General features: G+C 58.9%; 47 protein-coding genes and 1 pseudogene (1 of these 48 only partly in view). 30 read left to right on the top strand and 18 right to left on the bottom strand.

Translation table 11 applies throughout. The annotated features are described in order from the left end of the window. Positions 1-26 precede the first annotated feature (26 nt). Both HMPREF1487_RS26305 and HMPREF1487_RS10630 read left to right on the top strand, forming a co-directional pair. Complete coding sequence (locus tag HMPREF1487_RS26305; protein ID WP_010796649.1) at positions 27-458, top strand: hypothetical protein; 432 nt, start codon at positions 27-29, stop codon at positions 456-458. Between the two features lie 79 nt (positions 459-537). Continuing rightward, entirely contained in the window at positions 538-1,551 is a 1,014-nt protein-coding gene (locus HMPREF1487_RS10630) for an SDR family oxidoreductase (RefSeq protein ID WP_010796650.1), read from the top strand. Between the two features lie 18 nt (positions 1,552-1,569). On the opposite strand, the gene HMPREF1487_RS10635 is transcribed toward HMPREF1487_RS10630, so the two are convergent. Beyond that, positions 1,570-2,409: a DMT family transporter gene (locus HMPREF1487_RS10635; RefSeq protein ID WP_010796651.1), complete on the bottom strand. Its 840-nt coding sequence runs from the start codon at positions 2,407-2,409 to the stop codon at positions 1,570-1,572. A gap of 118 nt (positions 2,410-2,527) precedes the next feature. After that, complete coding sequence (locus tag HMPREF1487_RS10640; RefSeq protein WP_010796652.1) at positions 2,528-3,589, bottom strand: NAD(P)-dependent alcohol dehydrogenase; 1,062 nt, start codon at positions 3,587-3,589, stop codon at positions 2,528-2,530. Between the two features lie 265 nt (positions 3,590-3,854). Here HMPREF1487_RS10640 and HMPREF1487_RS10645 point away from each other — a divergent pair, with 265 nt between their 5' ends. Next, positions 3,855-4,769 (top strand): AraC family transcriptional regulator, encoded by a 915-nt coding sequence (locus HMPREF1487_RS10645; protein ID WP_037030697.1) that lies wholly within the window; start codon positions 3,855-3,857, stop codon positions 4,767-4,769. A 6-nt stretch (positions 4,770-4,775) separates the two neighbouring features. Here the strand turns inward: HMPREF1487_RS10645 and HMPREF1487_RS10650 are convergent, their stop codons facing one another. From HMPREF1487_RS10650 to HMPREF1487_RS10665, 4 genes are all read right to left on the bottom strand, one after another. Next, positions 4,776-5,432 carry a class I SAM-dependent methyltransferase gene (locus tag HMPREF1487_RS10650; RefSeq protein WP_010796654.1) on the bottom strand — a complete coding sequence of 219 codons (657 nt, stop codon included), beginning with the start codon at positions 5,430-5,432 and terminating at the stop codon, positions 4,776-4,778. Between the two features lie 166 nt (positions 5,433-5,598). Next, complete coding sequence (locus tag HMPREF1487_RS10655; RefSeq protein ID WP_010796655.1) at positions 5,599-6,093, bottom strand: LEA/WHy family protein; 495 nt, start codon at positions 6,091-6,093, stop codon at positions 5,599-5,601. A gap of 140 nt (positions 6,094-6,233) precedes the next feature. After that, entirely contained in the window at positions 6,234-6,992 is a 759-nt protein-coding gene (locus tag HMPREF1487_RS10660; protein WP_010796656.1) for a COG4705 family protein, read from the bottom strand. Positions 6,993-7,138: 146 nt separating this feature from the next. After that, the gene (locus HMPREF1487_RS10665; RefSeq protein ID WP_010796657.1) at positions 7,139-7,906 is read right to left on the bottom strand and encodes a phytanoyl-CoA dioxygenase family protein; all 768 of its coding nucleotides are present in this window, start codon (positions 7,904-7,906) and stop codon (positions 7,139-7,141) included. A 244-nt stretch (positions 7,907-8,150) separates the two neighbouring features. Between HMPREF1487_RS10665 and gabP the strand changes: the two genes are divergently transcribed. The 9 genes from gabP (at position 8,151) to HMPREF1487_RS10710 (ending at position 20,617) form a co-directional block, all read left to right on the top strand. Next, the gene (gene gabP, locus HMPREF1487_RS10670) at positions 8,151-9,563 is read left to right on the top strand and encodes a GABA permease (protein ID WP_010796658.1); all 1,413 of its coding nucleotides are present in this window, start codon (positions 8,151-8,153) and stop codon (positions 9,561-9,563) included. A 497-nt stretch (positions 9,564-10,060) separates the two neighbouring features. Continuing rightward, the gene (locus tag HMPREF1487_RS10675; RefSeq protein WP_010796659.1) at positions 10,061-10,276 is read left to right on the top strand and encodes a DUF1127 domain-containing protein; all 216 of its coding nucleotides are present in this window, start codon (positions 10,061-10,063) and stop codon (positions 10,274-10,276) included. A 401-nt stretch (positions 10,277-10,677) separates the two neighbouring features. Next, positions 10,678-11,775: an efflux RND transporter periplasmic adaptor subunit gene (locus HMPREF1487_RS10680; RefSeq protein ID WP_371106378.1), complete on the top strand. Its 1,098-nt coding sequence runs from the start codon at positions 10,678-10,680 to the stop codon at positions 11,773-11,775. Continuing rightward, a complete protein-coding gene (locus HMPREF1487_RS10685) occupies positions 11,772-12,845 on the top strand; it encodes an efflux RND transporter periplasmic adaptor subunit (protein ID WP_010796661.1) in 1,074 nt (357 codons plus the stop codon). The genes HMPREF1487_RS10680 and HMPREF1487_RS10685 overlap by 4 nt, the downstream gene beginning before the upstream one ends. Further along, the gene (locus HMPREF1487_RS10690) at positions 12,842-15,895 is read left to right on the top strand and encodes an efflux RND transporter permease subunit (RefSeq protein ID WP_112297945.1); all 3,054 of its coding nucleotides are present in this window, start codon (positions 12,842-12,844) and stop codon (positions 15,893-15,895) included. Before HMPREF1487_RS10685 ends, HMPREF1487_RS10690 begins: the two co-directional genes overlap by 4 nt. Positions 15,896-16,142: 247 nt before the next feature. Then, entirely contained in the window at positions 16,143-17,081 is a 939-nt protein-coding gene (locus HMPREF1487_RS10695) for a LysR family transcriptional regulator (RefSeq protein WP_010796663.1), read from the top strand. Positions 17,082-17,203: 122 nt separating this feature from the next. Then, complete coding sequence (locus HMPREF1487_RS10700; protein WP_010796664.1) at positions 17,204-17,392, top strand: hypothetical protein; 189 nt, start codon at positions 17,204-17,206, stop codon at positions 17,390-17,392. A 304-nt stretch (positions 17,393-17,696) separates the two neighbouring features. After that, complete coding sequence (locus HMPREF1487_RS10705) at positions 17,697-19,505, top strand: aminopeptidase P family protein (RefSeq protein ID WP_010796665.1); 1,809 nt, start codon at positions 17,697-17,699, stop codon at positions 19,503-19,505. A gap of 71 nt (positions 19,506-19,576) precedes the next feature. Beyond that, positions 19,577-20,617 carry a threonine aldolase family protein gene (locus HMPREF1487_RS10710; protein WP_010796666.1) on the top strand — a complete coding sequence of 347 codons (1,041 nt, stop codon included), beginning with the start codon at positions 19,577-19,579 and terminating at the stop codon, positions 20,615-20,617. Positions 20,618-20,669: 52 nt separating this feature from the next. On the opposite strand, the gene HMPREF1487_RS10715 is transcribed toward HMPREF1487_RS10710, so the two are convergent. The 4 genes from HMPREF1487_RS10715 to HMPREF1487_RS10730 form a co-directional block, all read right to left on the bottom strand. Next, on the bottom strand, positions 20,670-22,109 hold the full coding sequence (locus HMPREF1487_RS10715; protein ID WP_010796667.1) for an MFS transporter: 1,440 nt from the start codon (positions 22,107-22,109) through the stop codon (positions 20,670-20,672). A gap of 210 nt (positions 22,110-22,319) precedes the next feature. Beyond that, on the bottom strand, positions 22,320-23,339 hold the full coding sequence (locus HMPREF1487_RS10720) for an alpha/beta hydrolase (protein ID WP_010796668.1): 1,020 nt from the start codon (positions 23,337-23,339) through the stop codon (positions 22,320-22,322). A 46-nt stretch (positions 23,340-23,385) separates the two neighbouring features. Further along, positions 23,386-23,802, bottom strand: coding sequence for an organic hydroperoxide resistance protein (locus tag HMPREF1487_RS10725; RefSeq protein ID WP_010796669.1), 417 nt, complete (start codon positions 23,800-23,802; stop codon positions 23,386-23,388). A 209-nt stretch (positions 23,803-24,011) separates the two neighbouring features. Continuing rightward, entirely contained in the window at positions 24,012-24,446 is a 435-nt protein-coding gene (locus HMPREF1487_RS10730) for a MarR family winged helix-turn-helix transcriptional regulator (RefSeq protein WP_010796670.1), read from the bottom strand. 184 nt (positions 24,447-24,630) lie between these two features. Between HMPREF1487_RS10730 and HMPREF1487_RS10735 the strand changes: the two genes are divergently transcribed. The 8 genes from HMPREF1487_RS10735 (at position 24,631) to gcvT (ending at position 37,116) form a co-directional block, all read left to right on the top strand. Then, positions 24,631-26,169: a sigma-54-dependent transcriptional regulator gene (locus HMPREF1487_RS10735; protein WP_010796671.1), complete on the top strand. Its 1,539-nt coding sequence runs from the start codon at positions 24,631-24,633 to the stop codon at positions 26,167-26,169. 135 nt (positions 26,170-26,304) lie between these two features. After that, the gene (locus tag HMPREF1487_RS10740) at positions 26,305-29,967 is read left to right on the top strand and encodes a hybrid sensor histidine kinase/response regulator (protein WP_010796672.1); all 3,663 of its coding nucleotides are present in this window, start codon (positions 26,305-26,307) and stop codon (positions 29,965-29,967) included. Between the two features lie 114 nt (positions 29,968-30,081). After that, complete coding sequence (locus HMPREF1487_RS10745; protein ID WP_010796673.1) at positions 30,082-30,495, top strand: DUF350 domain-containing protein; 414 nt, start codon at positions 30,082-30,084, stop codon at positions 30,493-30,495. 9 nt (positions 30,496-30,504) lie between these two features. Further along, entirely contained in the window at positions 30,505-31,110 is a 606-nt protein-coding gene (locus HMPREF1487_RS26310; RefSeq protein WP_010796674.1) for a DUF1190 domain-containing protein, read from the top strand. Then, positions 31,107-32,330, top strand: coding sequence for a glutathionylspermidine synthase family protein (locus HMPREF1487_RS10755; protein ID WP_010796675.1), 1,224 nt, complete (start codon positions 31,107-31,109; stop codon positions 32,328-32,330). Before HMPREF1487_RS26310 ends, HMPREF1487_RS10755 begins: the two co-directional genes overlap by 4 nt. 190 nt (positions 32,331-32,520) lie before the next feature. Continuing rightward, positions 32,521-32,889, top strand: a complete 369-nt coding sequence (gcvH, locus tag HMPREF1487_RS10760) for a glycine cleavage system protein GcvH (RefSeq protein WP_010796676.1) — start codon at positions 32,521-32,523, stop codon at positions 32,887-32,889. Positions 32,890-32,899: 10 nt separating this feature from the next. Next, positions 32,900-35,758, top strand: a complete 2,859-nt coding sequence (gene gcvP, locus HMPREF1487_RS10765) for an aminomethyl-transferring glycine dehydrogenase (RefSeq protein ID WP_010796677.1) — start codon at positions 32,900-32,902, stop codon at positions 35,756-35,758. A gap of 239 nt (positions 35,759-35,997) precedes the next feature. Next, positions 35,998-37,116 carry a glycine cleavage system aminomethyltransferase GcvT gene (gcvT, locus tag HMPREF1487_RS10770; RefSeq protein WP_010796678.1) on the top strand — a complete coding sequence of 373 codons (1,119 nt, stop codon included), beginning with the start codon at positions 35,998-36,000 and terminating at the stop codon, positions 37,114-37,116. A gap of 83 nt (positions 37,117-37,199) precedes the next feature. Here the strand turns inward: gcvT and HMPREF1487_RS10775 are convergent, their stop codons facing one another. The 4 genes from HMPREF1487_RS10775 to HMPREF1487_RS10790 form a co-directional block, all read right to left on the bottom strand. Then, a complete protein-coding gene (locus tag HMPREF1487_RS10775) occupies positions 37,200-37,391 on the bottom strand; it encodes a hypothetical protein (protein WP_037029926.1) in 192 nt (63 codons plus the stop codon). Between the two features lie 295 nt (positions 37,392-37,686). Further along, on the bottom strand, positions 37,687-39,180 hold the full coding sequence (locus HMPREF1487_RS10780; RefSeq protein ID WP_010796680.1) for an aldehyde dehydrogenase: 1,494 nt from the start codon (positions 39,178-39,180) through the stop codon (positions 37,687-37,689). 161 nt (positions 39,181-39,341) lie between these two features. Beyond that, a complete protein-coding gene (locus tag HMPREF1487_RS10785) occupies positions 39,342-39,995 on the bottom strand; it encodes an FKBP-type peptidyl-prolyl cis-trans isomerase (RefSeq protein ID WP_010796681.1) in 654 nt (217 codons plus the stop codon). Between the two features lie 11 nt (positions 39,996-40,006). After that, positions 40,007-40,471 (bottom strand): TIGR02444 family protein, encoded by a 465-nt coding sequence (locus tag HMPREF1487_RS10790; RefSeq protein WP_010796682.1) that lies wholly within the window; start codon positions 40,469-40,471, stop codon positions 40,007-40,009. 162 nt (positions 40,472-40,633) lie between these two features. Here HMPREF1487_RS10790 and HMPREF1487_RS10795 point away from each other — a divergent pair, with 162 nt between their 5' ends. From HMPREF1487_RS10795 to HMPREF1487_RS10815, 5 genes are all read left to right on the top strand, one after another. Next, positions 40,634-42,544, top strand: a complete 1,911-nt coding sequence (locus tag HMPREF1487_RS10795; protein WP_037029930.1) for an ATP-binding cassette domain-containing protein — start codon at positions 40,634-40,636, stop codon at positions 42,542-42,544. Continuing rightward, a complete protein-coding gene (locus HMPREF1487_RS10800; RefSeq protein WP_233432108.1) occupies positions 42,544-43,128 on the top strand; it encodes a mechanosensitive ion channel family protein in 585 nt (194 codons plus the stop codon). The genes HMPREF1487_RS10795 and HMPREF1487_RS10800 overlap by 1 nt, the downstream gene beginning before the upstream one ends. A 15-nt stretch (positions 43,129-43,143) precedes the next feature. Beyond that, positions 43,144-43,776 (top strand): homoserine/homoserine lactone efflux protein, encoded by a 633-nt coding sequence (gene rhtB / locus HMPREF1487_RS10805; protein ID WP_010796685.1) that lies wholly within the window; start codon positions 43,144-43,146, stop codon positions 43,774-43,776. A gap of 213 nt (positions 43,777-43,989) precedes the next feature. Continuing rightward, a complete protein-coding gene (locus tag HMPREF1487_RS10810; protein ID WP_010796686.1) occupies positions 43,990-45,903 on the top strand; it encodes an FTR1 family protein in 1,914 nt (637 codons plus the stop codon). A gap of 9 nt (positions 45,904-45,912) precedes the next feature. Then, entirely contained in the window at positions 45,913-46,368 is a 456-nt protein-coding gene (locus HMPREF1487_RS10815; protein ID WP_010796687.1) for a YaiI/YqxD family protein, read from the top strand. 7 nt (positions 46,369-46,375) lie between these two features. On the opposite strand, the gene HMPREF1487_RS10820 is transcribed toward HMPREF1487_RS10815, so the two are convergent. Further along, on the bottom strand, positions 46,376-48,496 hold the full coding sequence (locus HMPREF1487_RS10820) for a putative bifunctional diguanylate cyclase/phosphodiesterase (RefSeq protein WP_010796688.1): 2,121 nt from the start codon (positions 48,494-48,496) through the stop codon (positions 46,376-46,378). A 151-nt stretch (positions 48,497-48,647) separates the two neighbouring features. Next, complete coding sequence (locus HMPREF1487_RS10825) at positions 48,648-49,202, bottom strand: DedA family protein (protein ID WP_010796689.1); 555 nt, start codon at positions 49,200-49,202, stop codon at positions 48,648-48,650. A gap of 247 nt (positions 49,203-49,449) precedes the next feature. Here HMPREF1487_RS10825 and hemB point away from each other — a divergent pair, with 247 nt between their 5' ends. Then, entirely contained in the window at positions 49,450-50,463 is a 1,014-nt protein-coding gene (gene hemB, locus HMPREF1487_RS10830; protein WP_010796690.1) for a porphobilinogen synthase, read from the top strand. An 18-nt stretch (positions 50,464-50,481) separates the two neighbouring features. Continuing rightward, a complete protein-coding gene (gene ppk1, locus HMPREF1487_RS10835) occupies positions 50,482-52,683 on the top strand; it encodes a polyphosphate kinase 1 (RefSeq protein WP_010796691.1) in 2,202 nt (733 codons plus the stop codon). On the opposite strand, the gene ppx is transcribed toward ppk1, so the two are convergent. Both ppx and HMPREF1487_RS27935 read right to left on the bottom strand, forming a co-directional pair. Next, positions 52,670-54,175, bottom strand: a complete 1,506-nt coding sequence (gene ppx / locus HMPREF1487_RS10840; protein WP_010796692.1) for an exopolyphosphatase — start codon at positions 54,173-54,175, stop codon at positions 52,670-52,672. The genes ppk1 and ppx overlap by 14 nt on opposite strands. 106 nt (positions 54,176-54,281) lie before the next feature. Beyond that, positions 54,282-54,466: pseudogene (locus HMPREF1487_RS27935) on the bottom strand (amino acid ABC transporter ATP-binding protein); the annotation flags it as partial. Between the two features lie 380 nt (positions 54,467-54,846). Here HMPREF1487_RS27935 and trxA point away from each other — a divergent pair. From trxA to ubiD, 3 genes are all read left to right on the top strand, one after another. Further along, complete coding sequence (gene trxA, locus HMPREF1487_RS10845; RefSeq protein WP_010796694.1) at positions 54,847-55,173, top strand: thioredoxin TrxA; 327 nt, start codon at positions 54,847-54,849, stop codon at positions 55,171-55,173. Between the two features lie 239 nt (positions 55,174-55,412). Next, positions 55,413-56,672, top strand: a complete 1,260-nt coding sequence (gene rho, locus HMPREF1487_RS10850) for a transcription termination factor Rho (protein ID WP_010796695.1) — start codon at positions 55,413-55,415, stop codon at positions 56,670-56,672. Between the two features lie 118 nt (positions 56,673-56,790). Next, a protein-coding gene (gene ubiD / locus HMPREF1487_RS10855; RefSeq protein ID WP_010796696.1) for a 4-hydroxy-3-polyprenylbenzoate decarboxylase crosses the window boundary here: on the top strand, positions 56,791-57,671 show its 5' portion. 586 nt of this gene lie beyond the right edge of the window; the window shows 881 of its 1,467 coding nt (coding positions 1-881); the start codon lies at positions 56,791-56,793; its stop codon lies off the right edge, out of view.

The raw sequence follows: 57,671 nt of genomic DNA on the forward strand, positions 1-57,671 counted from the left end.
ACACATAAAATTGCAAGGAGGTGCCGATGCGTTATCGCATTGCTGGGTTGCTAGGTCTTGTCCTCTCTGTCGGTATTACCCCTACGACGTCTGCAGAGACGCCGGTGACCATATTAGGCAAGACTTTTGGTTCGCTTGATTGCCTCTCTGTGCAGGACCTAGATAAGAAATTTGCATGCAATGCGGGTGGGCTATCCAATGGCAAAGGCTGCAAAAGCCTGGCCAATCCAGCGCTACGGGAGCAATGTCACGACCAGAAGTTTATTCCTCAAGGCTATGTTTCAAGTAAACCCAAGCTTGCCATATCGCTAGACAATGCCTCTTTGCACGAGACCGTTAATGAGCAGATAACTCAACCCGTTTCATCTAGCAAGGCCATAAAGGCCATCCCTTTGATGGATGATGAGTCTGCATTGAGTGAAGTGGAGCGCATCTTGAATCTGCACACGCTCCGGTAGTCTGGCATTTTGAAATCAGCCGAACCCTCCTGCGAGGCTCCTGTCAGGACTATAGATACCTTTCTGACAGGAGATGAACATGGCGAAGCTACCTCTCAAGCCTCTCAGCCAACAGGTGATAGTGATTACCGGGGCGTCCAGCGGCATTGGGCTGGTTACAGCCCGCATGGCTGGGCGTGCCGGTGCCAAGGTCGTTGTGGCGGCGCGGAATGAAGAGGCGCTCCAGCAATTGTGCGCCGAGATTCAGCAGCAGGGCGGTCAGGCGGCCTATGTGGTGGCGGATGTTGGCAAGGAAGAGGATGTTTCCCGCATTGCTGAGCAGGCTATCGAGACGTTTGGCGATATCGATACCTGGGTCAATAACGCTGGCGTTTCCATTTTTGGCGATTGCCTGGAAGTGACCATCGAAGACATGAAGCGCATGTTCGACACTAATTTCTGGGGTGTCGTCTACGGTTCGCGTCTGGCGGCCAGTTATTTCATCAAGCGCGGCGGCCCGGGTGCGATCATTAATGTGGGCAGCTTTTTCGGTGATCGGGCAACGCCGGTCCAGTCGACCTATTCGACCAGCAAGCATGCCCTGCACGGTTGGACCGATGCCCTGCGCATGGAGCTGGAACACAAGCAGTACCCTATCTCGGTCACGCTGGTGCATCCGGCGCGAATCGATACGCCCTATAACGAGCACGCCCGTAGCTACATGCCCAACCAGCCGGCACATCGGGGCATGATCTATCCCCCGGAGGCGGTGGCCGAGGCTATTTTGTTCGCTGCGGAAAATCCCAAACGGGATATGTTCGTGGGCAGCGAGGCCAAGGTTCTGGCATGGCTGTCGGCGCTGTCGCCGCGGCTGACCGACAAGCTGATGAACAAGATCATGTACCACTCCCAGTATGCCGACCGGCCCTCCCGTAGCCGGGAAGACAATGCCTTGTACGAGCCGGGTTATGGGCTGCATGAGCGTGGTACGCACCAGGGCTGCTCGTATCGCTCGCGCAGCTATTACGTGAAAATGTCCAAACACCCGGTGGTGTCATCGGTGGCGATTGCAGGATTGGGGCTAATGGCGTTGAGGCTGATGAAGCGCTCGTAAAGTCTACCCGGCAAAGGCTCAAGGCTTTTGCCGGGTATTAAGCACCAACGCGATACCGCCCAGCACTGCCAGGGCGGTGAGCAAAAGGCGTAACGTCAGGGCTTCGCCCAACAGCAGCGCGCCGGCCAGGGCCGTCAGTACCGGTACGCTGAGCTGTACCGTAGCGGCTTGCAATGAGCCCAGCCCTCGCAGGGCGGTATACCAGAGCGCATATCCCACTCCCGAGGTAACGGCACCCGAGAGTACGGCGTAGAGCACTCCCATTAGATCCGAATGGCTATAGGCAATCGAGGCCAGGCTGATGAGCAGCGCCGGAACAGACGCCAGCAGGAAGTTGCCTGCCGTAGCGGCCAGCGGGCTGGTAACCCCTCGGCCCTTGAGGGAGTAGAGCCCCCAGGCTACGCCAGATGTCAGCATCAACAGTGCACCCGTCAACGAAGGCGCGGTCGCGCCGGGTAGGAGCAGGACGACCAGCCCACCCAGCGCAAGGAGCAGCCCTGTTGTCGCCCAACGGTTCAGCCGCTCGCCACGTAACAGCCCGAGGCTGATCATGGTGACCTGCACTGCCCCAAAGAGCAGCAGTGCACCCGTACCTGCTTCCAGGTGCGTATAGGCAAAGGAAAAGGCCGCCGCATAGATAAAGAGATAGATTGCCGAAGGCCAGTTGCCGGCCGGTTTGCCGTTCTGCTGGCGTAGTAGAAGCCACAGCACGAGTGCGCCTGAAAAAATGCGTAGCGTTGTAAAACTGGCCGGGTCGATTTCAGCGTGCTTGAGCGCCAGACGGCAAAGCAGGGAGTTGCCCGCAAAGGCCAGCATGGCCAGCGCGGTGAAAGTCAGTGTGCGTATTGTTGTAGGCATGCGTGTTCTGCATCAGAAGACGTGCCTAGAGTGTAGGCTGAATTGGCAGGTGTGAAAGCGGATTGCGCGATTAAGGTTTGAGCAGTAGCGGAGCAGCCTGAGCTGCCCCGCCTCAGCATCAGGCCTGTGCCGCCTTCAGTGTCGCCATGTCGATGACGAAGCGGTATTTCACGTCGCCCTTGATCATGCGTTCGTAGGCGTCGTTGATGTTGCGGATATCCAGCATCTCGATATCGCAGGTAATGCCATGCTCGGCGCAGAAATCCAGTACTTCCTGGGTTTCCGCCATTCCGCCAATGAGCGAGCCGGCAATGACGCGGCGCTTCATGACCAGGTTGCCTGCATGAAGGGCGGGCTCGATAGGTTCGATCAGGCCGACCAGGATATGCACACCGTCAAAGCGTAGGGTTTCGAGGTAGGGATTCAAATCATGCTGCACCGGAATGGTGTCGAGCAGGAAGTCGAAACGACCGGCTGCGGCCTTCATCTGGGCCTCGTCGGTAGAAATGATTACATGGTTTGCGCCCTGACGCTTGGCCTCGTCCACCTTGGTTAGCGAGCGGGTAAATACGGTGACTTCCGCGCCCATGGCCTTGGCGAACTTGATGCCCATGTGGCCCAGGCCGCCCATGCCCAGTACGCCTACCTTGTCACCCGCCTTTACACCGTAGTGCTTGAGCGGCGAATAAGTGGTGATACCGGCGCACAAGATAGGTGCTGCGGAAGCCAGATCCAGCTTTTCAGGAATGCTCACAACGAAGCGATCGCTGACCACGATGCTGTCGGAGTAGCCACCCATGGTATTGCTGCCATCCACGCGATCCGGGGAAGCGTAGGTCATGGTAGGACCTTCCAGGCAATACTGCTCAAGATCCTTCTGGCATGCTTCGCAATGACGGCAGGAGTCGACCATACAGCCTACGCCAACCAGATCGCCCACCTTGTAGCGGCTGACATCAGCGCCCACAGCGGTCACCTTGCCTACGATTTCGTGGCCGGGCATCAGCGGATACACCGCAATTCCCCATTCGTTACGGGCCTGATGGATATCGGAGTGGCACACACCACAGTACAGGATCTCAATGGCTACATCGTCGTTGCGCGTAGCACGGCGCACAAAGGTGTGCGGGACAAGAGGGGTGGTAGGCGACAGGGCGGCATAGCCGAATGCTTTGGTCATATAGAGCCTCACAAGACAAAAGATAGCGCTTCGAATCTGGCGACTGCCTGGCATAGGCAACGCACATCACCGTTGGGCGATGGCAGGCGCCGCATCAGACTCATCGAAAAGGGGGGAGGCCTATTGTGAGGAATCGGTGAGGACAGGTCATGACGATTCCTCCTGAGCTTATGCCTATTTCTCCAGCATGTAGGTGTTATAGGCTCTTTACCTTTCTGTTTTTGCGATTATAGTAATGCCTTTTTCTCTTGCCGATGCCGTTTCCATGCAGCTGACCCGCCATCTCGATGCCAATGCCACCCTGGTTTCCCTGATCCAGCCACTTGCCACGCGCGAAGGGTTTTTGCCAACGCCTATGGAGCAGGTTCGAATCGTGACGGCGCGCAGCAATGTGTCGCGATCGCCTCAGATCTACGAGCCCAGCCTGATGGTGGTGGCGCAAGGCAGCAAGCTGGCCTATCTCGGCGAGCGAACCCTGGAATACGGTGCCGGCCATTACCTCGTCCAGGCGCTGCCCGTGCCGTTCGAGTGTGAGACGTTCGCAACACCTGAGGCCCCCTTACTGGGAGTGTCCATTGGCATTGACCGAAGCGTATTGGGCGAGCTGGTGCTGGCGATGGGACCGGAAGAGGTTCAGCCGGCCCGTGTGCAGACGCCAGAGTCCATGGTGTCTTCCCCACTCGACACCGCCATGCGGGAGGCGGTGGAGCGACTGCTGCGGTGCCTGCACGATCCGCTGGAATGCCGGATCTTGGGCGCGATGCGCCTGCGCGAGGTCTTGTTCGTGGCGTTGCGAGGGCCGCAGGGCGGGGCACTGAAGGCACTGGTCGAGCAGCGGGGGCAGTTTGCCCGGATCGCGGCCTCGTTGACATATCTGCATCACCACTACGCCGAGCCGCTGAACGTCGATCAGCTGGCCCGCTGCGCCAACATGAGCACGTCGGCGTTTCATGAGCACTTCAAACGCAGCACCCTGGTGTCACCTGTGCAGTACCTGAAGCGGCTGCGGCTGATCAAGGCACAGCAACTGCTCGTGGCTCAGCGGTTCAACGTCTCCCAGGTAGCGCTCCAGGTTGGCTACCAGAGTGCGTCCCAGTTCAGCCGCGAGTACAAACGTTACTTCGACCACAGTCCGGCGGCCGAGCGCCATGAGCATCCATCTGCCGAGGCCGCCTCGTAAGGCGTGTCAGCTGACGGGGCGGCGAGCGGTAAACAGCGCCACCTTGCCTTCTACAGTGATATCCACCTGCTCAAAATGAGCGCTTAAAGCGCTTTTCAATCCTGGCACGTCGTCGTGACGGTTGGAAAAGATGCCCTTGCGGTTATAGACATTCATCAGTGTGCGTCCGAACCCGTTATGCCCGGCTCGGTCGCCCAGGATGGTTGCTCCAAACAAGACGCCCTCAGACTTCAGGTGTGGCTTCAGGTTGGCAAAAACGTGCGCCTTGTCAGTCAGGGTGCCTGGAAGGCAATGCAACAGATAGAAAAGTGAGATGGAATCGAACTGAGCGGGCACAGGCCAGGGCTGCATGACGTCATGCCGCACGGTTCGTGTCGACACGCGGCTCACCCTGCGCTTGGCAGCAGCAAGGCTGCTGGTATTGAGGTCCATCAGCGTGATATCAGCGGTGTCTGGCAGATCTGCCTTTGCCAGATAAAAGCCGGTCCCCACGCCAACGTCCAGATGCTGCGTACCGACATGGCGATTGAAAAACGGTAATAAGACGTTCCGTGTGCTGCATTGCCAGGCAAAGCGGTTGGAAATTCCCAGCACCCAGACGTCATACAGGGCCAGGGTCAAGGGAGAATAGACTGCAGCGCCAGACTCTGTATCGATGCTCATCGGTACGGCTCGCCTTGAAGGAGAGCCTGAGCCTAGCCGCGGTCTGGCAGAACGACAACTCCAGCTATTCGGCAGCGGAACCTGGTTCCGTTTCGTTTGTGATGGGGCCTGTCGTGTGGTTGACCGACCCGTTTTCCAGCAAACGCTCTGGTAGCGCCGTCTGTACCTACCAGGTGCCGGCCCCTGTCGATTCAGGCAGCGTCAACTCGCCCTTGTCCTTGAACCGTACTGTTCCCAAAAGACCCCCTGCCAGCTTGCCGTGGATGGTATAGGGCACGCTTTTGGTAGGGGTATGCTCGGCAAAGCCCCAGAACTGGCGTACAGCCGAGAAAGCCGAGACGGTAACCGGAACGGTCAGTACCGTCTCGCCATACCGAGGTACGCTGCCACTCTGGCTGCTGACACCGCTGGCTAGCGGCTGGCCGTTGATATCCATGTCCAGCGCCAGGCCGTTGTAGTCGATGGCTGTATCGTTTGGGTTCTGCACACGCAGCTTCACATTGAAGCGCATTTCCAGCCCTTGTCCTGGCAGCGGTTCGATGCCTGCCACGGCAATTCGCAACGGATCCCGCTGGCCCAAGGTGCTACAGGCTGCAAGACCCAGTAGAAACAAGGCGCCGATCAGCAGGCGAGCGCAAGTGCGGTAGGCAGATAACAACATGAAAAGGCTCCGGTCGGCGGTGGATCACGATACAAGTGGGACCGGTCATTGGTCGCTTCTACTCCTCGCTCACAGGGCGATATCGCAAAAGCGTGAACCAGCAAGCCTCGAGCCTTTGTGCAGACTTGAGGCGTGCCGGGCTAAAGGGCAGCCGGTAAAGCGTTCTGACGGGCACGAAGGTTTTGCGCCACGCAAGCACCGATTACGAGTATGACCAGAATGGCGCCCAGGATGGCGGAGGAGCCGACCGTACCAAAACCCAGGCCACCCTTGTCATGCGCCTTGGTCAGGAAGTCACCCAGCGTGGCGCCAAACGGACGGGTCAGGATGAACGCCATCCAGAACAGCAGAACGGTCGAGAGGCGTGTGAACAAGTGGGCCAGTACGATCACGCCGATAATGCTGCCGATCAGCAGCGCGCCGCCCGCAAAGCCCAGGCCCGAGTCGTCCGCCAGATAATCACCCAGGGCGGTACCCAGCGTGTTAGAGAACAGAATCGTAACCCAGTAGAACAGCTCGGCTTTGAAGGTATGGATCCTGTCGACCGAGAACGATGTACCGCTCAGGCGCCACAGCACGAAAATTGCGATTAGGATCGTGATCAGCACGGCCGAGCCGGTGGCGTAGCCCAGGTCCAGGGTTCGATCCATAAAGTCGGACATGGTCGTGCCTGCCGTGCTGGTCGACAGGATCACCGCCCAATACAGCGGGGGGATGTAGCGTTTGACTGATAGCTGAGCAACCAAGGTGACCACAAACGCACTGATCAGAATCAGCGAACTCAAGGCATAGCCTACATCCAGGGTCATCGACAGCAGGTCACCGGCCGTCTCGCCCAATGTCGTGGCGCAGATTTTCATGACCCAGAATGCAAGGGTGATCTGTGGAAGTTTGTTCATTGTTGTTCCCTGCTCAAGGGCTTGATGGGGGAGAGAAAGCTGAGCGCATGGATGGCACTTCAGAGGCCCTAAGGTGCAGGGGAGCAGGTCAAAAATCGGTCAAAAGCACATCAACGATTCGTGTAACAGAATATTTCGATGTCAACTCAGTCGTATTCTGCCGGTTCATGCTCGCCGAGCAGACGTCGCTGTCGGGGCGTACAGGCATCCAGCACCGCCGGATTGAACTGCCAGGCGAGGTAAGGTGAGAACTTCTGAGCCACCATGCGCCGACCATAATGAATCTGGAGAAGATAGCGGGTCCGGTCACGGGTGCGGTTGCGGCTGCCGGCATGCCACAGCTCGCTGCGCAGAAACAGCACGTCGCCCGGCTGGCAGAGCACCGGCTGCGCCCCCCGGCCTTGCCAGTTTGTCTCGCCTTCCAATGGTTTACGACCTGCGCGGTGGCTGCCTGGAATGACCAGCGTCGGGCACAGATCCTCGGTGATCTCATCCAGATAGACCTGGGCGGTACAGATCTGCATGGGCAGTTCAAATGTCGGGTCTGCCAGCAGGGAGCGGGGCAGTGTCATCGCCAAGTAATCCACGTGCAGGTCTGCGCCGATAAAGCCAGGATGGCAGCGCCAGGCTGTCTGCCCAATGATATGGCAATCTTCGCCTAGGGACGCTTCGGCCAGTTCGATCACGCCGGGCAGATCCAGGTAAGGCAGCCATACGGGATCGCGATTGAAAACGCATTTGTAATGGTCAACGAGACCGGTGTAGTCCCAGTGGATGGGCTCCAGCTGATCAATGGCCGCGCGGATCTCATCGACCAGAGCAGGACTCAGCACGCCATGCAGCAAGACGAAACCCTGTTCGTGCATGGCCTGCTGGCGATGATCAGTAGCCGTATGGGTAGGAAGCGGATTCATGGCGATGTTTCATGGACGATGCTTCATTAGAACCTGCCACGTGGCTCGGGTTGCACCTGGAGGCAATGCTTCATGGTGTCGCAGGCCTGTTGAATAAGTCATATATGCGACATTTTTGTGACTGATTCCTCGCTAGAGCCAGGGAAACGTCGTTTATAGAGTTGAAAAGCCGTCCAAGTATCGCTGATATGGCAGGGTTACTTAGCCTTGCGCTAAATCATTTCAGCAAGTGACAGGCATTATTATGACAATAACGAAACAGTCTTCTTCGGATGGAACCTCCCTTTCTCCGGCGCTGAAACCGCGCCACGTCACCATGCTTTCCATTGCCGGTGTTATCGGTGCCGGGCTCTTTGTGGGCTCAGGTCATGCCATTGCCGCGGCAGGGCCTGCCGTGCTGCTGGCCTATGCCCTGGCTGGAACCCTTGTGGTGCTGGTGATGCGAATGCTCGGTGAAATGGCCGTGGCCTCGCCAGATACCGGCTCCTTTTCATCCTATGCCCATCAGGCCATCGGACGCTGGGCCGGCTTTACCATTGGCTGGTTGTACTGGTGGTTCTGGGTATTGGTGATTCCGCTCGAAGCGGTGGCGGCTGCGGCCATCCTCAATGCCTGGTTTCCGGCAATTGCCACCTGGCAGTTCGCGCTGGCGATTACAGCCTTTCTGACGGTGACCAACCTCTTCAGCGTCGCCAAGTATGGTGAGTTTGAATTCTGGTTCGCGCTGCTCAAGGTACTCGCGATCATCGCATTCATCGTATTGGGTGCAGTGGCCATGGTCGGGGCACTGCCAGGGCGCGAAGTCAGCGGCCTGGGTACGCTGATGGCTACCCATGGCGGCTTCATGCCCAACGGCTTCAATGCCGTCATCGGGGCACTGCTGACCACCATGTTCAGCTTCATGGGCACCGAGATCGTAACCATTGCTGCGGCCGAGTCGAAAAACCCTTCCAAACAGATCGGCAAGGCGACCAACTCGGTCATCTGGCGTATCGGTCTGTTCTATATCGTCTCGATCTTCCTGGTCATCTCCATCGTGCCCTGGCAGGATCCGCAACTTCCGGTGGTAGGCTCCTACCAGCGTGCGCTGGAGTTTCTGTCTATTCCCCACGCCAAGTTGATCGTCGATCTGGTGGTGCTGGTCGCGGTGGCCAGCTGTCTGAACTCGGCGCTTTATACGGCATCGCGCATGCTGTTCTCCCTGAGCCGCCGGGGTGATGCACCGGCGGCCTTTGGTCGGACGGCTGCCGGCGGTGTGCCGCGTGCCGCCGTTCTGGCGAGCACTGCTGTGGGCTTTGCAACAACGATCGCCAACTTCACTATGCCGGAGGCCGTGTTCAGCTTCCTGTTGGCAACCTCTGGTGCAGTGGCCCTGCTGGTTTATCTGGTGATTGCCGTGTCGCAGCTGCGCATGCGTCGCAAGCTGAACGCAAGTGGTCAGCCCATCGAGTGCCGCATGTGGTTGTTCCCTTGGCTGACCTGGCTGGTGATCGGCTTCATCATCATGGCGCTGGGTATCATGCTAATGACAGAAGCGCACCGCATGGAAATCCTGGCCACCGGCCTGCTGGCCTTGGTTGTGGTTGCCATCGGTTCCTGGCTAGGCGCCAGGGATCGTAGCAACGCTACCCTGATGACGGCCTCGCAAAGCCGTTGATCCTCCAGGACCGGTAACGAGGGCTCGTTACCGGTCTTCCCTTCCTGGTTTCTTCATTAATAGCTGCTCCCTTTTTGTAACGCCGGCACGTCTGATCTACACCGTACGAGACTGCCTGCTCTGTTCAGTTGTTCTCGGCATAGTGGCAAGTCCTGTCAAAAAGAGCTACGCACCGTTTCAGGGCTTTTTTCTGAGACGAAGCGGCAAAAAGGTAGACATTTCTGCGGCGCTTGGGTAAAAAAGGATTATCTCTCGGCGCCAAACGCGCCATGCTGTTATAAAAACGCAGGTCTTGTTTCCATCGGTAACGTAAAAACGCCCAATTCTGGTGCGTTGCGTTACAGATTGACCCAGTTTGGAACATAACAGTTTCTATTTTTTCGCTTCTGCTCCTGCACAATTCTTCCTGACTGTTTATGGCGGTAACACTTCCGCGGCACGACAATGTGCGCATCTTAAATAGTTAGCTACCTGTCATAAGCAGGAAGGAAAGCATCATGGAACACACCCTACGTTCCAACTCATTCACCGCTTCAAACGCTTCTAAATCCAATACTTCGCTGGTGCTGCGCGTTCTGACAACGCTGTCGGTCTGGCATCGTCGTATCGTCAGCCGCAACGAGCTGGCCCGCCTGGATGCCCGTATGCTGGCCGACGCCGGTATCACTGAAGCCCAGCGTTACGAAGAACTGCACAAGCCGTTCTGGCGTTAAGTGTTACGGTTACGCACACCGTAACCGGCAAGACCTGTCGGGAGCCGTCATTGATAGCGGCTCCCATGACACCCCTCCCGCGTTTTTCTTCTCTTTCCTCTCTTTAACCGGCCCCTTGCCTTGCCGGATTTTCCTGTGCGTGCGTTTTTCAGCACCGTGCCCGGGCTTCTATTGAATTGCCGGAACCTTGCCTGAGGCTTAAAGTCAGTCGCCTATAACCAGAACAACCCCTGCGCAGCAGACCTTGATGGACGACTCGCGGGTAAATCGCCACGTCGACTGCTGGCATGCATATGGACTGTGAGGGAGGTTAATTGGCAATGCTTTTCTTTTCGCGGCGCGCTAGACCCCTGTTTCAGCGCACTTCCGCGTTGTTTCTGCTAGGGACGGCCCTGACCGGTATGGCAGGCTGCTCGGACGATTCACAACCGGCCCCCAATCCTCCTCATGTAAGAGTCCAGCGTGTAGCCCTGGAAGAGGTAGCGACTACCACCACCCTGACAGGCGATGTGCAGGCGCGTATCCAGACCACACTGTCATTTCGTATCAACGGCAAGATCAATGAGCGTCTGGTCGATGTGGGTGATCACGTCAAGCAGGGTCAGGTTCTTGCCCGTCTCGATCCGCAGGATCAGCGCAACAACGTAGCCGCCGCTGAAGCGCAGGTGTTTTCCCAGCAGTCCAGGGCGAACCTTGCCCGTGTGCAGTTCGAACGGCAAAAGGCGTTGATGCCCAAGGGCTACACCACCCAAAGCCAATATGACGAGGCCCTGGCTGCCCTGAAGGGTGCAGAAAGTGCCTTGAGTGCTGCGCGTGCTCAGCTGGACGATGCACGCAAGCAGCTCAGTTATGCCAATCTGGTATCGGCCGCCAGCGGCGTGATCACCGAGCGGCAGGCCGAGGTCGGGCAGGTCGTTCAGGCATCCATGCCGATCTTTACCCTGGCGCAGGAGGGCGACCGCGATGCCGTCTTCAATGTGCAGGAATCGTTACTTGCCCGCGATCCGGGCAACCAGCCTATCGAGGTCGCCCTGTTGAATGATCCGACGGTGCGCACTACCGGCCATGTGCGCGAGGTTTCGCCGGTCATTTCCCAGCAGAGCGGCACCGTGCGTGTGAAGGTGCTGCTCGACAAGGTCCCGCCGCAGATGGCGCTGGGGACAACCGTTACGGCGTCATTGGGTACGCCAGACAAGCAGCGCGTCGTGCTGCCCTGGACAGCGCTCAATGGCACCGTGGAAAAGCCCGCCGTGTGGGTACTGGACGCTGACAACCGCGCCCACCTCAAACCGGTGACAGTTGCCCGGTACATCACCGGACAGGTCATGATCGATGACGGATTGGCACCTGATGACCGCGTCGTGACGGCTGGTGGTCAGCTGCTTTATGACGGACTCAAGGTCGAAGTCGTCGAGGTCACGGATCATGCGCCCCCTGTTCAGCCTGCTGCCATCCACCCTGGTGATAACGCTAAGACTCAACAGGGAGCGTCGTCATGAGCAGGATACGTGTTCTTCTACTGGGCCTCGTGGCGCTGCTGGCCGCGTGCTCCGACAAGCAGGAGCCACCGCCTCCGGTCCGCCCGGTACTGTTCGTTGAGGCCAAACCCCAGCAGGCACGCGCGCTCGGTGCCTTTACCGGGAATATTCAGGCACGGTATGAATCAACCTTGAGCTTTCGCGTAGGCGGGCGCATTGCCCAACGCAAGGCTGATGTAGGCGATGTGGTGAAGAAAGGCACCTTGCTGGCTGCGCTGGACCCGACCGATCAGCAGAATGCTTACCGCAGCAGCGAAGGTGATCTGGCCCAGGCTCAGGCCCAGTGGATGGACGCCGAGGCCGATGCCAAGCGGCAGCAGGCCTTGTATGCCAAGGGTGTCGGGTCCAAGGCTCAGCTGGATCAGGTCATGGCCCAGTTGCATACGGCTCGCGCTGCGCGTGATCGTGCCCAGGCCGCCCGGGATCAGGCCCGCAACCAGCTCTCCTACAGTGAGCTGTATACCGATTTCGATGGTGTGATTACGGCCTGGCATGCCGAAACCGGGCAGGTGGTATCCCCTGGCCAACAGGTAGTCACCCTGGCGCGTCCCGAAGTTAAGGAGGCGGTTGTAGACCTGCCGGCAGGGCTGGCAGAGACACTGCCGGCTGACACGACGTTTACCATCACCTCGCAGTTGGAGCCTTCGGTCTCTACCACCGGCCGCATCCGTGAGCTGGCGCCTCAGGCCGACGCCATGACGCGAACCCGGAGGGTACGACTCACGCTGGCCGAACTGCCCCCAACGTTCCGCCTGGGCTCGCTGGTAACGGTAACGCTGACCAATGATGCGCCCCGTGAACTTACCGAGCTGCCGGCCAGTGCATTGCTCGAGCGGGATGGCAAGACGTGCGTCTGGATCGTCGACCCTGATACCAAAACCGTTTCACTGCGCGAGGTCCATGTGCTGACCCGAGATGAGCGGAGCATTACGGTCGATAACGGCCTGAACGCGGGCGAGCGGGTCGTGACGGCCGGCGTACACAGCCTCAAACCTGGACAAGACGTGAAAATGGATGTGGAACAGCGCTGATGAAATCCTTTAACCTTTCTGACTGGGCGCTGCGTCACCAGTCCTTTATCTGGTACATCATGTTTGTCGCGCTGTTGATGGGAACCTATTCCTACTTCAACCTTGGCCGCGAAGAGGACCCCTCGTTCACCATCAAGACCATGGTGATCCAGACCCAGTGGCCGGGCGCGACCACCCAGGAAACCCTGGAGCAGGTCACCGACCGGATCGAAAAGAAACTCGAAGAGCTGGATTCGCTGGATTACACCAAGAGCTTTACCCGGCCGGGCTTGAGCACGGTGTTTGTGTACCTGCGCGATACCACTAGCGACAAGGAAATCCCCAATATCTGGTATCAGGTCCGTAAGAAGATTTCCGATATACAGGGACAGTTTCCACAAGGCATTCAAGGGCCGGCCTTCAATGACGAGTTCGGCGATGTATTCGGCAGTATTTATGCCTTTACTGGCGACGGTATCTCGTACCGGCAGCTGCGCGATTACGTAGAGCGGGTGCGCCTGGACATCCGTGCAGTGCCGGACCTGGGCAAGGTTGAACTCATGGGCGCGCAGAACGAGGTCATCTACCTCGACTTCTCGACGCGCAAGCTGGCAGCACTAGGGCTCGATCAGCGGCAGATCATGCAGAGCCTGCAGGCACAGAATGCCGTGACGCCTTCCGGCGTAATCGAGGCCGGTCCAGAACGCGTTTCGGTACGTACCTCCGGTGAATTCAAGTCAGAGAAAGATCTGGAGGCTGTCAACCTTCGGATCAATGACCGCTTCTACCGTCTGGCTGATCTGGCCACCATCCACCGTGATTACGCCGATCCGCCTACATCCCTGTTCCGCTTTAACGGCGAGCCGGCCCTGGGCCTGGCAATTGCCATGCGCAAGGGCGGCAACGTGCAGACCTTTGGTGCGGCGCTGTCCGAACGGATGAAGGCGATTACCGGTGAGCTACCGGTCGGGGTGGGCGTGCATCAGGTGTCCAACCAAGCCGAGGTGGTAGAGAAGGCGTCCAGCAGCTTTACCCATGCGCTGTTCGAGGCGGTCATCATCGTGTTGGTGGTGAGCTTTATCAGCCTGGGTCTGCGTGCCGGGCTGGTGGTGGCCTGCTCAATCCCTCTCGTGCTCGCCATGGTGTTTCTGTTCATGGAATACAGCGGTATCACCATGCAGCGGATCTCCCTGGGTGCCTTGATCATTGCCTTGGGCCTTCTGGTGGATGACGCCATGATCACCGTCGAGATGATGGTGACCCGGCTGGAAGAGGGCGACTCGCTCCACAAGGCGGCCACCTACGCTTATGACCACACGGCCTTTCCGATGCTGACCGGCACGCTGGTCACCGTGGCGGGATTCGTGCCTATCGGCCTCAACAAGAGTACCGCCGGGCAATACACCTTTACGTTGTTTGCCGTGATTGCCGTGGCGCTGATCCTGTCGTGGATCGTGGCGGTGCTGTTCTCACCGGTGATGGGCGTACACCTGCTACCCAAGTCGCTCAAGCATAAAAAGGAAAAGGGGCCGGGACGACTGGCGCGCTGGTCCCAGAGCTCGCTGGTCTGGTCCATGCGGCACCGCTGGCTGACCATCATCATGACGGTGTTGCTCTTTGCGGCCGCGCTGTTCTGCATGCGTTTCGTGCAGAACCAGTTCTTCCCGTCCTCGGATCGGCCGGAAATTCTGGTGGACTTGAACCTGCCGCAGAACAGCTCCGTGCTGGAAACCCGTGCGCAAATGGATCGTTTCGAGGCATCCCTCAAGGGAGACCCAGACATTGCCCGCTGGAGTTCGTATGTAGGACAGGGCGCGGTGCGCTTCTACCTGCCGCTGGATCAGCAGCTCAATAACCCGTTTTATGGACAGGTCGTTATTGTCAGCAAGGACCTGGAAGCCCGTAATCGACTCATTCCCAAGCTCAAGGAGCGGCTCAAGAACGAATTCGTGGGGCTTGATGGGTATGTTCAGCCTCTGGAGATGGGGCCGCCAGTAGGACGGCCGATCCAGTATCGCGTCAGTGGTCCAAGCATTTCCGAGGTGCGTAAGCAGGCGCTGGCATTGGCCAGCGCCATCAGTACCAACCCGCATATCAGCGATATCCTTTTCGACTGGAACGAGCCGGGGCGGATGCTGAAAATCGATGTGAACCAGGACCGTGCCCGCCAGTTGGGGCTATCGTCCCAGGACGTGGCCCAAATCATGAACGGCGTGGTGAGTGGTACGCCCATTACCCAGGTGCGTGACAGCATCTACCTCGTCAACGTGGTAGGACGCTCTGAAGATGCCGAGCGCAGCTCTATCGAGACCGTGGAAAACCTGCAGATCGTGACGCCCTCGGGCACCTCGATTCCGCTCAAATCCTTTGCCACGGTGGGGTATGAGATGGAGCAGCCGCTAGTATGGCGGCGTAACCGCCAGCCAACCATTACGCTTAAGGCCACTATCGAGGGTTCTATCCAGGCGCCGGATCTGATCAAGGCTCTTCAGCCCAAGATTGATGAGTTCAAAGGTAACCTGCCACTCAACTATCAGGTCAACGTAGGCGGTACCGTAGAGGAAAGCGGCAAGGCGCAAAAGCCTATTGCAAGCGTAATCCCGCTCATGCTGTTCCTGATGGCCACGTTCCTGATGATCCAGCTCCAAAGCGTTCAGAAGATGTTCCTGGTTGCCAGTGTGGCGCCGCTGGGGCTGATCGGGGTCGTACTGGCGCTGGTGCCCACGGGAACGCCGCTGGGCTTCGTGGCCATTCTAGGGGTGCTGGCGTTGATTGGGATCATCATCCGCAACTCGGTCATCCTGGTAACCCAGATTGATGAGTTCGAGCAGGATGGGCGTCATCCCTGGGATGCGGTCATTGAGGCGACCAATCATCGACGTCGGCCGATTCTGCTGACAGCCGCTGCCGCTAGCCTAGGCATGATTCCCATCGCCCGGGAGGTCTTCTGGGGGCCGATGGCCTATGCGATGATCGGTGGCATTGTGGCAGCAACCCTGCTCACGCTGCTGTTCCTGCCAGCGTTATACGTGACCTGGTATCGCATCCGCGAACCAAGCAAAGCGCAATAAGGAAAGAAGGAAAAAACGGCAGCTGAACCGCCCCGGAGGGGTCGGGCGGTTCCAGCATGCCACAAGGAGCTATCTCCGGAGCTGCAGCAGGGTACGGGAGGGAGAAACCCAGTGCTAAAAGATTCTCGTCAGGGCTAACGAGAAGAGCACCGGCAGTACTGCAGCTCACATGGACAAGAATAAAAGCGTAACATCTGGAAATAAATAGGCTGCTAAGCGAAACAGCGTTACGGAGCAGGCAACAATAATGGATACGTTACAAGGCATGCGGATTTTTACCCGGGTGGTCGACGCGGGCAGTTTTACGGCCGCTGCGGCCTTGCTGGACTTATCGACGGCGCAGGTTTCCCGGGTGATTTCCGACCTGGAGACGCATCTACAAACACGGTTGTTACACCGTACCACCCGCCGGCTGGCGCTAACGGAGGCTGGGGAGCGCTATCTGGAGCGCTGCCGAGGCATTCTCGATTCGGTAGCCGAAGCCGAGGCTGAGGCCAGTGGTGCACACCTTAAGCCTTCCGGCCGGTTGCGCGTGCACTCCCTGACTGGCCTGGGAACCGAACACCTGGCGCCTCTGGCGGCGCTCTATGCCGAGCGCTATCCAGATGTCACGCTGGATTTCACCCTGTCCCAGAATCGTCCTGACCTGATCGAAGAAGGCTACGACATTGCGATTACCATGGATCGGCATCTGCCTGACTCCGAACTGGTCGCCCAACGGCTTGGTGAGGTCTATAGCGTCGTCTGTGCCTCGCCCGATTACTTGGCCAAATGGGGCACGCCCCATCACCCACGCGATCTGGACCAGCACACATGCCTGTTGCTTCAGGACCCGACATTTCCCGAGGAGTGGGTATTTACCAAGCCGGACGAAGAAACGTCGATCAAGCCTCGCTCGATCTATCAGGTAAATGTTGCGGATGCACTGGCCAATACGGCCAAGGCCGGACTCGGCCTGTGCCTGTTGCCCAGCTTTATTGCTGCACCGGCCTTGCGGGAAGGCGGACTCGTGCGGGTATTGCCCGAGTATCGCCTGCGTGAGCGCAGTGTCTATGCGCTGTATCCGTCCCGACGCTTCCTGGATGCCAAGATCAAGGCGTGGGTGGATATCCTCAAGGAAGAGCTACCCAGACGTTTCAGCAACGATGATGACATCGTAGCCATGCATTCCTACTGGGCCATCTGAGCCTGCCTCGCCTGGAATACTTGCGCAATTGGTAAATCTCTATGTACCCAGGCGATATTTTTCAATAATTGTTACGCGTTATCCTAGTGATGAACCCAATCCAAGGGTGTCAGGAGTTCATCATGTTACGTTTGTTTACTGCCTCGATTCTTGCTGTATCTGCTGTTGCTTTTACCCAGGTGAGCTTTGCCCGTGATTCCTACGAGCAGAACTACAAGCTCGTTAACCAGAACCATGCTGTCATGGAGCGCTTCCAGCAAGCGCAACAGACTCAGAAAGCCCAGCAAGACCAGCAGGTTTCCCAGCGTTAATCCCGTTTGGCCCAGGCGCCCGCCGCGCCAAACGTCGTCTTCAGGACCTGCTCGTTTTCGGAGCGTTTCCGCCACTGCCAGAAGTTTCCCCCCTTATGGACCATGCTCACGGTGTGAGGATGTGCATTTCCATTGCCTTCAGGCGTGACGCAACTGCTTGTCGATAGCGCAGGTTCTCAAGGAAAAACCATTCTGCTCCTTTGGTTTTTCATGTTTTAGCCGCATCCCTTGATGCGGCTTTTTTATATCTGCGGTATTTATTGCAGGACTGCTTCAACTGCATCCCTTGCCTACCGGAGAGTACATGTCCCATCAAGACCTCGTTTCCATTCCTGATCGTCTGGCCGCCTTGCGTCAGGTCATGCATGAAGAGGGCGTCGATGCCTGCCTGATTCCGTCCGCCGATCCGCACCTGTCGGAGTACCTGCCCGAGCGTTGGCAAGGGCGGTCATGGCTATCGGGTTTCACGGGCTCGGCCGGTACGCTGATCGTGGCAAAGGATTTTGCTGGCGTCTGGACGGACAGCCGCTACTGGGAACAGGCCCAGGCTGAGCTGGCAGGTTCGGGCGTGGAGCTGATGAAGCTGGTGGCCGGCGGCATGCAGGCCCACATCGACTGGATGGCCGAGCATGTACCGACGGGTGGCGCCGTGGCGGTGGATGGGGCTGTGCTGTCGCTGGGTGCCGCCGAGGCGCTGCGCAAGGCTTTTGCCGATAAGAACATTTCGCTACGCACCACTATCGACCTGATCGACCGTATCTGGCCCGAGCGGCCCGCATTGCCTGCGGCGCCGGTATACGCTCACGAGGCGCCATACGCACCGGTATCCCGCACTGAAAAGCTGGAGCAGGTACGCAAGGCGATGGCCGGGCAAGGGGCTGACTGGCATTTCATTTCCAGCCTGGATGATATTGCCTGGCTGTTCAACCTGCGTGGTGCCGATGTGTCCTATAACCCGGTCTTTCTGGCCCATGCGTTGATCGGGCCGGGTCAGGTGCAGCTGTTCGTGGGTGCCGGGAAAATTCCGGCGGCTCTTGAGCGCACCCTGAACGAAGCCGGTATCCAGCTGGCCGCCTATGGCGCGGCCCATGGTGCTCTGGCGGCGCTGCCTGCCGGGTCAAGTCTGCTGGTCGATCCGGCGCGCGTCACCTACGGCCTGGTGGAAGGCGTGCCCTCCAGCGTCAAGCGCATCGAAGCGATCAACCCTTCCACCCTGTTCAAGTCCCGCAAGACGGCAGCCGAAGCACAGCATGTGCGTGAGGCCATGGAGCAGGATGGCGCGGCCTTGTGCGAATTCTTCGCCCAGTTCGAGGCGGCACTTGAGGCTGGAGAGCGGGTGACCGAGCTGACGGTGGATGAATGGCTGACCGCTGCCCGTGCACGCCGCCCCAATTTTGTCTCCCTGAGTTTCTCTACTATTGCAGGCTATAACGCAGGGGGGGCGCTGCCCCATTACCATGCAACAGAAGAGGCACATTCTGTTATCGAGGGCGACGGCCTCCTGCTGATCGACTCCGGCGGTCAGTACCTGGGAGGCACGACGGATATCACCCGCGTTGTGCCCATTGGCACGCCTAACGACGAGCAGAAGCGTGACTTCACCCGTGTACTCAAGGGCATGATCGCATTGTCCAGAGCACGTTTTCCGGCAGGCATCGCGTCACAGATGCTCGATGCGATTGCCCGTGCGCCCATCTGGGAAGCGGGCATCGATTACGGTCATGGAACCGGGCATGGGGTAGGATACTTCCTGAACGTACACGAGGGGCCGCAATCCATCACGTTCTATGGTCAACCATCCCCCAACAGTGCCATGCGGGAAGGTATGATCACGTCCAACGAACCCGGTATCTACCGGCCCGGGCAATGGGGCGTGCGGATCGAGAACCTGCTGCTCAACGTGGCCGAGCCTGAAACCGAGTTCGGCCAGTTCATGCGTTTCGAAACCTTGACGCTGTGCCCGATCGATACCCGCTGTATCGACCGTACGCTCATGCGTGAAGATGAGATCGCCTGGCTGAACGCCTACCACACCGAGGTGCGTGAGCGTGTCCGTCCGCTGGTCAGCGGTGCGGCGCGCGATTGGTTGGACACTCGAACCCGGCCGCTATAAGCGTCCGTTTATTTACCGCCATGGAAGTCGGCCACAAGCGGGCTTCCTCGGGTGGTTCTCAAGGAATACCCATGAACGACCATAGTCAGCAATTCGCCAGCGACAACTATTCAGGGATCTGCCCGGAAGCTTGGGCGGCCATGGCCGAAGCCAATCACGGGCACGATACCGCCTATGGTAATGATGCCTGGACGGCCCGCGCCGCAGATCATTTCCGCGAATTGTTCGAAACCGATTGCGAAGTCTTCTTTGCTTTCAACGGTACTGCTGCAAACTCCCTGGCCCTGGCGGCCCTATGCCAGTCCTATCACAGCGTAATCTGCGCCGAGACGGCCCACGTGGAGACGGACGAATGCGGTGCCCCGGAGTTCTTTTCCAACGGCTCCAAACTCCTGTTGGCCCCCACTACCCAAGGCAAGCTGACGCCTGATGCCATTCGCCAGATTGCCACCAAGCGCAAGGATATTCATTTTCCCAAGCCCCGAGCGGTCAGCATTACCCAGGTCACAGAAGTAGGCACGCTGTATAGCCTCGACGAGCTGAATGCAGTAGCCGATACCTGCCGCGACCTCGGCTTGCGTCTGCATATGGACGGCTCGCGCTTTTCCAACGCGGTGGCAAGCCTTGGCTGCACACCGGCCGAGGTGACGTGGAAGGCCGGCGTTGACGTACTCTGCTTTGGTGGCACCAAGAACGGCATGGCGGTAGGTGAGGCGATCCTGTTCTTCAACCGTGAGCTGGCCGAAGACTTTGAGTACCGCTGCAAGCAGGCCGGTCAGCTGGCGTCGAAGATGCGTTTTCTCTCCGCGCCATGGGTCGGCATCCTCGAAAACAATGCCTGGCTGCGTTATGCCGAACACGCCAACCACTGCGCCCAGCTCCTGGCTGATCTGGTGAAAGACGTGCCCGGGCTGAGCCTGATGTTTCCGGTGCAGGCCAACTCGGTGTTCCTGCAGCTTTCCGAGCCGGCACTGGAGCGGTTGCGTGCTCGTGGTTGGCGCTTCTATACCTTTATCGGTAGCGGTGGTGCCCGTTTCATGTGTTCCTGGGACACTCAGGAGTCCCGCGTACGTGAGCTGGCTCGGGATATCCGCGACGCCATGCAGTCCTGATCGGGCCTGCGCTCTTGAAAACGCCGTACAGCGATCCTGTACGGCGTTTTTGTTAGTGCGCGATATCTTCCAGCGCCAGGTTGCGAGTCTTGGGTCCGAAGCCGCCAATGGTAATCATCACGATCAGCATGCTGGTCACGATAAACGTGATCACGCCCGGCGTACCGAAGTGCTGGAGAAAGAGACCGATCAGTACACTGCTGAAGACTGTGGAAAGGCGACTGAAGGAATAGCAGAACCCGACAGCTCGGGCACGAATGGGCGTGGGAAACAGCTCGCTCTGGTAGGAGTGGAAGCTAAAGGTCAGCCAGGCGTTGCACAGGGTAATCATCACCCCACATGCGATCAGACCAGTGGCTGAGCTTTGAAACGCGAACAGGGTGCCGAACAGCATGGTGCCGATTGATGAACCCACGATCTGCCATTTGTTCTCGAAACGGTTGGCGATCTTTACGAACAACAAAGGTCCCAACGGGTAGGCCAGACTGATCACGAAGGCATAGGTCAGACTGTGGGTAACGCTGACGCCCTGGCCAGACAGCAAGGCTGGAAGCCAGTTGCCAAAACCGAAGAATCCAATAGCCTGGAAGATGTTGAAGACGATCAGCATGAGGGCGCGCCGGCGGTAGGGCGGCTGCCAGATTTCGGTAAAGCGCCCCTGGGTCTCGAACGTAACCGCTTCGACGTGCGGTTCGGGAAGCGGGGCCTTGATGTCCCTGGCACAGCGGGCTTCCAGGGTCGACAAAACCTGATCCGCCTCGTCCAGACGGCCACGTTGCGCGAGCCAGCGGGGCGACTCGGGCAAGCGTGAGCGCAGCCACCAGATAAACAAGGCGAATACTGCACTGGCCAGTACAACCCAGCGCCAGCCAGAAATTCCGAAGGGGTCCTGCGGCACCAGCCAGGCCGACATCAGGGCGACCGCGGGTACGGACAGGAACTGGACGAAAAAGGCAAAGGCGAAGGCTGACGTACGGATGCGCTTGGGCACCAGTTCGGATAGATAGGCGTCAATAGTGACCAGCTCGATTCCCAGCCCGATACCGACGAAGAACCGCATTACGATAATGCCTAGTGCTGTGCTTTGCAGACCCATGAGCACCGTAGCCGCGGTGTACCAGATAAGCGCAAAGGTAAAGATGCGCCGGCGGCCGAAGCGGTCTGCGATGGGACTCAGCAGACTTGCCCCTACGAACAGGCCCAGAAAGGTTGCCGAAGCGAACGCAGCCTGGTCGGCGATACCGAATACACCGGCGCTGCCAGTGGCAAACAGCCCGGCGCGTATCAAGCCAGGGCTGATATAGGCGGTCTGGAACAGGTCGTACAGTTCGAAGAAACCGCCGATGGAAAGCAGGGCGATTAGTCGCCAGAGCGTTGCCGTGGCGGGTAGCCGGTCGATACGTGCCGAAATTTCGGCGGCACGCCGGTTGGAGAAAGCGGACGCTTCGGTGTCGGCAACCGATGAACCTGTCGTGAGCGAAGAAGAGGACATGCGCGAACATCCACAAAAGGGCGATACGCTCATCCTAGGAGAGTAGTGCTGATGTTAGGTTGCTAAAGATAAGGTTGGAAAGGGTATTTGCGACACCTAATAATAGGTTTTCAGAATAAATTGGTGAATTCTGCTTTTACTGAGCATCTTGTTGGCAATAATAAAAAAGAGCAGAGCCCCTGGAGTCATTCCGAACCAGGGGCCTGTCTGTTACTTCAGATGCTTGCGCAATTCATCACCCGCCTGGGCGATGGCGCTCTGTACCGCAGGAACGTCGTGGAAGACGTTAAGCAAGCCGTAGTCATGGATAAGGCCGTTGTAGCGGACCTGCACCACATCCACCCCGGCTGCATTAAGCTTGCGGGCGTATGCCTCACCCTCATCGCGCAGCACATCGTACTCTGCGGTCTGTACCAGTGCGGGCGGCAAGCCCTTGAGCTGCTCAGTCGTGGCCTGCAGCGGCGAGGCATGAATTTCCTGGCGCTGCTTGGGATCGGTGGTGTAGTTATCCCAGAACCACTTCATCATGTTGCGGGTCAGGAAGTGCCCTTCGGCATAGGTGTCATACGAGCCGGTGTCGAAGTTGGCATCGGTGACAGGCCAGAGCAGCACTTGATAGCGGAGCTTGGGCGTGCCTTGCTCTTTCGCCATCAAGCTGACAACTGCCGCCATATTGCCGCCTACGCTGTTGCCTGCGACAGCCAGGCGAGAGCCATCTACGTTGATTTCTTTGCCATGCTCGGCGACCCAGCGGGTAGCGGCATAGGCCTGATTGATGGCTACCGGATAATGCGCCTCAGGCGAAGGCGTGTAATTCACGAAAACGGCCACCGCACCCGAGTTGACCACCAGATCCCGCACCAGACGCTGGTGAGTAGGGAAGTCACCCAGCACCCAGCCGCCACCGTGGAAGAACATGAACGCCGGCAGCGCCTTGGTGACACCGGCAGGTCGGACGATGGTCAGCGAAATCCTCTGCCCATCAGCGGTAATGGTCTTCTCGCTCACCTCTACGTTGGACAGATCGACCTTCACGCCTGATTGGGCACCCGTCAGGACAGCACGGGCATCCTTGGGCGAGAGTTGCTCGAGAGGCTTACCCCCGCTCTGGTTCAAGGTGTTCAGAAAACCTTGGGTGGTACGTTCAAGGCCGGCGTCATCTGCGGCCAGGGCATGACCAACGACCAGGGAAAGGGCAGAAACAGTGAACAGCTGAGCAAGCATTTTCATGATCCGGTTCTCCAGGGACGCCGCGCTGGGGCGTCCCGCGTCAGGCTTAGACGAGGGTCAGGCGTACATCCACGTTGCCGCGGGTGGCATTTGAGTATGGGCAGACCTGATGGGCCTTCTCGATGATGTCCTGGGCTTTGGCACGATCCAGGCCCGGCACGCTGACGCGCAGTTCGATGTCCAGGGCAAAGCCAGTAGGGATCGGACCGATACCGACTTCTGCCGTCACGCTGAGATCACTGGGCAGCGCCACTTTTTCCTTAGCCGCTACAAACTTCATGGCGCCGATAAAGCAGGCCGAGTAACCCGCTGCAAACAGCTGCTCAGGATTGGTTGCTTCGCCGCCTTGTCCGCCTAGCGCTTTTGGGGTAGCCAGTTTTACATCGAGAATACCGTCGGCGCTGATGGAACGACCGTCACGGCCACCGGTGCTGGTTGCGGAAGTCTTGTACAGAATGTTCATGTGCATCGTCCTCGGATTAATTTGATTATTGCGATAATCATTTGGTCTTTAAAAAACGACGTGGAAGTCGTTGCTCGTTACCGCGTTGTCTACAGGAATTAAGTTATTACGATATTGATTATCGCGCAAACTATTTATTTGCGAGTCCGACGAACGGTTATTCCATGGGTTGGAGGGCGCGTCAGTGCTGCGGCCGCTTAGGCATGCCTCTATTGATTCAGGCTGTCGCGTAGCTTGATCAGGCTGGACCGAAGCTGCCCCATGTCATCATTACCCAGGCCACAGGCCAGTTGTACTGAGCCGTTGATTTCTTCGGCTTTCTTACGCAAGGTCTTCCCGGCAGCCGTCAGCTCGATCGAGAGGTTGCGTTCGTCCTGAAGGCTGCGCTTGCGGGTGACATAGCCTTCCGCTTCGAGCCGCTTGAGTACCGGTGTCAGCGCGCCGGAGTCCTGATGCAGGCGTTTGGCCAACTCCTTGAGCGTGAGACCGTCGCTTTCCCAGAGCACCAGCATCATCAGGTATTGCGGATAGGTCAGGCCGACGGCTTCCAGGAGCGGCTTGTAGACCTTCGTCATGGCGAGGGAGGTGGAATACAGGGCAAAGCAGAGCTGCTGATCAAGTTTCAAACGGTCTTCGTCTTTCATAGGATGGAGGTCTCGCAGGACGGCCCGGCTAATAGAAAAGAGCCATCATTCTAGCGTAGACGCTTCGCCAGGCGGAGCAACAATAAATACAAGGAATTCTGGGGTTGGGTGCCCATGGGGAAGTGGCATCCGGTACGATACGGGCTTGCCCTTGGCTATACCTGTTCGAGACCCCGCCCACCCCATGCGAATCCACGTCAGTTTTATCGACCGTGTCGGCATTACCCAGGAAGTGCTGGCGCTTCTGGGGGCGCGCAACCTCAATCTTGATGCAGTCGAGATGGTGCCGCCCAATGTCTACATCGATGCGCCGACTCTAAGTGCCGAGGTACTGGAAGAGCTGCGTGGTGCCCTGCTCACGGTGCGTGGGGTACAGGCTGTCCGAGTGGTGGATATCCTGCCAGGGCAGCGCCGTACGTTGCACCTGGATGCCTTACTTGCCGCTATGGCCGACCCGGTTCTGGCCGTGGACCGCGAAGGTAGCATTCTGTTGGCCAACCCGGCCTTTGCCGCCATGGTGGACGACCCGTCGCCCCAGGGCGCGACGGTGGCTACGCTGTTCGATGATCCAGCTCTACAGCGGGAACTGCTGGAGCAGGCCTTTCGGATTCCCATGCGCGAGGTCACCTTGCGCGGGCAGGCACTCCTGCTGGATTCGACCCCAATCAGCGAGGCTGCCGAAGGCAACGCCCAGCGGCTAGCCGGTGGTCTGCTGACGCTTTACGCCCCCAGCCGGATAGGAGCCCGTCTTTCAGCGCTGCGCCATGACCCGGCCGAAGGCTTCGAATCGATCCTGGGCGACTCGGCACCGATACGTGCGCTCAAGGCCCGCGCCCAGCGAGTCGCGGCGCTGGATGCACCGCTGCTGATTCAGGGTGAGACAGGGACTGGTAAGGAGCTGGTAGCGCGGGCCTGTCATACGGTCAGCCCTCGTCGCAATGCGCCATTTCTGGCACTCAACTGTGCGGCTCTGCCGGAAAGCCTCGCGGAAAGCGAGCTGTTTGGCTATGCGCCGGGCGCGTTCACCGGTGCCCAGCGCGGCGGCAAGCCCGGTCTTCTCGAGCTGGCCGACAAGGGCACCGTGTTTCTCGACGAAATTGGGGAGATGTCCCCGTATCTTCAGGCCAAGTTACTGCGGTTTTTGTCCGACGGTACGTTTCGCCGGGTGGGCGGTGAGCGCGAACTGAAGGTCAATGTACGTATTTTGAGTGCCACGCACCGGGATCTGGAAAAGCGCGTTGCCGAAGGGACCTTTCGGGAGGATCTGTTCTACCGACTCAACGTCCTGAATCTCGACGTACCGCCGCTGCGTGAGCGTGGGCAGGATATTCTGGTGCTGGCCCGGCATTTCATGCAGCAGGCCTGCGCCCAGATCCAGCGGCCCCCTTGCCGACTGTCGCCGGGAACGTATCCGGCGCTTCTGAGCAATCGCTGGCCCGGCAATGTGCGGCAGCTTCAGAATGTCATTTTCCGGGCGGCGGCCATTAGCGAAAGCACCGTGGTGGATATTGGCGATCTGGATATTGCCGGTACGGAAGTCGCACGGCAGGTAGATGGCGAGGTAGACAGCTTGGATGAGGCAGTCTCAAGCTATGAGAAAGCCCTGCTCGAAAAACTCTACCCACATTACCCGTCCAGTCGTCAACTGGCGGCCCGTCTCAAGACCTCTCACACCGCCATTGCCCACCGGCTGCGCAAGTATGGCATTCCCGGCAAGAGCTGAGTGTTTTTCTACAAGGACACTGTTTGAAGACCTGGGCGAATTCGTCCGCGTCTTGCTGGTCTATGAGCCATAGACCGTTCGCGACGGACCTCCATGGAGGGGCTGTCATTAGTTTCTCAAGGATGAGCGGTGCTTATGCCCCCAAACACGACCCAGTTGTACATGACCAACGCTCACCAAGACCCCGAGCAGCCACCTGCTGCGCTACAGGATGCGCTTGAACGCTACGGCCTGTTAGCCCATCCACGTTTGCCCGAACTTGCCGATATTGCCCGGCGAGCCCAGGAGACCTATTCCGTTTCGCAAGCCGTCATCCACTTATGTGATGCAGAAGGGCTCTGGCTGGCCGCGGAGCAGGGCGGCTGTCCTACGGCCGAGGCCTATGCGCCCTGGGAAGAGGCATTAACGGCGACCGATATTCTGGAGTTCAGCGAGCCGAGGGGCGATCTGAGCTTTACTCCGCCATCGGCCCTGAATGCCAGTACCGGTTCGTCCTACTATGCAGGGGTTGCGCTGAAAACGGCTGCGGGTGTGCCTGTTGGTGTGCTCAGCCTCATGGACACAGTGCCACGCCGGCTGGATGCTACGCAGCGCCTGTTGCTTCAGGAACTGGCCCGTTCAACCGTGGCGCAACTGGAGATTCACGGCCTTACGGTCGAGCGAAACAGGGCCCGCCAGGCTGAAGAGCAGCAATATGCAGAACATGCGACTTCCCAACGCGAACAGATTCTCGACAGCGCGGTGGATTACGCCATTTTCTGCATGGACCTTGAGGGTCACATCACCACGTGGAACGAAGGTGCTCGTCGCACGCTTGGCTGGACAGAGGCGGAAGTGCTGGGCAAGCCTGCTGCGATCATCTTCACACCCGAAGACCGCGCTGCCAATATTCCTGAAAAAGAACGCGACACAGCCCTAGAACAGGGGCGCAGCATGGACGAGCGCTGGCATGTGCTCAAAAGCGGACAGCGCTTCTGGGCAAGTGGCGAACTCATGCCACTTAGGAATACATCCGGTCAGGTCGACGGATTCATCAAGATTCTCCGTGACCGTACCGAGCAGCGTCTGGCCGCACAGGAGCTTCGCGCCAGCCGCGACAGTTATCGCCTGCTGCTGGATTCGATTTCTGAAGGATTCTATTCAATCGACCAGCACGGCGTGGTTACCCTGTGCAACGTTGCTTTCGTCAGGCTGTTCGGCGCCGAAAGTGAAAAAGATATTGTCGGATGGCGCCTGGAGGAGCTGATTGATCCGGCTCATGAGGCGGCACGCCGGGCGATGGCGGACTATCCTATTTATCGCACGGCCCGCGAGGGGACTGCTGAATACGTGGCGGACGGTGCCTTCTACCGGCGTGACGGTATTTGTATTCCTGTAGAGTATCGGGCCCAGGCCATTTTCCAGAATGGCAAGCCGCAGGGCGCCATCTGCACGATCGTGGATAACAGCGAGCAGGTCCGTGCCTATGAGGGTTGGCGCCGGGCAATGATGATCGTTGAGCAGTCGGATGACTTCATTGGCATCGCTGCGCCGGACGGTCAGGCCTATTTTGTCAACGAAGCCGGACGCCGGCTGGTTGGGCTGGCCAGTGAAGAGGCGGTCAGGCAGAGCCATGTGCTGGATTATTTCCTGCCTGAGGATCGTGCCTTTGCCGAGTCGACCATTCTTCCGACCGTTTTGAACGAGGGCAAGTGGGTAGGCGAATTTCGGTTCCGCCATCATCACACCGGAGCGGCTATCCCGGTCCACTATTCCGTCTTCTCGATACGGGACGAACAAGACGAGGTCATGGGGATTGCTGCCATTGCGCGCGATCTGTCCGAACAGCGGCGGACCTTACGGCGGCTGGAAGTCAGCGAGACGCGACTAAGGCAAATGACAGACCTGTCACCTGCCATCGTCTGGTTCGGCAATCCTGATGGCTCGCTCAGCTACCTGAACAGTTACTGGTACGACTACACCGGCCAGACACCAGAAGAAGCGCTGCCGATGGGCTGGGCGCAAGTCATTCATCCTGATGACACCCAGCGGCTCCTGGATGTCTGGCTCGATGCCCGCAGCCGAGGCGTGTTCTATCAGCTTGAAGCACGGCTACGGCGCAAGGACGGAGCCTATCGCTGGTTCGATATCCGTGCGGAGGTCTTGCGTGATGAGGCCGGAAACGTCACCGGCTGGATGGGCAATAACAGTGACATCCATGACCGCAAGGAGGCCGAGGAAGCGTCCCGGCGTCTGACGGAGACCCTGGAGCAGCGGGTGGCCGAGCGTACCGCAGACCTTGACCGCATGTGGCGCCTGACTACCGATGTGATGCTGGTCGCGCGCTTTGACGGCGTCGTGATGGCCGCCAACCCGGCCTGGAAGCACCTGTTGGGCTGGCAGGAAGATGAACTGCTGGGCAAGGTACTGCTGGATTTCGTTCACCCCGACGATGTGGAAAGCACCCTGGCTGAAGTGGGCAAACTTTCCCTAGGACATACCACACTGCGGTTCGAGAACCGCTATCGGCACAAGGATGGTAGCTACCGGTGGCTTTCGTGGACCGCAGTGCCCGATGCGCGCTACATCCATGCGGTTGGCCGTGATATCGAGTCGGAAAAAGTGGCAGCAGCCGAGCTGGCCCAGGCGCAGGAGCAACTCCGCCAGAGCCAGAAAATGGAAGCGGTTGGCCAGCTCACAGGCGGTATTGCCCATGACTTCAACAACCTGTTGACCGGGATCATCGGCTCGCTCGACCTGATCCGCATGCGAATTCAGCAGGGCAAATTGGCGGATCTTGACCGCTTCGCCAGCACGGCCATGTCCTCGGCCAGTCGAGCGGCCGCTCTGACGCACCGGCTACTGGCCTTTTCCCGCCGGCAGCCGTTGGTGCCCAAAGTTGTCAATGCCAATGACCTGATCACCGGTATGGATGATCTATTGCACCGCACCATGGGTGAATCGGTGCAGCTGGAAATCGTCAAGACGGGGGCGCTCTGGCTGACGCTGTGTGATCCTCATCAGCTGGAAAACGCCATCCTCAATCTGGCCATCAATGCCCGCGCTGCCATGCCGGACGGAGGCAGGCTGACCATCGAAACCAGCAACACTCATCTGGACGAGGCCTATGCGTCTCGTGATCGGGACATCAAGCCTGGCCAGTACATCTGCATCAGCGTGACCGACACTGGAACCGGGATGACTCCAGATGTTATCGCCAAGGCGTTCGACCCGTTCTTTACGACCAAGCCGCTGGGCGAGGGGACCGGGCTTGGGCTGTCGATGATCTATGGCTTTGCCCGGCAATCGGAAGGTGCAGCCAAGATCTACTCGGAGGTTGGTCGGGGTACGACCATCAAGCTGTACCTGCCGCGCTACTACGGTGAGCGCAGGGAAGAACCTCAGGTCCGGCAGCCGGTATCGTTGAGTCGGCAGTCCGAGGCCAGCGAAGTCGTGCTGGTGGTCGAAGACGAGCATGCTGTCCGCAGCCTAGTGGTAGAGGTCTTGAGTGAGTTGGGTTACTGGGTGCTGGAGGCTGTCGACGGCCCTTCCGGTCTGGAGATACTCAAGTCCGATCTGCGCATCGACCTGCTGGTAACCGACGTTGGTCTACCGGGCATCAATGGGCGGCAGATGGCTGATGCGGCCCGAGTCACGCGGCCAGACCTCAAGGTCCTGTTCATGACCGGATATGCGGAAAATGCGGTGATTGCCAATGGTTTCCTGGAGCCAAACATGGCCATGATCACCAAGCCTTTCCCGATCGAGATGCTGGCAGCCCGCGTGCAGGACATGGTCCACCGTAGCAAGGGGGAGTGACCAGCGGAGCGGCTGGCGGATAGAGAGCATGGATGAACGGGCGCGAAGTTGCGAAAATGCGCGCCCCCGGCAGGTGCCTTAGCCTGCCGGCTCATTCGTGACAAGGAGTGTCCCATGCTTGCCAGCGTGCTTGACTACCTCAGTGGTCTGCCGGCGTTCGCCATTTATTTCATTCTCTCGCTCGCGCTTCTGGGCGCGTTTGCTTTCACTTTCAGCTGGCTTACTCCACACCGTGAGTGGCAGCTGATTCGCAACAACGTGCCAGCGGCGGCCCTGGCGTTCGGTGGTACGTTGCTGGGGTTTGTCCTGCCGTTGGCCAGCGCGATGCGGGTCTCGGTCAGTGCGCTGGACTACCTACTCTGGGCCCTGATCGCAGCAGTCGCTCAGCTGGTTACATTCGTCGTGCTGCGCCTTCTCGTGCCGGGGCTGCCCCAACGGCTCAGCAATAACGAAATGGCCAGCGGTATTCTCGTGGCGACGATGTCTGTATCGATTGGCGTGCTTAATGCCGCCGCCATCAGCGGGTGAGGGCAGGGCATGAAACGCAGCCGAGCCATCCAACTGGTACTGGTTGGAGTGACACCCCTCATGCTGGCCGGGTGTGATCAACCCAAGCCGGGTTATCTGTACCGATCCGTTGCCGAGTGCATCCGCGACGGCACTTTCACGCCCAGCCTCTGCTCCTCGGAGTATGAATCTTCCCGTGCGGTCCATCACCGTAGTGCGCCGCGTTATGCCTCCCTGGGTGAATGCGAGATCGACTTTGGTACCAATGGCTGCGAGCTGCTGGAGCCCCGGTCTTCGTTCTACGTTCCGCTCATGACCGGCTTTCTGCTGGGCCAGCGCCCGCCGCGGGAGAGTGAATCATCGTCCTCGGGCGGTGCCTCTTATGGTTATTCCAGTAGCGTCAGCGGAGGACAACGCCAGCGCGAGTACACGCGTACCTTTCCCAGCCAGCCGCTGTACCAGTCACGGGACGACCTGGCGCATTACCGCACTGCCAATAACGAGGTGGTCGGTTCACGACCGGGTATCGCCTATCTGAACAAGAGCGCCTATGCCTCCAGCGAGTCTAGGGTTGTCAGCCGGGGCGGTTTTGGAGCACGGGCAGCCTCTTACTCGTCACGGTCGAGCGGATCATGAAGCGGATCGATATGACCGAGCGCCCGGACTGGCGCGAGCAGGCGGAGCAGCTTGGCTTTCTGTTCCACACCTTTGATGGCGAACCCTATTGGGATGAGCGGGCCGCGTACCAGTTCAGCCTGAAGCAGATCGAAAACGATCTGGAAGCCCCCACAGCCGAGTTGCATCAGATGTGCATGGCACTGGTCGACGAGATCGTCGGCAGCGAGGCACTGCTCTCGCGTCTGGCTGTACCGGAGTACTTCTGGGCGTGTGCGGCTGCCAGCTGGAGACGTCGGGACCGCCATCTGTATGGCCGTATGGATCTGGTCTATAGCGGTCAGGGACCGGCCAAGCTGTTCGAGCTGAATTACGACACGCCGACCTCGCTGTACGAGGCAGCCTTTTTCCAGTGGCTATGGCTGGAGCAGATGCAACAGGCGGGCAGGCTTCCCGCCGGGGCGGATCAGTACAACAGCATTCAGGAGCAGCTAATCCAGACAATTCGTGCCTTGCGACCGCATCAGCCCCTGTATCTGGCCTCGGTCAGAGAGTCGCAGGAGGATCGCGGCACGGTCGAATATCTGCGGGACTGTGCCACCCAGGCGGGTATTCAGACGCGTTATATCGCTGTGGAGGATATCGGGCTGGACAGGTCACAGGGGTTTGTGGACCTGAACGATGAATTCATCCCGTCACTGTTCAAGCTCTACCCGTGGGAGTTCATGCTGGACGAGGCGTTTGGACATTCTATTCCCAGCTCCTTTACGCAATTCTATGAGCCGCCGTGGAAGGCGCTGCTCAGCAACAAAGGTATTCTGGCCTTGCTGTGGGAGCGACATGAAGGGCATCCCAATCTGCTTCCAGCCTTTTTCGATAAAGAGGCCGGTAGTCCGGTCGCGCCAGGCTGGGTGCGCAAGCCGCTGTTCTCACGGGAGGGTGCCAACATCGAACTGCACAGTCTGGACGGCACGCGTCTGGACGTGCCGGGCCCATACGCGGGCCCCAGCATCGTGCAGCAATGTCACCCGTTGCCTTGTTTTTCCGGTAACTACCCTGTTATTGGCAGTTGGGTGGTAGGTGACACGGCCTGTGGGGTGGGTATCCGTGAGGATGCAACATTAATTACCCAAGACAGCTCGCGCTTCCTGCCCCCACTTCATCCTAGATTAAATCTGTATCGAATTCATTGCACTGTAATGGATTCGATACGAACGCTGACAATGCCTTATCTGTTCTAGGCTCGCATGGCCTCTGGGAGACTTCTTTCCATGGGGTGTAGCACTTTCGTTACACCGCCTTTTATTACCTCATTTTTCTGTAGGCCGCGCGTGCTCTGGCATTGCGCCATCGGTAAGACCTTGGCATCTGCCTTGCTATGAAGGAGGTCAGCTAGTGCCCAGCTGGGTTACCCCTATTCAGGAGTCTGCAATGGTTATGCGCTTTACCGAAGAACACGAATGGCTGCGTCTGGAAGCCGATGGCACTGTAACCGTAGGCATTACAGACTATGCTCAGGATGCGCTGGGCGACTTGGTCTTCGTGCAATTGCCGGAGCTGCGCACCTACGCCAAGGGCGAAGAGGTGGCGGTACTGGAGTCGGTCAAGGCCGCCAGCAACATTGCCATGCCGATCGATGGCGAGATCCTGGAAATCAACGAAGCGCTTGGCGATGCCCCTGAGAAAGTCAACCAGGACCCTCTCGACGCCGGCTGGTTCTTCCGCATGCGTCCTGCCGATCCAGAAGCACTCGGCACGCTGCTCACCGAAGACGGCTACGCTCAATTGATCAAGGCTTGAGGAGGTGACCATGACCGATTTTCGCGACTCATTCAGCACCGCTGACGAATTCATTTCGCGCCACATCGGCCCGCGCGAGCTGGACATCGTGTCCATGCTCGACCTGCTGGGCTACGATTCGCTGGACGCCATGACAGCCAAGGTCATCCCGGATAGCATCAAGGGCACCAGCGTACTGGATTTGCCCCAGGGGCTGTCCGAAGCCGACGCCCTGGCCGAATTGCGTGGCATCGCCCGCAAGAACAAGCTGTTCAAGTCCTTTATCGGACAGGGCTATTACAACTGCCATACCCCGGCGCCCATCCTGCGCAACCTGCTGGAAAATCCCGCCTGGTACACGGCCTATACGCCTTACCAGCCGGAAATCTCCCAGGGTCGTCTGGAGGCACTGCTGAACTTCCAGACATTGATCGGCGATCTGACCGGGCTACCTGTAGCCAATGCGTCCCTATTGGACGAGGCCACGGCTGCCGCCGAGGCCATGACATTCTGCCGTCGTCTGTCCAAAAGCAAGGCCGAGGCCTTCTTCGTTTCCCTGCATTGCCACCCGCAGACCATCGATGTGATCCGCACCCGCGCCGAGCCGCTGGGTATTGAAATCGTAGTGGGTGTGGAAACGGACATCGACGATCACGGCCGTTTCTTTGGTGCCCTGTTCCAGTACCCGATGACCACGGGCGAAATCCGCGATTACCGTGAAGTCATCGAGGCCTTCCATCAGGCGGGTGCCCTGGTCGCCGTCGCGGCTGACCTGATGGCCCTGACATTGTTGACCCCACCCGGCGAGTTTGGCGCGGATGTCGCTATCGGCACGGCCCAGCGCTTTGGCGTACCGCTCGGCTTTGGCGGCCCGCACGCTGCGTATTTTGCCACTCAGGACAAATACAAGCGTGACATGCCCGGCCGTGTGGTGGGCGTATCCATTGACCGTCATGGCAACCCGGCCTATCGGCTGGCGCTTCAGACCCGTGAGCAGCACATCCGTCGTGAGAAGGCGACGAGCAACATTTGCACAGCTCAGGTCCTGCTGGCCAACATTGCCAGCATGTATGCCGTCTACCACGGTCCGGAAGGTCTCAAGCACATCGCTACGCGCATTCATCGCCTGACTGCCCTGCTGGCGACCGGTCTGCATGCACTAGGCCATCGCACCCAGGAAACCTTTTTCGATACGCTGACGCTGGTATTTGGCGACAAAACCAATGCGATTCACGAAGCGGCCCGCGCCAAAGGCTTCAACCTGCGCGTGATCCGTGACACCGACCTGGGGGTTTCGCTGGACGAGACCACCACAGTCGAAGACGTCATGGCCCTGCTGGAGATTTTCAGCGATGGCCAGCCCGTGCCTTCCCTGGATAGCCTGCTGGACCAGGCCGAGGAGCATTTGCCTGCGACGCTGCGTCGTCAGTCCACCTTCCTGACGCACCCTGTTTTCTCCCAATACCGCTCCGAAACCCAGCTGATGCGCTACCTGCGCACCCTGGCGGACAAGGATCTGGCGCTGGATCGCACCATGATCCCGCTGGGCTCCTGCACCATGAAGCTCAACGCGGCCAGCGAGATGATTCCGATCACCTGGGCCGAATTTGGCAATCTGCATCCCTTCGCACCAGCCGACCAGACCGAGGGCTATGCCCAGATGACCGCCGAGCTGGAGCAGATGCTGTGCGCCGCTACGGGCTACGACGCCATCTCCCTGCAACCCAACGCCGGCTCCCAGGGTGAATACGCGGGCCTGTTGGCCATTCGCGCCTATCATGAAAGCCGCGGCGACACCCAGCGCGATATCTGCCTGATCCCGTCGTCTGCCCATGGCACCAACCCGGCAACCGCCTCGATGGCCGGTATGCGTGTGGTCGTGGTGGCCTGTGACAGCCGCGGCAACGTGGATGTGGGTGATCTGCGTGCCAAGGCCCAGCAGCACGCTGCCAATCTGGCCGCGCTGATGATTACGTATCCTTCCACTCACGGTGTGTTCGAAGAGGCGATCCGCGAGATCTGCAGCATCGTTCACGAGCATGGCGGTCAGGTCTACATCGATGGCGCCAACATGAACGCCATGGTGGGCCTGTGCGCGCCAGGCAAGTTTGGCGGCGATGTGTCTCACCTGAACCTGCACAAGACCTTTTGCATCCCGCACGGTGGTGGCGGTCCGGGCGTAGGCCCGATTGGTGTGAAGTCCCATCTGGCGCCGTTCATGCCGGGTCATGCCGGGCTCGAGCGCAAAGAAGGTGCAGTGTCGGCAGCGCCCTATGGCAGCGCGAGCATCCTGCCCATCTCCTGGATGTACATGAAGATGATGGGCGGCGAGGGGCTGACCCGCGCCTCGCAGATTGCGATCCTGAATGCCAACTACATCGCCCGTCGTCTGGAAACCCACTACCCAGTGCTGTACTCGGGTGAAGGCGGCCTGGTGGCGCACGAGTGCATTCTCGATCTGCGTCCGCTCAAGGAAACGAGTGGCGTGACCGTGGACGATGTGGCCAAGCGCCTGATCGACTTTGGCTTCCATGCGCCTACCATGTCCTTCCCGGTAGCCGGCACGCTGATGATCGAGCCGACCGAGAGCGAGTCCAAGGCCGAGCTGGATCGCTTCTGCGACGCCATGATCGCTATTCGCGAAGAGATTCGTGCCATCGAGGCCGGTACGCTGGATGCCAATGACAATCCGCTCAAGAACGCGCCGCATACCGCACGCGAGCTGACCGGCGAATGGACGCATCCCTACAGCCGCGAACAGGCGGTGTACCCGTTGCCATCGCTGGTGAACGGCAAGTACTTCCCGCCCGTGGCGCGGATCGACAATGTGTACGGTGACCGCAACCTGATCTGCTCCTGCCCGCCGATCGAGGCGTATCAGGACGCGTGATCCGCAGCGGATGCGTATCACCTTGCCCATCTCCTCCTGCCTATTCCACAGGAGGAGATGGAGCGCCGTGATGCCTGTCAACTGGCCGGGCACATGGCCTCAACGCGGTTTTCACCGTTACGGCTTTTACGGCTTTACTGTAAGGCACGTCCATGCTTGGCGCGGTGTGCCGTTAGCCATGCCTGACCGGCCCTTTTGCTCGCGTTGGACGCGACTGCACGACTCATGAAGGAGTCCCCGTGACCGAATCACTGCTCAAAACCCCACTCCATGCCCTGCACCTTGAACTGGGCGCACGCATGGTGCCGTTCGCCGGTTATGACATGCCGGTGCAATACCCCCTTGGCGTGCTCAAGGAGCACCAGCACACCCGCGCCCAGGCCGGATTGTTCGACGTTTCCCACATGGGCCAGATCCTGCTGACGGGCGACAGTACCGCCGCCGCGCTGGAAGGGCTCGTTCCGGTCGATATCGTAGGCCTGCCGGTAGGCATGCAGCGGTACGCCTTGTTCACCAACGAGCAGGGCGGCATTCTCGACGACCTCATGGTCGCGAACCTGGGCGATTGCCTGTATCTGGTCGTAAATGCCGCGTGCAAGCATCAGGATCTGGCTCACCTCAAAGAGCATATCGGCTCGCGCTGTCATGTCGAACCCCTGTTCGAAGAGCGGGCGCTCCTGGCCTTGCAGGGACCGGCAGCCGTGGCCGTGCTGGCGCGACTTGCGCCGCAGGTGTCCGGCATGACGTTCATGAACATTGCCCGCGTCACGCTGCTGGATTACGACTGCATCGTCAGCCGCAGCGGGTATACCGGTGAAGACGGCTTTGAAATTTCCGTGCCGGTAGAAGGCGCCGAAGCGTTGGCCCGGGCCCTGCTGGCCGAGCCGGAAGTACAAGCCATTGGCCTGGGCGCGCGTGACTCCCTGCGTCTGGAGGCAGGCCTGTGCCTGTACGGCCATGATATGGATACGCAGACAACGCCGGTTGAAGCCAGTCTGGTCTGGGCGCTATCCAAGCCGCGCCGTGCAGACGGTGCGAGGGCCGGTGGTTTTCCTGGCGCCGAGACCATCTTTGCCCAGCAACAGAATGGTGTGGCGCGTAAGCGTGTCGGTCTGCTGGTGCAGGAGCGGGTGCCGGTCCGTGAGGGTGCGGAACTGGTGGACGCAAACGGTGCGGTGATCGGAAAGGTGACCAGTGGCGGCTTTGGCCCAACCCTGGGTGCGCCGGTTGCGATGGGTTATGTCGACAGCGCCTATGCAGCTCTGGACACTGAGCTGTTTGCCATGGTGCGCAACAAGCCGGTTGCCGTTAAGGTCGCCAGGATGCCTTTCGTACCGCAGCGCTATTACCGAGGATAAGCCTTCCGGTTGTGGCGTCAGAAAGGCAGGTACAAAAAAGCCGTGCGCGGTCAAACCGGCACGGCTTTCTTACATCCATTGCTTCAGCGATTCAGCAGTTTACGACGGCCATCGGGCCAAACTTCCCACAACTGATCGTTGATCCGCTGGACCTGACTGGTCACGCGGTTGCGCTGTACATTGATAGCGGCCTGGATCGACTGGCTGACAGAACGATCGGCGTGCTGATAGCCCACCCCTTGCATGGCAGGCTGACCCAAAGTGTACTCTCTCATACGCATGTCCTGCTCGTTAAGGGATTGACCGGCGCGCATAGTACGCGCTGTCGCTAGAGACAGGCTAGAGAGGGATTTGCTCACACCGTTGGTCAGAAGCGTGATCGGCAAAGCAAATCAGGCCTTATTAATTCGCTTCGCCATAGGTTTCCACCCTGAACAGGTACGCGCCAGCAGCAACGATGACGCAAAACTACCCCTTATAGGAGCGCTGGGGCTGGGCTGGTAAGGGTACTGCGCTACGCTCAATTGCGGCAGGGCAATGATAAGCGCAGCGCAGAAAAGGTCGATCGGCTTATAGCTTGATCCAGGTCGCCTTGATCTCGGTGTACTTGTCAAAGGCATGCAGCGACTTGTCCCGCCCATTGCCCGACTGCTTGAAGCCACCGAAGGGAGCTGTCATGTCACCACCATCATATTGGTTGACCCATACGCTGCCGGCCCGTAGCGCCTTGGCTGTCAGATGCGCCTTGGAGATGTCACGCGTCCAGACCGCCGCGGCCAATCCGTACTGGGTGTCGTTGGCGATCTTGATCGCTTCCTCAGCCGTGTCAAAGGTAATGACAGACAATACCGGCCCGAAGATTTCTTCCTGAGCGATCTTCATGGCATTGGAAACGCCATCAAAAATGGTCGGCTCCACATACACACCACCGGTTTCCTCCAGGGTGCGCTTGCCCCCAGCTACCAGCTGAGCACCGTCAGCGTGACCGGCTTCGATGTAGCCGAGCACGGTATTGAGCTGCTGCGTATCCACCAGGGCGCCGACATTGGTTTCCGGGTCCAGCGGGTGGCCTGGTTTCCAGGTTTTCAACGCCTCGATCACCAACGGCAAGAACTGATCCTTGATCGAACGCTCGACCAGCAGGCGTGATCCGGCTGTACAGACTTCGCCCTGGTTGAAGGCGATGCCACTGGCTGCTGCCTTGGCGGCTTCCTCCAGGTCTGGTGCATCGGCAAACACGATGTTCGGGCTCTTGCCGCCCGCTTCCAGCCAAACGCGCTTCATGTTGGATTCGCCCGCGTAGACCATCAGCTGCTTGGCGGTGCGGGTCGACCCGGTAAACACAAGGGTGTCTACGTCCATGTGCAGGCCCAGCGCCTTGCCTACGGTATGACCATAGCCTGGCAGCACGTTGAGTACGCCCGCCGGAATGCCGGCCTCGATGGCCAGCTGGGCAATGCGGATAGCGGTCAGCGGGGACTTCTCGGAAGGTTTGAGCACAACCGAGTTACCGGTCGCCAGGGCCGGGCCGAGCTTCCAGCAGGCCATCATCAGCGGGAAATTCCACGGCACGATAGCGGCAACGACACCCACTGGCTCACGCGTGACGAGGCCCAGCTCGTCGTGGGCAGTGGCTGCGACTTCATGGTAGATCTTGTCGATGGCCTCGCCATTCCAGCGCAGGGCGCGGGCGGAGAGTGGAATATCGATGTGATAGGAGTCGCTGATGGGCTTGCCCATATCCAGCGTTTCCAGAAGGCCAAGCTCTGCAGCGTGCTGCTCGAGCAGATCGGCGAAACGGATGATGATCGCTTTGCGCTTGACGGGTGCCATGCGCGACCAGACGCCGGATTCGAACGTGGCACGGGCGCTAGCAACTGCCCGGTCGGCATCGGCAACATCACAGCTTGCTACCTTGGCCAGAAAGCGGCCGTCGACGGGGCTGATGCAGTCAAAGGTCTCACCGGAGGCAGCATCACAGTATTCGCCCTGGATGAAGGCGCGGCCTTCAATGGTTAGGCTCTGGAAGCGCTGTTCCCATTCGGCGCGGGTTGGCGTGCTCATGCTGGTTTCCTCTCAAACAGGGTAGAAGAGGCGGTGGCCGTGAAGCCTGGCGCATCCGCAAAGCTGTCAGCCACCCTAAACCAGCCCAAGGGTGTTAGCAATATTTAACAAAGCCTTTGTTACAAGGCTGATATGTTCAAATTATTGAACACTTTTCGATCCTAGCGGGTGGCCTCCAGCGTGACCTCGAAGACCAGTGGCGAATAAGGCGGGATCAGATCTCCGGCACCTTCATCGCCATAGGCCTGTGACGAGGGCACCACGATGCGCCATTGCGAGCCAACCGGCATCTGGGTCAGGGCTGTACGCCAGCCGGGAATGACGCTGGACAGCTTGAACCATTGAGGAGTCTGCTGTTCATCGAAAGTGCTGCCATCAGGCAGTTTACCGATATAGCGGACCTGCACCTGGCCATCGGCTTTGGGCTGCGGCCCGGTACCCTGGCGGATAACGGTTACCAGCACGCCGCCTGGCAATTCCTTCACACCATAACGGGTCTTCTCATTGACCAGAAAGCGGGTTTCCGCCTGCCTGGCGGCTTCCACATTGTTGGATTCCTCCTGCTGGTCGATCACTTCCTCATGTTGGGCCACCAGCTCATCGATCTTTTTCTGATCCATTGCCAGCGGCTCGCCCTTGTAGGACTGATTCAGGCCCTTGATCAGGTCGTCGATTTGCAAATCCGGCAGCTCGCTTTTCAAGCGGTTGCCGATTTCGGTCCCCAGGCTATAGGCCAGCTCGTCCTTGACCTTGTCCTCGGCGTGCGCCGCCAGAGGAAGGAGCAGACACAGGCTTAACAGCGAAAGGCGTAACATCTACAACATCCTCATGCATGAAGAGCAGCCTGGATAAGCGTATCCAGAGCGCCAGGTTCAGCCGTACCCGCCGGGCCAGCCAGTGCGGTCAGCCAGCCAGCCGGGTCAGGCTGGGAAGTAAGGGGCCAGCCTACACTGGCCTGCTCCAGACGTGTAAGCAGTTCGTGCTCGGCGTCCAGCTCCAATTGTTTCAAGCGTTCACGCAGCGCGGCGAGTGCAGTATCGGTTTGCGCGGCTGGCTTCCAGTAAGTGCGTAGCACGCGCAGGGGCTCCACAACAGTTGCTCGCCAGGGGGCCGCCACGATCTCCAATAGCCGCTGGCGCTCAATCATTGGTGCCACGCCTCGGTTACCCAGCCAGGCACCGGTTAGCAGCAGGCAGACATCCGCGCCGGCGCTCTGTAACGTCAGGCAGGCCTGGGTGACATCGGATCTGGCATACAGCGCAAGTGCATAGGGCCAGAGCATTTTTTCCATGATAAGAGTCCTGTAGGCAAGGCGGTCCTGTTGACGATGGGCATGACGGTCAGCGAAGAGTGCTTGCCAGCGGGCGCGAAACCGCCTTTACTCGCCAGTTTCCAAAGGCACCGGTGCTGTCCGGCTCGCCTCACCAAGTCAATAGGCTCTACACTCGCCGCCATGATTCGAATACATAACCTTACCTTACAACGTGGCCCACAGCGTTTGCTGGAAGGTGCCGAACTGACGCTGCACCCAGGCCAGAAGGCCGGTCTTGTGGGTGCCAACGGAGCGGGCAAGTCCAGTCTCTTCGCCCTGCTGCGGGGGCAGCTCGTGCCGGATGCCGGTGATTGCCAGCTACCGGCGGCCTGGCGAATTGCCCACATGCGCCAGGAAGTCGATACCCTTGATCGGCTGGCGGTCGACTATGTCCTGGATGGGGACGTTCACCTGCGTGATATTCAGACCGGGCTGGTAGCGGCAGAAGCCGCGCACGACGGCAATGCTCTGGCGCGCCTGCATGCCGAGTTGGAAGCGGCCGATGGGTATACTGCGGACGCCCGAGCCCGCAAACTGCTGGCTGGGCTTGGTTTCATGCCGGAGCAGATGGAGCGCCGTGTAGGCGACTTCTCAGGCGGCTGGCGGATGCGTCTGAACCTTGCACAGGCATTGATGTGTCCTTCCGACCTGCTGCTGCTCGACGAGCCCACCAACCACCTTGATCTCGACGCCATCCTCTGGCTGGAAGAGTGGCTCAAGAGCTATCCCGGTACGTTACTGCTGATTTCCCACGACCGCGACTTCCTCGATGCCGTGGTGGATCAGATCGTTCACCTCGAACAGCAGAAGCTGACGCTCTACCGCGGCGGTTACTCTGCCTTCGAGCGTACCCGCGTCGAGCGGCTGGCCCAACAGCAGCAAGCGTACGAGAAGCAGCAGGCGCAGCGCGCGCACATGGAAAAATTCATTGCGCGCTTCAAGGCACAGGCCACCAAGGCACGCCAGGCCCAGAGCCGGATCAAGGCCCTGGAGCGGTTGGAAGAACTGGCGCCTGCCCATGTGGATTCGCCGTTCGATTTCAGTTTTCGTGAGTCCGACAAGCTGTCCAATCCGCTGCTGGACCTGAGCGAAGGCCGTCTCGGCTATGGCGACAAGACCATTCTGCACCCGGTCAAGCTGCAGCTGGCGCCCGGTGCCCGTATCGGCCTGCTGGGGCCGAACGGGGCGGGTAAGTCCACTCTGATCAAGACCCTGGCTGGCGAACTGCAACCGCTGGGCGGCCGTCTGACCTGCGGTGAGAATCTGGCCATCGGCTACTTTGCCCAGCATCAGCTGGACTCGCTTGACCCCAAGGCCAGCCCGCTGTTGCACCTGCAGCGTATCGCGCCGGGTGAGCGTGAGCAGACGCTACGGGATTTCCTCGGAGGATTCGACTTCCGTGGCAATCGCTGCGATGAGGCTGTCCTGAATTTTTCCGGTGGTGAAAAGGCGCGTCTGGCCCTGGCATTGATCGCCTGGCAAAAGCCCAACCTTCTGTTGCTCGACGAACCGACCAACCACCTGGACCTTGATATGCGCCTGGCGCTGACCATGGCCCTGCAGGAGTTTTCCGGCGCGGTGCTAGTGGTCTCCCACGACCGTCATCTGCTCAAGAGCACGACGGATGAGTTTCTCTTGGTCGCCGATGGCCGCGTACAGGCTTTTGACGGCGACCTGGACGATTATGCGCGGTGGCTGGTGGAGTTTCGCGCCCGCCAGCAACCTGTGTCCGCCCCGGATGCCAATGCCGACAAGGTCGACAAGCGTGCCCAGCGCCAGGCGGCGGCTGCGCTGCGCCAGCAGCTCGCCCCGCTCAAGCGCGAGGCAGACAAGCTCGAAAAGGAGCTGGGCAAGGTCCAGGAAAAGCTGGCCGCACTCGAAACACGTCTGGGCGACAGTGGTCTGTATGAAGCATCACGTAAAGAGGAGCTTCGAGTGGCCTTGGCGGAACAGGCACAACTGAAATCACGCGAGAGCGAACTGGAAGAAGGCTGGCTGGAAGCCCTCGAGCGGCTGGAAAGTCTGCAGCTGGAACTGGAGAACGCCTCGTGATCGAAGAACTTCATTCTCTTATTCCGGCAGGTTGGGAGCGCGGCGTCATTCTGGGCGTGCAGGTCCTGGCTATCCTGCTTGCCGGGTATATCCTGCAACGCTTCATCGCACGGGCCATTACCCGCATCGGCGAGCGTTACCACTTGCCGCCACAATTCGTACTGGTCATGCGGGGCTTGCTGCGCTGGCTGATCATGGGCAGTGCACTGCTCATGGTTCTAGAGCGCTTCGGTGTGTCCGGCTCGGTGCTCTGGGCGGCACTTTCCGGCTTTATCGCGGTGGCTGCAGTTGCGTTCTTTGCTATCTGGAGCGTCCTGTCCAACCTGTTCTGTGCGCTGCTCATCTTTACGGTGGGGCCGTTTCGGCTGGGCGATCGGGTCGAGATCATCGATGCGGCGGACAAGCCCGGCGTGAAAGGACGTGTCGTGGCGATCAACATGCTGTATACCACGCTGGAAGACATGACCGAAGGCGTCAACAGCGAGGAAGCTGCGCTGTTGCAGATTCCCAATTCGCTGTTTTTCCAGAAGGCTGTTCGCCGCTGGCGTGGTACAGACGTACCCTTCACCTTCCTGGATCGCTGATAAAAGGAGTTCCCGATGGCGCTGCATACATGGCTGGCCTTTCTGCTGGCCTGCTGGGTGATCAGTCTTTCCCCTGGCGCAGGCGCCATTGCTTCCATGTCGGCGGGGTTGCGTCATGGTTTCTGGCATGGCTACTGGAACGCTATTGGCCTGCAGTTGGGGCTTGCTCTGCAGATTGCGATCGTGGCCGCCGGGGTAGGGGCTCTGCTCGCAACCTCGCAACTGGCGTTCGCGGTAATCAAATGGTTCGGCGTGCTGTACCTGGTCTACCTCGCCATCCGGCAGTGGAAAGCCGCGCCCATGGACTTTTCCAACGCACCCAAACCCGGCGCTACCGCCAGCGCCTCTTCGCTGGTCTTTCGCGGCTTCCTGGTGAATGCCAGCAATCCCAAGGCTGTTGTGTTCATGCTGGCGGTATTGCCTCAGTTCATCAATCCCAGTCAGCCGTTGCTGGCTCAGTACCTGATCATTGGCGCTACCATGGTCACGGTCGACCTGATCGTTATGGCTGGCTATACCGGTCTTGCCGCCAGGGTGCTGCGCGTATTGCGCACGCCACGTCAGCAGCGGCTCACCAACCGCGTCTTCTCTGGCTTATTCATGGGCGCTGCCGGGCTGCTGGCCACGGTTCGGCAAGCTGTCAGCTGAGTCTGCTACACCGCTAATCCTTTCATGCCAGCTGATCCGCTTGCCAGAGCGGTTTGGCTGAGCGCTCTCGCCTGTTGATATCTCGTTGCGCGCCCTTGCGCCAATCCCGTCTCCCGACGAAAACCTGAAAACAGCGACTCGGCAGGCTTGTAACAAAGCATTACAAGTAGAACACTATGGCTAATGCCATCCATTCTTGTTTGGAATCCGTTCATGTTTAAGCTGTACCGGCTGTTTGCTGTACTGTTGTTGCCCATGCTTGCTTCACTCAGTCCGGCCGTGCAGGCCGAGCCCGAGGATGAGGCCGCCCACGCCTTGCATATCCTGGGCTACCTTGGCGCGGATTATCCCGCCACGGTGAGTAAGGGCGCCGTTATCAAGGAAGCGGAATACCGCGATCAGCTGGATCTCCTGCATACCTTGCAAACCCTGATCGAAGGTCTGCCGGCGCGTCCTGAACGGACCGAGTTGGAGCAGGGCGTCACCCACCTGCGCGAGGCCATCACGAAAAAGGCCGACGGCGATGCGGTCGGACAGAAGGCGAGGGCGTTAGCCGCTCGACTGGCTCAGCTGTACCACGTGACGCAGGCGCCGGCCATTACTCCGGATCCAACCCGTGGCGCACCGCTTTACGCCCAGCAGTGCGGGGTCTGTCATGGTAATACCGGGGCGGGCGACGGGCCGGCCGGCATCGGTCTGGAACCCTCTCCCGGCGATCTGCGCGATCCGGCGCGAATGGATCACCTGAGCCTCTACGATATCTACAACACCGTCACGCGGGGCATCGACGGCACGGACATGCCTTCCTTTGCCAATCAACTCGATGAGCGTCAGCGCTGGGATGTGGCGTCTTATATTGCAAGCTTTAGTGCCGACCCGGCAAAAGCGGGTGCGGCCTCGTTCGATCTAGCGCAGCTGGCGGGCCGCACACCTGCCGAAGTGGCCGCCGCACAAGGGGATGAGGCTGCGGCCGCGTTCCGTGCCCAGCGTGCCAAGCCGCCTGTGCAGCAACGCGGCCCTGCCCAGCTGATCGATTACACCCGGGCAACCCTGGATAAAAGTCTGGCGGTCTATCGCGAAGGCGAACATGACCAGGCTTATGACCTGTCTGTGGCAGCCTATCTGGAAGGTTTCGAACTGGTGGAAAGCGCCCTGGATAACCTGGACGCGACCCTGCGCAAGGACACCGAAAAGGCGCTCATGGCTTATCGGCAGTCCTTACAGGATGGCCTTGCCGTGGAGGAAGCCCAGGCTCGCCTGGACATAGCCAAGACGAAACTGGCAGCAGCCAGCGACCTGTTGAGCGGTGGTGGCATGTCTACCTCGCTGAGCTTTTTCGCCAGCCTTCTGATTCTTGTCCGTGAAGGTCTGGAAGCCATTCTGGTATTGGCCGCTGTGCTGGCTTTCCTGCGTAAGACCGGCCAGCAGTCCGCCATCCGTAGCGTGAACATCGGCTGGGGCCTGGCCATGCTGGCTGGTGTCGCTACCTGGGCGGTGGCAGCGTATGCGCTCAATATCAGTGGTGCCCAGCGGGAATTGATGGAAGGCATTACCGGTCTGTTCGCCAGTGTAGTGCTGCTCTGGGTCGGTGTCTGGATGCATGACCGCCGCAACGCCGCCGCTTGGCAGGACTACATCAAGAACAGCCTCGTGGGTGGCGGTGGTCGTTTCGGCTTTGCCGTGCTGGCGTTCTTTTCGGTTTATCGCGAGCTATTCGAAGTGATCCTATTCTACGAGACCCTGTGGCTACAGGCCGGCCCGGCAGGTCATGCGGCGGTACTGGGCGGTGCGATTACCGCGGTTGTCCTGCTGGTAGGGCTTGCCTGGATCATCCTGCGGGGTTCCATGCGTCTGCCGCTGGGCCTGTTCTTCAGCGCCAATGCTGTCCTGTTGTGTCTGTTGTCAGTGATTTTCGCCGGGCATGGCGTCGCAGCGCTGCAAGAAGCAGGTGTGATCGGTACCCGTCCGGTACCGTTCTTTGATTTCGACTGGCTGGGTATCCACGCCGATGCCTATACCTTGACCGCCCAGGGCATCGCGATCGTGGCCATTGCGCTACTCTATGCCCGCAGCCGCTATGCCGAACGCCGTCGTGAGGTGTCAGGCGGCTCTGTCGGAAACGCGTAAGAGGTTTACATGCATATCTGGATCGACGCGGACGCCTGTCCGCGGGCTGCCAAAGAGCTGGTCTTTAAGTTTGCCCTGAAGCGCAAGCTCAACGTGATCATGGTGGCGGGCCAGCCACAGATCAAACCACCGTATGCCTGCGTGCGGTTGATTATTGTGGAAAGCGGGATGGATGCGGCAGACGACTACTTGGTCGAGCAGGCCCAACCGGGTGATCTGGTCATCTGCAGCGACGTGCCGCTGGCGGATCGGTTGGTGAAAAAGGGCGTGGATGCGCTCGACCCGCGCGGCAAGGAGTTCGATACCCGTAATATGGGCGAGCGTCTGGCGGTGCGTAACCTGATGACGGACCTGCGCGATCAAGGCCAGATGGGCGGTGGTCAGCCGCCCTATGGGGAAAAGGAAAAGCAGGCCTTTGCCAATTCGCTCGACCGCCTGCTTACCCGGTTGACCCGCTCGGCGTAGAGCTGGCTCAGGCTGGCTCTACGTTCTGCTCCTGGTCGGCTCTTGCCAGCCAGACTTGCAGCTGCGGCAATGATAGGGGCTTGCTGAAAAAATAACCCTGGATGAAGTCGCACTGGTTTTCCCTGAGGAAAGTCAGCTGCTCCAGGGTCTCCACACCTTCGGCCACAACTCTGAGCTGCAGTTTGTGCGCCATGGCAATAATCGCGGCAGTAATCTCCATATCGGTCTGCTGATTAGGAATATCACGCACAAACGAGCGATCGACCTTGAGCGTATCGACCTTGAACTTGCTTAGGTACGCCAGGGAGGAGTAGCCACTGCCAAAATCATCGATCGAAACCTTTACGCCAAGCGCTCGAATTCGTTCTAACAACTCAATCGCCAGGTTGAGGTTATGCATCAGAGCATTTTCAGTCAGCTCGAGCGTCAGCGCCTCGGGCGGCAGGTCGGCCGCGCTGAGCGCTTCTTCCACCCGCTTGGGAAGCGTGCGGTCGGTGAGGTTCAGCGGCGAGCAGTTTACAGCGACCCGTAGATCACTATAACCCAGCTCCCGTAGGGTTTTGAGGTCTCGACAGGCACGCCGCATGACCCAATGATCCAGCTCACCAATTTGCCCGCTCAGCTCTGCTACATGGACAAAGCGGTCAGGTCTAATGGGACCAAGCGTCGGATGATTCCAGCGAACCAACGCTTCCAAGCTGGCGGTAGTCCGCGCATCACTGGTAACAATAGGCTGGTAATGTACTTCCAGCGTGCCTTCAGTAATGGCCTGACGCAGTTCCTGCTCTAGATGAAGCGTTTCCTCCGCCTGGGTCTGCAATTCTGGAGCAAAATGCAGGAAGCGATTACGCCCGTTGCGCTTGCATTGCCCCAAGGCGAGGCCTGCATTGCGCAGCAGTTCATTGGCGGATCGGCCATCCTTGGGATAGTGGGCAATGCCGATGCTCAGCGTCATGCCTATCTGCTGTCCGCTCAGGTTGAAGGGCGGACGAAGCTGCTCCAACAGCCGCATGGCAAGGTTTTCGCTGTGCTCAGGCTGTGCCTCAGGAGCTAGGACTAGAAACTCGTTACCCTGACGAGCGACGTGCACGGTGCTATCAAGCACGGCCGTGATGCGTTGGGCAACCTGGGTAAGCAGATCGTCGCCCACGTTGTAACCCAGGCTGTCATTGATTCGCTTGAAGTGATCTAGATCCAGATTGAGCAGGGCAAGGCCTTCTTCAGGGGTGGCCTTGTTGATGATGCGCGCCAGCGTCTGGGTAAAGCTGTAATCGTTCAGCAGCTGGGTGAGCGGATCGAGCAGCGTAACCTGACTCAGCGCCGTCGATACTTCCTCCAGGCGCACGCTCTGCTCATGGAAGCGTTGCTCTAGGCGGGCGGCTGTCAGGCCTGCACAGATCACAGTCATGGTCAGAAACGCGATGATGGTGCCCAGAAGCCCATGATGGGTTTCATGGGACATCATGAGAGGCGTGTTTTCAGGCACTGCCAGTGTCAGGGCGGCCATGCCAGTGAAGTGCATAGACACGATCGCACCGCCTAGAATCAGGCTACCCAAGATCATAAGTAATTGGGTATGGCGACCGGCTTGGTTACGGACGTAAAACGCCATGATCAATGCCGCCAGAGACGCCAGGATAGCCACTAGGATCGAGACCAGGAACAGGAGCGGGTCGTACACCTGGACACCAATGGAATTGATTGCGGACATTCCGGTGTAGTGCATGGCTGCAATGCCGCAGCCCGCCGCGACCGATGCTGCCAGGTATTCCCAGGTAGCAAGCCGCTCACGACTGATAAGCCACATGACAACGCAGGACACGGCAACGGCGATGCCTAACGACAGCAACGTCATGCTGTAGCCGTACTGCATGCTGACCGGCGAGGCATAGGAAAGCATCGCAATGAAGTGCATTGACCAGATACCGCTGCCCAGCGCCAGGCCGCCTACACCACACCAGAGCAGACGGTTCTTACTCAAGGCGGCCGACGAGGCGCGTCTGGCCATATAAAGCGCGGTATAACCGGCCGCTGTTGCCACCAGATAGGACAGCAGAACCAGAACGAAATGATGATGATCGGAGCCGACCGGTACGAAGCCGTCAGGCAGGGATGTGGCAAGCAACATGATTACAGACTCGAAAGGACATCCTACTGCATCGATATCTTCAATATCGCCACGGCAAGGCTACTGAATACGTTGGTAATGGCCTTATCGGCCGCCCGTCGGCCAAGCTTGAGGGTGACCGACAGGTGGAGGCGGGAAAAAGAAAGAAAAACTATTTTTTCGGAGCGCGTATCCGGCGCCACAGCCAGAGTACCACGCCCAGGACCAGCAGGGCGCCGAGCACCATCAGTTCGTAGCGTTTGAGATTGCCCAAGGCCCCTTCGAGCACTGCTCCAAAGTGATAGGCCGCCAATCCCAGGACCGTGGCCCAGACAATGGCGCCGATACCATTGAGAAGCAGGTAGCGCGCCGGAGGATAGCCCGACATGCCAATGGCCACCGGCATTACCGTTCTCAGGCCGTAGACGAAGCGAAAGCTGAGCACCCACAGATCGGGATGACGGCGAATATGATCCAGCGCCTTGTCTCCCATGGCTTCCCAGCGAGGCTTTCGCTTGAGCAGCTTGCGACCGTGACGGCGACCCAGGAAATACCACAGCTGGTCGCCTGCATAACTTCCCATGAAGGCCACCATGATGACCGTCTGGATGTTCATGTATTCGCGGAAGGCTAGAAAACCTGCCAGAACCAGAATGGTTTCACCCTCGAAGAACGTGCCGAGGAAGAGGGCGAAATAACCGAAATCATGGAGGAATTGTTGCAGCATCGTCACGACAACAGGGCGAAATGAAGGCGCAGCCTAACTCGGTTAGCCGCCGGAAGGAAGCTATCGCTTCGTCTAACCCTTTTTAAAAGCAGGGGATTTGCATAGCGATGTGCCAAGCCGAAGCTAGAGGTCGTCTGCCTTAAACAGGGTTGATAGACATGCCTTATTGTCATCAGTTGTTACCATTCGGTCATGATAGTGACTTATAACTCATCACAATGACTCTGCTTGAGTCCGGGAGTACACCGTGAGTTTCACTTCAGTAAGCCGTTCCTTTCCATTCACGCGGATGCGCCGCCAGCGCCGGGATGACTTTTCCCGCCGTTTGATGCGTGAGCACACGCTGACCGTAGACGACCTGATCCTGCCGATGTTCGTGCTCGACGGCGAAAATCGCCGTGAAAGCGTGCCCTCCATGCCGGGCGTCGAGCGTCTATCCATCGATCTTCTACTGGAAGAAACGGCTGAGCTTGTAGCATTAGGCATTCCTGCCGTCGCTCTGTTCCCCGTCACACCGCCTGAGAAGAAATCTCTCGATGGTGCCGAGGCTTACAACCCTGATGGTATCGCCCAGCGGGCCACGCGTGCGCTCCGTGAACACTTTCCAGAGCTGGGCGTGATTACTGACGTTGCGCTCGATCCGTTTACCACCCACGGACAGGATGGCATTCTCGATGAGAAGGGCTATGTGCTGAACGACATATCCGTCGAGGTGCTGGTCAGGCAGGCGCTGTCCCATGCGGCCGCCGGTGCCCAAGTCGTTGCGCCGTCGGACATGATGGATGGCCGAGTAGGTGCCATTCGCGCGGCCCTGGAAGACGCGGGTTATCACAACGTGCAGATCATGGCCTACTCGGCCAAGTATGCGAGTGCCTATTATGGGCCTTTCCGGGATGCGGTCGGCTCGGCCGCCAACCTGGGCAAAGGCAACAAGGCGACCTACCAGATGGATCCGGCCAACAGTGACGAAGCCTTGCAGGAGGTGGCGGGCGATCTGGCCGAGGGGGCCGATTCCGTCATGGTTAAGCCGGGCATGCCTTACCTGGACATTGTGCGCCGGGTGAAGGACGAGTTCCGCGTGCCGACCTTTGTGTATCAGGTCAGCGGTGAATACGCCATGCACATGGCCGCAATCCAGAACGGCTGGCTATCCGAGGCGGTGATTCTGGAATCTCTGCTCGCTTTCAAACGTGCCGGCGCTGATGGCATTCTGACTTACTTTGCCAAACGCGCTGCCCAACAATTACGTCAGGAGCGTTAACGCTCCCAAGGAGCTGCCATGAACAGCCAAGGACTCATTGATACTACTGCGCGCACCGAGGAGGCCGCATTGACCGACGCTACGCCCACCGTTGAAACCACGCCTGCGGTCGCGGTGCCAGAAGCACCGGCCGTGCCGGCCTTAAGTGTTGACGACAGTAGCCTGTATATTCACCGGGAACTGTCTCAGCTGCAATTCAACATCCGGGTGCTCGAACAGGCCCTCGATGAGTCCTATCCGCTGCTTGAGCGGCTCAAGTTCCTGCTGATCTTTTCCAGCAACCTGGACGAGTTTTTCGAGATTCGTGTCGCGGGTCTGAAAAAGCAGGTCGCCTTTGCCCGCGAGCAGGCCGGTGCCGACGGCTTGCTGCCGCATCAGGCCCTGGCCCGCATCAGCGACATCGTGCATGAGCAGGTGGCGCGCCAGTACACCATTCTCAACGATGTGCTGTTGCCGGAGCTGTCCAAACATCAGATCCGCTTCATTCGCCGCCGCAACTGGGACCTGAAGATCAAGGGCTGGGTGCGTAAGTTCTTCCGCGACGAGATCGCCCCAATTATCACGCCCATCGGGCTGGATCCGACACACCCGTTCCCGCTCCTGGTTAACAAGAGTCTCAACTTCATCGTTGAGCTGGAAGGGATGGACGCCTTTGGCCGCGACTCGGGTCTGGCCATTATTCCGGCGCCGCGTTCGCTGCCGCGTATCATCAGCGTGCCCGAAGAAATTGGCGGCCCGGGCGACAACTACGTTTTCCTATCTTCGATGATCCATGCTCATGCCGACGACCTGTTCCCCGGCATGAAGGTGAAGGGCTGCTTCCAGTTCCGTCTGACCCGTAACGCCGACCTGTCGGTGGACGCCGAAGATGTAGACGACCTGGCCCGCGCACTGCGAGGCGAGCTGTTCTCCCGCCGCTACGGGGATGCGGTACGCCTGGAGGTGGTCGAAAGCTGCCCGAAGAACCTTACGGACTATCTGCTCAAGCAGTTCAATCTGGCTGAAAGCGAGCTGTACAAGGTCAACGGCCCGGTCAACCTGACGCGCTTGTTCAGTGTGACGGGACTCGACAGCCACCCTGAGCTGCAGAACGCCCCGCTGACGCCCAGCATTCCCAAGCTGCTTCAGAAGAAGGAAAACCTCTTCAACGTACTGGGCAAGATCGATGTGCTGCTGATGCACCCGTTCGAGTCCTTTACGCCTGTGGTTGACCTGCTGCGCCAGGCTGCCAAGGATCCCAGCGTTCTGGCCATCAAACAGACCCTGTACCGCAGCGGTGCCAACTCGGAAATCGTCGATGCGTTGGTAGAAGCGGCGCGTAGCGGCAAGGAAGTGACGGCTGTCATCGAATTGCGGGCGCGTTTCGACGAGGAATCCAACCTGCAACTGGCGAGCCGTCTCCAGCAGGCAGGGGCCGTGGTGATCTATGGGGTGGTCGGCTTCAAGACTCACGCCAAGATGATGCTCATTCTGCGCCGTGAAAATGGTGAGTTGCGGCGTTATGCGCACCTGGGCACTGGTAACTACCATGCCGGCAACGCGAAGCTGTACACCGACTACAGCCTGCTGACGGCCGACATAGCCCTGACCGAAGACGTTCACAAGCTGTTCAACCAGTTGATCGGTATGGGCAAGACCCTGCGCATGAAAAAGCTCCTGCATGCGCCGTTTACGCTCAAGAAGAACCTGCTGGAAATGATCAATCGTGAGGCCGCCGCAGCCGCCGAGGGTCGCCCTGCGCACATCATGGCCAAGGTCAACGGTCTGACCGATCCCAAGGTCATCCGAGCGCTATACAAGGCAAGTCAGGCGGGTGTGAAAATCGATCTGGTCGTTCGCGGAATGTGCTGTCTGCGTCCGGGCGTACCGGGCGTGTCGCATAACATCCAGGTGCGTTCGATCATCGGCCGCTTCCTGGAGCACAGCCGGATCTATTACTTCCTCAATGGGGGAGATGAACGCATGTACCTGTCCAGCGCAGATTGGATGGAGCGAAACCTCGACATGCGTGTGGAGACCTGCTTCCCGGTGGAAGGCAAAAAGCTCATCTCACGGGTCAAGAAGGATCTGGAAGCCTACCTCACTGACAACACCCAGAGCTGGGTGCTGCAGGAGGACGGGAGTTACCAGCGCATTTCGCCAACGGGCAACCAGAACCCGCGGACTGTGCAGGCGACTCTCATGGAGCGCCTGAGCAGTCCGGGTATTAACACACGGTAAGGGTATAGCCGATCCGCGTGAGCCACTGCGCTTCCTGTTCGAAGTCAGCCTGGGTCAGCGGATTCTGCTCCAGCCAGCCGACCGGGAAGCATACCGCGAGGCTGCGCGGACCTGCCTTGAGCGTCACGATGGGGCGCTCCTGGTTGCTGCGGATATGATGGAACAGAATGGCAAAGCGCAGCAGGATGCACAGGCGGATCAGGCTTTCGCCTTCTTCGTCACCCAGCTCGGCGAAGCGATCTCGCGGGATATTGCGGCGATGGCCGCGTACCAGAAGGGCCAGCATCTGTTGGTCGCGTCGGGAAAACCCAGGTAGATCGGAATGCTCGATCAGATAGGCGCCGTGCTTGTGATAGTGGTAGTGGGCAATATCCAGCCCGATCTCATGCACGCGCGCTGCCCAGGTCAGCAGTTCCCGATAGCAAGGATTGCTCAGGTTCCAGGCTTCGGTAACCTGCTCGAAGGCCTTCAGAGCACGGCGCTCGACCCGTTCGGCCTGACGCTTGTCCACGTGGTAGCGCTCTGCCAGGGCTGACAGCGTACGCTCCCGTACATCCTCGTGGTGCTGGCGACCGATCATGTCATAGAGCACACCTTCACGCAGTGCGCCTTCGGACAGGTTCATCTCCTGCAGCTCCAGCGCCTTGAAGATTGCTTCAAGAATAGCCAGGCCGCCCGGTAGAATAGTGCGGCGGTCAGGTTTCACCCCCTCGATATCGAGCTTGTCGATCTCGCCCTGCTTGAAGATCTTGCGCTTGAGCCACTCGATACCTTCGGCATTGACCTCACCCTTGCCGCGTCCGGCGGCCTGGATGGCCAGGGCCACGGCACGGATGGTGCCGGAGGCGCCTACGGCTTCCTGCCAGCCTTTTTCGCGCAGGCTCTGGTCGATGTTCATCAACTCCAGCCGGGCGGCCGTGTAGGCCTGGGCATAGCGGGACGGCGTGATCTTGCCGTCCGCGAAGAACCGCTTGGTATAACTGACGCAGCCCATCTGCAGGCTTTCGCGCTGATGGGTTTCAAAGCGCTGGCCGATAATGAACTCGGTGCTGCCACCACCGATATCAGTCACCAGGCGACGGCCTTCCATATCTGGCATGGTATGGGAAACGCCCAGGTAGATCAGGCGGGCTTCTTCACGGCCGGAGATGACTTCCACGGAATGCCCCAGTACCTGCTGGGCACGCATGATGAAGTCGCTGCGGTTCCTGGCCTCGCGAAGCGCGTTGGTGCCCACGATACGTACGGCGCCCAGCGGCAGGCCGGTGATCAACTGGGCAAAGCGGCGCAGGCATTCAAGCCCGCGTTCCATGGCTTCTTCGCTGAGCATCCGTGATTCGTCCAGCCCAGCGGCCAGCTGAATCTTTTCGCCCATACGTTCAAGGATACGAATTTCGCCATGGTCAGTCCGCGCCCGAACAATGTGAAAGCTATTGGAGCCAAGATCGATGGCAGCAATCAGGGGAAACGGTTCTGCGGATGAATGCGGCATGCTGACGGTCTCATACATAAACGTCGACAATCGTGCCACGATCGAAGAGGTCTGCCAAACCTCAACGTGCAGTCAGACTGTTTCAGTCGATGGGCTGTGGCCTGGATCAATGAACCGAACCGATGAACTGTGCCAGCTCCGGCGTCCCGGGGTTGGCGAATAATTTCTTGGGATTGCTCAGTTCATGCACCTTGCCCTGACGCATGAACACCTGTACATCGCCCACTTGGCGGCAAAGCGCGTCTTATGAAGCGTCATGATCAGTGTCATGCCATCCTGGACCCGCTGCTTCCTGCTAAAGATTCTTGCCTAGGCTGAAAATCACTTAATCAACCTTGCCTTGATTTTAAAAGGAATACGATTGGTGCTGGTTATTGGTACCAGCTCGAGTCTGGTATCCAGCTTCTCGGCACCCGCTGTGCCGTGTCGATATTGAGACCATGCGGATAAGGCATGCTGCTCCGTTCTAGTGCGCAGCTTCACTGAGAAGGGCAAAACAAGGCGTATTCGTACAGGCAGCCCGCTGATTTTCCAATAGTCTGCCAAATGGTGTAATTGAGAGGCTTTAGCTGTCCCAATAAAGAGACTTAATGGCTTGTGCCTTCCTGTTAAGCGCTGGCAGGGCTATAGTGGTCGTTCTTTTTTGTCGTTTCCGAATTCGGAGAAAGTCCATGAGCGAATACATCACCAACGTCAGCGATGCCAGCTTCGAGCAGGACGTGCTCAAGGCTGACGGTCCCGTGCTGGTCGACTACTGGGCCGAATGGTGTGGTCCCTGCAAAATGATTGCGCCGGTTCTGGATGAAATCGCCAAGGACTATCAGGGCAAGCTGAAGGTTTGCAAACTCAACATTGATGAAAACCAGGACACCCCGCCGAAGTATGGCGTACGCGGTATCCCGACGCTGATGCTGTTCAAGAACGGCTCCGTTGAAGCCACCAAGGTGGGTGCGTTGTCCAAATCCCAGCTGGCGGCATTCCTCGATAGCAATATCTGATTTTATTGCTCTCGATCAAAGGCCCTGCGTTTAGCGGGGCTTTTTGTTATTTAGCACTAGACGTCCTGTCTAGCAGGGTGCTACATTCGATCTCGCAACGACACAAACGCGTGTCGCCCTCTGCATGCCTTCGCCGATTCTCTTACTAGAATAACCAACGCGATTCTGTCGTTAGCCGCGGCGAGGCCTCTCAAGCCAAAAAGATTCTTACTCCCTCCTTTTCTCAGTTAGCAACGTCTATGAACCTTACCGAACTCAAGCAAAAGCCAATCACGGAACTGTTGGAAATGGCGGAAGCCATGGGCCTGGAAAACATGGCTCGCTCCCGCAAGCAGGACGTGATTTTCTCTCTGCTGAAAAAACACGCAAAAAGCGGTGAAGAGATTTCCGGTGATGGCGTGCTGGAGATTCTGCAGGATGGCTTCGGCTTCCTGCGTAGTGCGGACTCCTCCTACCTGGCCGGCCCCGACGATATCTACGTCTCTCCCAGTCAGATCCGCCGTTTCAATCTGCGCACCGGTGATACCATCATCGGCAAGATTCGCCCGCCGAAAGAAGGCGAGCGTTACTTCGCGCTGCTCAAGGTCGATACCATCAACTATGATCGACCCGAGAATGCGAAGAACAAGATCCTGTTCGAAAACCTGACGCCGCTGTTCCCCAACAAGCGCCTGACGATGGAAGCCGGTAATGGTTCCACCGAAGACCTCACCGGCCGAGTGATCGACCTGTGTGCGCCGATTGGCAAGGGCCAGCGTGGTCTGATCGTCGCTCCGCCGAAAGCGGGCAAGACGCTGATGCTGCAGAACATCGCCAGCAACATCACCCGTAACAACCCCGAGTGCCACCTGATCGTTCTGTTGATCGACGAGCGCCCGGAAGAAGTAACCGAAATGCAGCGTACCGTGCGCGGCGAAGTAGTGGCGTCCACCTTTGACGAGCCGCCAACCCGCCACGTACAGGTTGCTGAAATGGTAATCGAGAAGGCCAAGCGTCTGGTCGAGCACAAGAAAGACGTGGTAATCCTGTTGGACTCCATTACCCGTCTGGCACGTGCCTACAACACCGTGATCCCGAGCTCCGGCAAGGTACTGACCGGTGGTGTGGACGCCCATGCGCTCGAAAAGCCCAAGCGTTTCTTCGGTGCGGCACGTAACATCGAAGAAGGCGGTAGCCTGACCATTCTGGCAACAGCTCTGGTCGATACCGGCTCGAAGATGGACGAAGTCATCTACGAAGAATTCAAGGGCACCGGTAACATGGAGCTTCAGCTGGATCGCAAGATCTCCGAGAAGCGCGTATTCCCTGCCATCAACATCAACCGCTCCGGCACCCGCCGCGAAGAGTTGCTGACCGGTGAGGAAGAGCTGCAGCGCATCTGGATTCTGCGCAAGATCCTGCATCCGATGGAAGAGATCGGTGCCATCGAGTTCCTGCTCGATAAGTTGCGTCAGACCAAGACCAACGACGAGTTCTTCGACTCGATGAAGCGCAAGTAAGACTAAAAAGGCCGGGGTTTCCCGGCCTTTTTACATTCCGGGCAGGCTTTTCATTTTCGAAAAGGGGGCCAGGAGCGGTACACTTTCCGCTTCATTCTCTGCCGAGATACCTCCCGCTATGCAATACCGCGACCTTCGCGACTTCATCCGCGGCCTGGAACAGCGTGGCGAGCTGAAGCGCATCCAGACCCCCGTCTCGCCCAACCTCGAAATGACCGAAGTGTGTGACCGTACCCTGCGTCGCAAGGGGCCGGCTCTGCTGTTCGAAAATCCGACCGGATACGACATGCCTGTGCTAGGCAACCTGTTTGGCACACCTGAGCGGGTTGCGATGGGCATGGGTGCAGAAGATGTCGGTGAACTGCGCGAGATTGGCAAGCTGCTGGCATTTCTGAAGGAGCCGGAGCCGCCCAAGGGATTGAAGGATGCCTGGTCAAAGCTGCCGATCTACAAGAAGGTCATCAGCATGGCGCCCAAGGTGATGAAGGACGCCCCTTGCCATGAGGTGATCGAAGAGGGCGAGGCGGTTGATCTGTCCCGCTTGCCGATCCAGCACTGCTGGCCGGGCGATGTCGGTCCGTTGATCACCTGGGGCCTGACCGTTACCAAAGGACCGAACAAGGAACGGCAGAACCTGGGTATCTACCGTCAGCAGGTCATTGGTCGCAACAAGGTCATCATGCGTTGGCTTAGCCATCGTGGCGGCGCCCTGGATTTTCGTGAATGGTGCGCCAAGTATCCAGGCAAGCCCTATCCCGTGGCGGTAGCCCTGGGTGCAGATCCGGCAACGATTCTGGGCGCTGTTACGCCGGTTCCGGATACGCTGTCCGAATATGCATTTGCTGGCCTTCTGCGTGGCAGCCGTACCGAGTTGGTGAAATGCATCGGCAGCGATCTGCAGGTTCCAGCCAGCGCCGAGATCATTCTGGAAGGCTTCATCTATCCCGGCGAGATGGCTGATGAGGGGCCTTACGGTGACCATACCGGCTATTACAATGA

The sequence above is a fragment of the Pseudomonas sp. HPB0071 genome (assembly GCF_000478505.2).
GTDB lineage: Bacteria > Pseudomonadota > Gammaproteobacteria > Pseudomonadales > Pseudomonadaceae > Chryseomonas > Chryseomonas luteola.

What these genes read in the sequence shown, in the direction of transcription:
- HMPREF1487_RS10630 (WP_010796650.1), top strand. Translation starts at nt 538, where the DNA reads ATGGCGAAGCTACCTCTCAAGCCTCTCAGCCAACAGGTGATAGTGATT.
- HMPREF1487_RS26310 (WP_010796674.1), top strand. Translation starts at nt 30,505, where the DNA reads ATGAAACGCAGCCGAGCCATCCAACTGGTACTGGTTGGAGTGACACCC.
- gcvP (WP_010796677.1), top strand. Translation starts at nt 32,900, where the DNA reads ATGACCGATTTTCGCGACTCATTCAGCACCGCTGACGAATTCATTTCG.
- trxA (WP_010796694.1), top strand. Translation starts at nt 54,847, where the DNA reads ATGAGCGAATACATCACCAACGTCAGCGATGCCAGCTTCGAGCAGGAC.
- HMPREF1487_RS10755 (WP_010796675.1), top strand. Translation starts at nt 31,107, where the DNA reads ATGAAGCGGATCGATATGACCGAGCGCCCGGACTGGCGCGAGCAGGCG.
- HMPREF1487_RS10680 (WP_371106378.1), top strand. Translation starts at nt 10,678, where the DNA reads ATGGCAGGCTGCTCGGACGATTCACAACCGGCCCCCAATCCTCCTCAT.
- rhtB (WP_010796685.1), top strand. Translation starts at nt 43,144, where the DNA reads ATGGCGCTGCATACATGGCTGGCCTTTCTGCTGGCCTGCTGGGTGATC.
- HMPREF1487_RS10725 (WP_010796669.1), bottom strand. Translation starts at nt 23,802, where the DNA reads ATGAACATTCTGTACAAGACTTCCGCAACCAGCACCGGTGGCCGTGAC.
- HMPREF1487_RS10730 (WP_010796670.1), bottom strand. Translation starts at nt 24,446, where the DNA reads ATGAAAGACGAAGACCGTTTGAAACTTGATCAGCAGCTCTGCTTTGCC.
- HMPREF1487_RS10745 (WP_010796673.1), top strand. Translation starts at nt 30,082, where the DNA reads ATGCTTGCCAGCGTGCTTGACTACCTCAGTGGTCTGCCGGCGTTCGCC.
- HMPREF1487_RS10675 (WP_010796659.1), top strand. Translation starts at nt 10,061, where the DNA reads ATGGAACACACCCTACGTTCCAACTCATTCACCGCTTCAAACGCTTCT.
- HMPREF1487_RS10780 (WP_010796680.1), bottom strand. Translation starts at nt 39,180, where the DNA reads ATGAGCACGCCAACCCGCGCCGAATGGGAACAGCGCTTCCAGAGCCTA.
- HMPREF1487_RS10775 (WP_037029926.1), bottom strand. Translation starts at nt 37,391, where the DNA reads ATGAGAGAGTACACTTTGGGTCAGCCTGCCATGCAAGGGGTGGGCTAT.
- ppx (WP_010796692.1), bottom strand. Translation starts at nt 54,175, where the DNA reads ATGCCGCATTCATCCGCAGAACCGTTTCCCCTGATTGCTGCCATCGAT.
- ppk1 (WP_010796691.1), top strand. Translation starts at nt 50,482, where the DNA reads ATGAACAGCCAAGGACTCATTGATACTACTGCGCGCACCGAGGAGGCC.
- HMPREF1487_RS26305 (WP_010796649.1), top strand. Translation starts at nt 27, where the DNA reads ATGCGTTATCGCATTGCTGGGTTGCTAGGTCTTGTCCTCTCTGTCGGT.
- HMPREF1487_RS10810 (WP_010796686.1), top strand. Translation starts at nt 43,990, where the DNA reads ATGTTTAAGCTGTACCGGCTGTTTGCTGTACTGTTGTTGCCCATGCTT.
- HMPREF1487_RS10710 (WP_010796666.1), top strand. Translation starts at nt 19,577, where the DNA reads ATGAACGACCATAGTCAGCAATTCGCCAGCGACAACTATTCAGGGATC.
- HMPREF1487_RS10815 (WP_010796687.1), top strand. Translation starts at nt 45,913, where the DNA reads ATGCATATCTGGATCGACGCGGACGCCTGTCCGCGGGCTGCCAAAGAG.
- HMPREF1487_RS10795 (WP_037029930.1), top strand. Translation starts at nt 40,634, where the DNA reads ATGATTCGAATACATAACCTTACCTTACAACGTGGCCCACAGCGTTTG.
- HMPREF1487_RS10655 (WP_010796655.1), bottom strand. Translation starts at nt 6,093, where the DNA reads ATGTTGTTATCTGCCTACCGCACTTGCGCTCGCCTGCTGATCGGCGCC.
- HMPREF1487_RS10705 (WP_010796665.1), top strand. Translation starts at nt 17,697, where the DNA reads ATGTCCCATCAAGACCTCGTTTCCATTCCTGATCGTCTGGCCGCCTTG.
- HMPREF1487_RS10785 (WP_010796681.1), bottom strand. Translation starts at nt 39,995, where the DNA reads ATGTTACGCCTTTCGCTGTTAAGCCTGTGTCTGCTCCTTCCTCTGGCG.
- rho (WP_010796695.1), top strand. Translation starts at nt 55,413, where the DNA reads ATGAACCTTACCGAACTCAAGCAAAAGCCAATCACGGAACTGTTGGAA.
- HMPREF1487_RS10640 (WP_010796652.1), bottom strand. Translation starts at nt 3,589, where the DNA reads ATGACCAAAGCATTCGGCTATGCCGCCCTGTCGCCTACCACCCCTCTT.
- HMPREF1487_RS10665 (WP_010796657.1), bottom strand. Translation starts at nt 7,906, where the DNA reads ATGAATCCGCTTCCTACCCATACGGCTACTGATCATCGCCAGCAGGCC.
- HMPREF1487_RS10660 (WP_010796656.1), bottom strand. Translation starts at nt 6,992, where the DNA reads ATGAACAAACTTCCACAGATCACCCTTGCATTCTGGGTCATGAAAATC.
- HMPREF1487_RS10645 (WP_037030697.1), top strand. Translation starts at nt 3,855, where the DNA reads ATGCAGCTGACCCGCCATCTCGATGCCAATGCCACCCTGGTTTCCCTG.
- HMPREF1487_RS10740 (WP_010796672.1), top strand. Translation starts at nt 26,305, where the DNA reads ATGCCCCCAAACACGACCCAGTTGTACATGACCAACGCTCACCAAGAC.
- HMPREF1487_RS10715 (WP_010796667.1), bottom strand. Translation starts at nt 22,109, where the DNA reads ATGTCCTCTTCTTCGCTCACGACAGGTTCATCGGTTGCCGACACCGAA.
- gcvH (WP_010796676.1), top strand. Translation starts at nt 32,521, where the DNA reads ATGGTTATGCGCTTTACCGAAGAACACGAATGGCTGCGTCTGGAAGCC.
- HMPREF1487_RS10825 (WP_010796689.1), bottom strand. Translation starts at nt 49,202, where the DNA reads ATGCTGCAACAATTCCTCCATGATTTCGGTTATTTCGCCCTCTTCCTC.
- HMPREF1487_RS10790 (WP_010796682.1), bottom strand. Translation starts at nt 40,471, where the DNA reads ATGGAAAAAATGCTCTGGCCCTATGCACTTGCGCTGTATGCCAGATCC.
- HMPREF1487_RS10820 (WP_010796688.1), bottom strand. Translation starts at nt 48,496, where the DNA reads ATGTTGCTTGCCACATCCCTGCCTGACGGCTTCGTACCGGTCGGCTCC.
- HMPREF1487_RS10685 (WP_010796661.1), top strand. Translation starts at nt 11,772, where the DNA reads ATGAGCAGGATACGTGTTCTTCTACTGGGCCTCGTGGCGCTGCTGGCC.
- HMPREF1487_RS10720 (WP_010796668.1), bottom strand. Translation starts at nt 23,339, where the DNA reads ATGAAAATGCTTGCTCAGCTGTTCACTGTTTCTGCCCTTTCCCTGGTC.
- HMPREF1487_RS10650 (WP_010796654.1), bottom strand. Translation starts at nt 5,432, where the DNA reads ATGAGCATCGATACAGAGTCTGGCGCTGCAGTCTATTCTCCCTTGACC.
- HMPREF1487_RS10700 (WP_010796664.1), top strand. Translation starts at nt 17,204, where the DNA reads ATGTTACGTTTGTTTACTGCCTCGATTCTTGCTGTATCTGCTGTTGCT.
- HMPREF1487_RS10635 (WP_010796651.1), bottom strand. Translation starts at nt 2,409, where the DNA reads ATGCCTACAACAATACGCACACTGACTTTCACCGCGCTGGCCATGCTG.
- HMPREF1487_RS10735 (WP_010796671.1), top strand. Translation starts at nt 24,631, where the DNA reads ATGCGAATCCACGTCAGTTTTATCGACCGTGTCGGCATTACCCAGGAA.
- gabP (WP_010796658.1), top strand. Translation starts at nt 8,151, where the DNA reads ATGACAATAACGAAACAGTCTTCTTCGGATGGAACCTCCCTTTCTCCG.
- HMPREF1487_RS10695 (WP_010796663.1), top strand. Translation starts at nt 16,143, where the DNA reads ATGGATACGTTACAAGGCATGCGGATTTTTACCCGGGTGGTCGACGCG.